This is a genomic window from Steroidobacter cummioxidans (assembly GCF_003104955.1).
This window is the reverse complement of the sequence record NZ_LSRW01000001.1, coordinates 57,672-115,342: the sequence shown is the minus strand read 5'-3', so window position 1 is coordinate 115,342 and position 57,671 is coordinate 57,672. Positions and strand designations below refer to the sequence as shown.

The 57,671-nt window shown below is 61.8% G+C and carries 53 protein-coding genes and 1 pseudogene (2 of these 54 cut by a window edge); 25 read left to right on the top strand and 29 right to left on the bottom strand.

Going from position 1 to position 57,671, the window contains the following annotated elements:
• A protein-coding gene (locus D0550_RS00495) for a hypothetical protein (protein ID WP_116807133.1) crosses the window boundary here: on the bottom strand, positions 1 to 569 show its 5' portion. Its footprint begins 223 nt before the window's first position; only the first 569 of its 792 coding nucleotides appear in the window; it begins with the start codon at positions 567 to 569; the stop codon falls past the left edge of the window.
• A gap of 250 nt (positions 570 to 819) precedes the next feature.
• Positions 820 to 1,743 (bottom strand): aspartyl/asparaginyl beta-hydroxylase domain-containing protein, encoded by a 924-nt coding sequence (locus D0550_RS00490; protein WP_116807132.1) that lies wholly within the window; start codon positions 1,741 to 1,743, stop codon positions 820 to 822.
• A 168-nt stretch (positions 1,744 to 1,911) separates the two neighbouring features.
• On the opposite strand from D0550_RS00490, the gene tal reads away from it, so the two are divergent.
• Positions 1,912 to 3,021, top strand: coding sequence for a transaldolase (gene tal, locus D0550_RS00485; RefSeq protein ID WP_116807131.1), 1,110 nt, complete (start codon positions 1,912 to 1,914; stop codon positions 3,019 to 3,021).
• Positions 3,022 to 3,076: 55 nt separating this feature from the next.
• Here the strand turns inward: tal and D0550_RS35355 are convergent, their stop codons facing one another.
• A complete protein-coding gene (locus D0550_RS35355; RefSeq protein WP_206606003.1) occupies positions 3,077 to 3,910 on the bottom strand; it encodes a di-heme-cytochrome C peroxidase in 834 nt (277 codons plus the stop codon).
• Between the two features lie 313 nt (positions 3,911 to 4,223).
• Positions 4,224 to 5,147: pseudogene (locus tag D0550_RS36720) on the bottom strand (di-heme-cytochrome C peroxidase); the annotation flags it as partial.
• 430 nt (positions 5,148 to 5,577) lie between these two features.
• Between D0550_RS36720 and D0550_RS00470 the strand changes: the two are divergent.
• Complete coding sequence (locus D0550_RS00470) at positions 5,578 to 7,362, top strand: sensor domain-containing diguanylate cyclase (RefSeq protein ID WP_116807129.1); 1,785 nt, start codon at positions 5,578 to 5,580, stop codon at positions 7,360 to 7,362.
• Here D0550_RS00470 and D0550_RS00465 read toward each other — a convergent pair.
• A complete protein-coding gene (locus D0550_RS00465; protein ID WP_116807128.1) occupies positions 7,352 to 7,879 on the bottom strand; it encodes a hypothetical protein in 528 nt (175 codons plus the stop codon). The genes D0550_RS00470 and D0550_RS00465 overlap by 11 nt on opposite strands.
• Before the next feature lie 17 nt (positions 7,880 to 7,896).
• Between D0550_RS00465 and D0550_RS00460 the strand changes: the two genes are divergently transcribed.
• Positions 7,897 to 11,394: a hybrid sensor histidine kinase/response regulator gene (locus D0550_RS00460; protein ID WP_116807127.1), complete on the top strand. Its 3,498-nt coding sequence runs from the start codon at positions 7,897 to 7,899 to the stop codon at positions 11,392 to 11,394.
• Here D0550_RS00460 and D0550_RS00455 read toward each other — a convergent pair.
• Positions 11,336 to 11,986 (bottom strand): LuxR C-terminal-related transcriptional regulator, encoded by a 651-nt coding sequence (locus D0550_RS00455; protein WP_116807156.1) that lies wholly within the window; start codon positions 11,984 to 11,986, stop codon positions 11,336 to 11,338. The two genes, D0550_RS00460 and D0550_RS00455, sit on opposite strands and share 59 nt — an antisense overlap.
• Before the next feature lie 211 nt (positions 11,987 to 12,197).
• Here D0550_RS00455 and D0550_RS00450 point away from each other — a divergent pair, with 211 nt between their 5' ends.
• The 5 genes from D0550_RS00450 to D0550_RS00430 all read left to right on the top strand — a co-directional run bounded on the left by D0550_RS00450 (position 12,198) and on the right by D0550_RS00430 (position 18,231).
• Positions 12,198 to 13,532, top strand: a complete 1,335-nt coding sequence (locus D0550_RS00450) for a DcaP family trimeric outer membrane transporter (protein ID WP_116807126.1) — start codon at positions 12,198 to 12,200, stop codon at positions 13,530 to 13,532.
• A 46-nt stretch (positions 13,533 to 13,578) separates the two neighbouring features.
• Entirely contained in the window at positions 13,579 to 15,252 is a 1,674-nt protein-coding gene (locus tag D0550_RS00445; RefSeq protein ID WP_116807125.1) for an MFS transporter, read from the top strand.
• 69 nt (positions 15,253 to 15,321) lie between these two features.
• Positions 15,322 to 16,974 (top strand): hypothetical protein, encoded by a 1,653-nt coding sequence (locus D0550_RS00440; protein WP_116807124.1) that lies wholly within the window; start codon positions 15,322 to 15,324, stop codon positions 16,972 to 16,974.
• A gap of 8 nt (positions 16,975 to 16,982) precedes the next feature.
• Complete coding sequence (locus D0550_RS00435) at positions 16,983 to 17,795, top strand: hypothetical protein (RefSeq protein WP_153066987.1); 813 nt, start codon at positions 16,983 to 16,985, stop codon at positions 17,793 to 17,795.
• A gap of 4 nt (positions 17,796 to 17,799) precedes the next feature.
• The gene (locus D0550_RS00430) at positions 17,800 to 18,231 is read left to right on the top strand and encodes a GNAT family N-acetyltransferase (protein ID WP_116807122.1); all 432 of its coding nucleotides are present in this window, start codon (positions 17,800 to 17,802) and stop codon (positions 18,229 to 18,231) included.
• Positions 18,232 to 18,283: 52 nt separating this feature from the next.
• Here D0550_RS00430 and D0550_RS00425 read toward each other — a convergent pair whose 3' ends face one another.
• Positions 18,284 to 18,658, bottom strand: a complete 375-nt coding sequence (locus D0550_RS00425; RefSeq protein ID WP_116807121.1) for a hypothetical protein — start codon at positions 18,656 to 18,658, stop codon at positions 18,284 to 18,286.
• A 151-nt stretch (positions 18,659 to 18,809) separates the two neighbouring features.
• Here D0550_RS00425 and D0550_RS00420 point away from each other — a divergent pair, with 151 nt between their 5' ends.
• The gene (locus tag D0550_RS00420) at positions 18,810 to 20,753 is read left to right on the top strand and encodes a CocE/NonD family hydrolase (RefSeq protein WP_116807120.1); all 1,944 of its coding nucleotides are present in this window, start codon (positions 18,810 to 18,812) and stop codon (positions 20,751 to 20,753) included.
• 192 nt (positions 20,754 to 20,945) lie between these two features.
• Positions 20,946 to 21,869 (top strand): aspartyl/asparaginyl beta-hydroxylase domain-containing protein, encoded by a 924-nt coding sequence (locus D0550_RS00415; RefSeq protein ID WP_116807155.1) that lies wholly within the window; start codon positions 20,946 to 20,948, stop codon positions 21,867 to 21,869.
• A 3-nt stretch (positions 21,870 to 21,872) separates the two neighbouring features.
• Here D0550_RS00415 and D0550_RS00410 read toward each other — a convergent pair whose 3' ends face one another.
• On the bottom strand, positions 21,873 to 22,499 hold the full coding sequence (locus D0550_RS00410) for a glutathione S-transferase family protein (protein WP_116807119.1): 627 nt from the start codon (positions 22,497 to 22,499) through the stop codon (positions 21,873 to 21,875).
• A gap of 101 nt (positions 22,500 to 22,600) precedes the next feature.
• Here D0550_RS00410 and D0550_RS00405 point away from each other — a divergent pair, with 101 nt between their 5' ends.
• From D0550_RS00405 to D0550_RS00395, 3 genes are read left to right on the top strand one after another with little or no spacing between them, the layout of a single operon-like run.
• Complete coding sequence (locus tag D0550_RS00405) at positions 22,601 to 22,960, top strand: ArsR/SmtB family transcription factor (protein ID WP_206606001.1); 360 nt, start codon at positions 22,601 to 22,603, stop codon at positions 22,958 to 22,960.
• Positions 22,957 to 23,397, top strand: a complete 441-nt coding sequence (locus D0550_RS00400; RefSeq protein WP_116807117.1) for an SRPBCC family protein — start codon at positions 22,957 to 22,959, stop codon at positions 23,395 to 23,397. The genes D0550_RS00405 and D0550_RS00400 overlap by 4 nt, the downstream gene beginning before the upstream one ends.
• 43 nt (positions 23,398 to 23,440) lie before the next feature.
• Positions 23,441 to 23,797, top strand: a complete 357-nt coding sequence (locus D0550_RS00395) for a DUF1428 domain-containing protein (RefSeq protein ID WP_116807116.1) — start codon at positions 23,441 to 23,443, stop codon at positions 23,795 to 23,797.
• Positions 23,798 to 23,853: 56 nt separating this feature from the next.
• Here D0550_RS00395 and D0550_RS00390 read toward each other — a convergent pair whose 3' ends face one another.
• The 3 genes from D0550_RS00390 to pbpG form a co-directional block, all read right to left on the bottom strand.
• Positions 23,854 to 24,696, bottom strand: coding sequence for an oxidoreductase (locus D0550_RS00390; protein ID WP_116807115.1), 843 nt, complete (start codon positions 24,694 to 24,696; stop codon positions 23,854 to 23,856).
• 243 nt (positions 24,697 to 24,939) lie between these two features.
• Positions 24,940 to 25,095, bottom strand: coding sequence for a hypothetical protein (locus D0550_RS34795; protein ID WP_161965562.1), 156 nt, complete (start codon positions 25,093 to 25,095; stop codon positions 24,940 to 24,942).
• Between the two features lie 295 nt (positions 25,096 to 25,390).
• Complete coding sequence (gene pbpG / locus D0550_RS00385) at positions 25,391 to 26,248, bottom strand: D-alanyl-D-alanine endopeptidase (RefSeq protein WP_116807114.1); 858 nt, start codon at positions 26,246 to 26,248, stop codon at positions 25,391 to 25,393.
• Between the two features lie 147 nt (positions 26,249 to 26,395).
• On the opposite strand from pbpG, the gene D0550_RS00380 reads away from it, so the two are divergent.
• The 7 genes from D0550_RS00380 (at position 26,396) to D0550_RS00350 (ending at position 36,477) form a co-directional block, all read left to right on the top strand.
• The gene (locus D0550_RS00380) at positions 26,396 to 27,835 is read left to right on the top strand and encodes an MATE family efflux transporter (RefSeq protein WP_116807113.1); all 1,440 of its coding nucleotides are present in this window, start codon (positions 26,396 to 26,398) and stop codon (positions 27,833 to 27,835) included.
• Between the two features lie 186 nt (positions 27,836 to 28,021).
• A complete protein-coding gene (locus D0550_RS00375; RefSeq protein WP_116807112.1) occupies positions 28,022 to 29,341 on the top strand; it encodes an efflux RND transporter periplasmic adaptor subunit in 1,320 nt (439 codons plus the stop codon).
• A 17-nt stretch (positions 29,342 to 29,358) separates the two neighbouring features.
• Positions 29,359 to 32,571: an efflux RND transporter permease subunit gene (locus D0550_RS00370; protein ID WP_116807111.1), complete on the top strand. Its 3,213-nt coding sequence runs from the start codon at positions 29,359 to 29,361 to the stop codon at positions 32,569 to 32,571.
• Positions 32,572 to 32,688: 117 nt separating this feature from the next.
• Entirely contained in the window at positions 32,689 to 33,069 is a 381-nt protein-coding gene (gene paaI / locus D0550_RS00365) for a hydroxyphenylacetyl-CoA thioesterase PaaI (protein WP_116807154.1), read from the top strand.
• 34 nt (positions 33,070 to 33,103) lie between these two features.
• Positions 33,104 to 34,399, top strand: coding sequence for a phenylacetate--CoA ligase PaaK (paaK, locus tag D0550_RS00360; RefSeq protein WP_116807110.1), 1,296 nt, complete (start codon positions 33,104 to 33,106; stop codon positions 34,397 to 34,399).
• 297 nt (positions 34,400 to 34,696) lie between these two features.
• Positions 34,697 to 35,629 (top strand): pectate lyase, encoded by a 933-nt coding sequence (locus D0550_RS00355; protein ID WP_116807109.1) that lies wholly within the window; start codon positions 34,697 to 34,699, stop codon positions 35,627 to 35,629.
• Between the two features lie 80 nt (positions 35,630 to 35,709).
• Positions 35,710 to 36,477: a hypothetical protein gene (locus D0550_RS00350; protein ID WP_153066986.1), complete on the top strand. Its 768-nt coding sequence runs from the start codon at positions 35,710 to 35,712 to the stop codon at positions 36,475 to 36,477.
• Here D0550_RS00350 and D0550_RS00345 read toward each other — a convergent pair.
• From D0550_RS00345 to D0550_RS00335, 3 genes are all read right to left on the bottom strand, one after another.
• Entirely contained in the window at positions 36,464 to 38,614 is a 2,151-nt protein-coding gene (locus D0550_RS00345) for a YCF48-related protein (RefSeq protein ID WP_161965561.1), read from the bottom strand. The two genes, D0550_RS00350 and D0550_RS00345, sit on opposite strands and share 14 nt — an antisense overlap.
• A gap of 54 nt (positions 38,615 to 38,668) precedes the next feature.
• Positions 38,669 to 39,805, bottom strand: coding sequence for an energy transducer TonB (locus D0550_RS00340; protein ID WP_161965560.1), 1,137 nt, complete (start codon positions 39,803 to 39,805; stop codon positions 38,669 to 38,671).
• 171 nt (positions 39,806 to 39,976) lie between these two features.
• A complete protein-coding gene (locus D0550_RS00335) occupies positions 39,977 to 40,564 on the bottom strand; it encodes an acyl carrier protein phosphodiesterase (RefSeq protein ID WP_116807105.1) in 588 nt (195 codons plus the stop codon).
• A 220-nt stretch (positions 40,565 to 40,784) separates the two neighbouring features.
• Here D0550_RS00335 and D0550_RS00330 point away from each other — a divergent pair, with 220 nt between their 5' ends.
• Complete coding sequence (locus tag D0550_RS00330; RefSeq protein WP_161965559.1) at positions 40,785 to 42,806, top strand: DUF4394 domain-containing protein; 2,022 nt, start codon at positions 40,785 to 40,787, stop codon at positions 42,804 to 42,806.
• 55 nt (positions 42,807 to 42,861) lie between these two features.
• Here D0550_RS00330 and D0550_RS00325 read toward each other — a convergent pair whose 3' ends face one another.
• The 15 genes from D0550_RS00325 to D0550_RS00255 form a co-directional block, all read right to left on the bottom strand.
• Complete coding sequence (locus D0550_RS00325) at positions 42,862 to 43,302, bottom strand: hypothetical protein (RefSeq protein ID WP_116807103.1); 441 nt, start codon at positions 43,300 to 43,302, stop codon at positions 42,862 to 42,864.
• A gap of 135 nt (positions 43,303 to 43,437) precedes the next feature.
• Complete coding sequence (locus tag D0550_RS00320; protein WP_116807102.1) at positions 43,438 to 44,853, bottom strand: ATP-binding protein; 1,416 nt, start codon at positions 44,851 to 44,853, stop codon at positions 43,438 to 43,440.
• Positions 44,853 to 45,572: a response regulator gene (locus tag D0550_RS00315; RefSeq protein WP_116807101.1), complete on the bottom strand. Its 720-nt coding sequence runs from the start codon at positions 45,570 to 45,572 to the stop codon at positions 44,853 to 44,855. Before D0550_RS00315 ends, D0550_RS00320 begins: the two co-directional genes overlap by 1 nt.
• Positions 45,573 to 45,696: 124 nt before the next feature.
• Complete coding sequence (locus D0550_RS00310; protein ID WP_116807100.1) at positions 45,697 to 47,451, bottom strand: GGDEF domain-containing protein; 1,755 nt, start codon at positions 47,449 to 47,451, stop codon at positions 45,697 to 45,699.
• 58 nt (positions 47,452 to 47,509) lie between these two features.
• The gene (locus D0550_RS00305; protein ID WP_153066985.1) at positions 47,510 to 47,779 is read right to left on the bottom strand and encodes a hypothetical protein; all 270 of its coding nucleotides are present in this window, start codon (positions 47,777 to 47,779) and stop codon (positions 47,510 to 47,512) included.
• A 439-nt stretch (positions 47,780 to 48,218) separates the two neighbouring features.
• Complete coding sequence (locus D0550_RS00300; protein WP_116807098.1) at positions 48,219 to 48,479, bottom strand: hypothetical protein; 261 nt, start codon at positions 48,477 to 48,479, stop codon at positions 48,219 to 48,221.
• Between the two features lie 13 nt (positions 48,480 to 48,492).
• Positions 48,493 to 49,005 carry a GNAT family N-acetyltransferase gene (locus D0550_RS00295; RefSeq protein ID WP_116807097.1) on the bottom strand — a complete coding sequence of 171 codons (513 nt, stop codon included), beginning with the start codon at positions 49,003 to 49,005 and terminating at the stop codon, positions 48,493 to 48,495.
• 52 nt (positions 49,006 to 49,057) lie between these two features.
• A complete protein-coding gene (locus D0550_RS00290) occupies positions 49,058 to 49,864 on the bottom strand; it encodes an SAM-dependent methyltransferase (protein ID WP_174842457.1) in 807 nt (268 codons plus the stop codon).
• Positions 49,865 to 49,877: 13 nt separating this feature from the next.
• Positions 49,878 to 50,516 carry a maleylacetoacetate isomerase gene (maiA, locus tag D0550_RS00285; protein ID WP_116807095.1) on the bottom strand — a complete coding sequence of 213 codons (639 nt, stop codon included), beginning with the start codon at positions 50,514 to 50,516 and terminating at the stop codon, positions 49,878 to 49,880.
• Positions 50,517 to 50,521: 5 nt separating this feature from the next.
• Positions 50,522 to 51,205, bottom strand: coding sequence for a fumarylacetoacetate hydrolase family protein (locus D0550_RS00280; RefSeq protein WP_116807094.1), 684 nt, complete (start codon positions 51,203 to 51,205; stop codon positions 50,522 to 50,524).
• Positions 51,206 to 51,232: 27 nt separating this feature from the next.
• Entirely contained in the window at positions 51,233 to 52,021 is a 789-nt protein-coding gene (locus tag D0550_RS00275) for an HvfC/BufC N-terminal domain-containing protein (protein ID WP_116807093.1), read from the bottom strand.
• The gene (bufB, locus tag D0550_RS00270) at positions 52,018 to 52,869 is read right to left on the bottom strand and encodes an MNIO family bufferin maturase (RefSeq protein ID WP_241520675.1); all 852 of its coding nucleotides are present in this window, start codon (positions 52,867 to 52,869) and stop codon (positions 52,018 to 52,020) included. The genes D0550_RS00275 and bufB overlap by 4 nt, the downstream gene beginning before the upstream one ends.
• 90 nt (positions 52,870 to 52,959) lie before the next feature.
• Complete coding sequence (bufA2, locus tag D0550_RS00265; protein ID WP_241520673.1) at positions 52,960 to 53,283, bottom strand: BufA2 family periplasmic bufferin-type metallophore; 324 nt, start codon at positions 53,281 to 53,283, stop codon at positions 52,960 to 52,962.
• A 171-nt stretch (positions 53,284 to 53,454) separates the two neighbouring features.
• Complete coding sequence (locus D0550_RS00260) at positions 53,455 to 53,775, bottom strand: BON domain-containing protein (RefSeq protein WP_116807092.1); 321 nt, start codon at positions 53,773 to 53,775, stop codon at positions 53,455 to 53,457.
• A 60-nt stretch (positions 53,776 to 53,835) separates the two neighbouring features.
• Positions 53,836 to 54,264, bottom strand: a complete 429-nt coding sequence (locus tag D0550_RS00255) for a flotillin family protein (RefSeq protein WP_116807091.1) — start codon at positions 54,262 to 54,264, stop codon at positions 53,836 to 53,838.
• 274 nt (positions 54,265 to 54,538) lie between these two features.
• Here D0550_RS00255 and D0550_RS00250 point away from each other — a divergent pair, with 274 nt between their 5' ends.
• From D0550_RS00250 to D0550_RS00235, 4 genes are all read left to right on the top strand, one after another.
• Positions 54,539 to 56,017 (top strand): CHASE3 domain-containing protein, encoded by a 1,479-nt coding sequence (locus tag D0550_RS00250; protein WP_116807090.1) that lies wholly within the window; start codon positions 54,539 to 54,541, stop codon positions 56,015 to 56,017.
• 182 nt (positions 56,018 to 56,199) lie between these two features.
• The gene (locus D0550_RS37065; protein ID WP_116807089.1) at positions 56,200 to 56,595 is read left to right on the top strand and encodes a helix-turn-helix domain-containing protein; all 396 of its coding nucleotides are present in this window, start codon (positions 56,200 to 56,202) and stop codon (positions 56,593 to 56,595) included.
• A 53-nt stretch (positions 56,596 to 56,648) separates the two neighbouring features.
• Complete coding sequence (locus tag D0550_RS00240) at positions 56,649 to 57,293, top strand: response regulator (RefSeq protein ID WP_116807151.1); 645 nt, start codon at positions 56,649 to 56,651, stop codon at positions 57,291 to 57,293.
• A 34-nt stretch (positions 57,294 to 57,327) separates the two neighbouring features.
• On the top strand, positions 57,328 to 57,671 hold the 5' portion of the coding sequence (locus D0550_RS00235; protein WP_161965558.1) for a LytR/AlgR family response regulator transcription factor. The gene runs 40 nt beyond the window's last position; the window shows 344 of its 384 coding nt (coding positions 1-344); its start codon is at positions 57,328 to 57,330; its stop codon lies off the right edge, out of view.

The following is a 57,671-nucleotide window of genomic DNA, read 5'->3' as shown; positions in this document are numbered from 1 at the left end:
TCCGGCCAGATCATGTCGAGCCGGTTGGTATTGAAGATCGGCGTGCGCACCTCCTTCAAATGCTCGTTGATGCCTTCGACCAGCATCTCGCACGGCAGGCGCTCGCCCAAATCGCTCGACTTGCAGTCCTTGTGCGGCCAGGACAGGCCGCGGCGCTTGGCGGCTTCCTGCAGGTAAGCTGTCCAGATCAATTGATCGATGGTCTCCACCACCGGGAAGGCGGTCCGATACTGCTCGTTCTCGTAGAACGGCCAGTAGTAAGCGGCTGCGCGGATCGGATTGGGCACCTTCGCGCTGAGCATGCGTCGAGGAAATATCAGCGTGTGGTGATCGGCGTCGTATGTTTCTTTGCCGTCGCTCGCGGCCAGCTCCTTGGTGGGGACGAATTTCACATCGAGCTCGGTGGGCAAGGTGCCGAGCAAATCGCCGAAAGCGTTGGTGATGGCCTCGGTGCGGTAATTCACCAGCGCGGCGAAGCGCTGCTTGCACTGCTCGCGATTGACGCTTTCGCAGGTGAGGCCCAACACAGGAAAGAGCACAGTGATAAACGCGAGTCCGAGACGCATCATCGTTGCAGCTCCCGTCGCCGGCAAGTGAAGCCCGCTGGGCCAACAGACTTGCAGAAACCATGCCGAGAATAAGCAACCAACGAGATGCTCGCACGGAAGTTCCATGCGGCAAAGCGCACGCCAGCGGAGTGCTGGCGCGACGGCAAATTGGCGACTGAGATGTGCTGGGAATTGCAGCCGCGGAGGAAATAATCGCCGCGGCTATTGTGGGGCGCTCGGTATCGAGCGCGAATTCAAATGAGACGCTGTCTCAGAATCCGACAACGATGGCGTAGCCGATTGCAGCGATCAGCAGCCACTTCAGCAGGTAATAAAGCGGCTTGTGCCATTCCTTGATACGAATGCCGAGCGCGCGAATTTGATACACGTAAGAAAATACATGATTCAGGACGCCGACATGCTCACCCGGCACGTTCTGTGTTGCCGCCGCGCGAATCATGCCGTGACCGATGGTGCGATTAATCCATCGCAGCACGGGGTTAGACATGGGCCGCTCGATGTCGCAGAAAAGAATCACGCGGGTCACGTCGGTACGATTTTCGGCTTGATGGATGTACGTCTCATCGAACATCACCGCCTCGCCGTCCTTCCAGAAATACTTCTCGCCGTCGACGATGATGTAGCAGTCGGGTGAGTTGGGCGTGACCAGGCCGAGGTGATATCGCAACGAGCCGGCGAACGGATCGCGGTGAGCGCCGAGGCGGGAACCGGGTGGCAGCAGTGTAAACATTGCTGCGTTGATGGAAGGAATTTTTGCCAGCAGCTCGGCCGTCTTGGGGCACAGCGCCGAGGCCGAAGGCAGGAAGTCGCCGTACCACTTCAGGTAAAAACGCTTCCAGCCGCGCTTGAAGAAAGTGTTGAAGCCGATGTCGTTGTAACCCGATGCCGCGCGGATATGCCCCTCATCGAACAGCTTCAATGCCTCTTCGCGGATCATCTGCCACTGCTCGGTGACCTGTCTCAGTTCGGGAAACTCACGCGTGTCGGCATAGGGCTTGGCTTTTACCGCCGAGAACAAATACATCAGTGAGTTGTAGGGCGCGAGCAGGTTGGCGTGGTCAGCCACCAGCCGCGAAAATTTGTGGCGGACCCGACCGCGGAACTGAACGAAGGTGACGGATGCCAGAAACGTCACCAGGATGAACATCCGGGTTGACATGAGCGTATGAAACATTGCGCGGCGCGATATCCAGGGAAGTGCGATGTTGGGCCGAGAATACTCACCAGACGCTGGAAAACAAGCCACTGTCAGGAATTGCTGTATTGCCACAACAGAAGTAATCGCACTTGAGTCCGATACAATTGCGAGTGATGCATTGCGAACGTCCATTGGAGTGTTGAGATGAACGAGCGAGTCCAGAATCCGTTACGCCAAGTCCATCAATTGGGTCAGAGCATCTGGCTCGACGACATTCGCCGCAGCTGGCTGCGCGACGGGCATCTCGCCCGTCTCATTGCCGACGATGCGCTCGGCGGTGTCACGTCCAACCCAGCCATTTTTGCAAAGGCGATCGGCGAAGGCGCCGAGTACAACGACGCGATTACCAGCCTGGCCCGCGCCGGTCGCAGCACCAACGACATCTACGAAACGCTGGCGCTCGAGGATGTGCAGGCGGCCGCGGATCTGTTCCGCTCCACCTACGATTCGACGGGCGGCGCCGACGGATTCGTCAGCCTGGAGGTTTCGCCGCATCTGGCGGACGACACCAAGGGCACGATCGAAGAAGGGTTGCGCCTGTGGCAGGCGTTCAATCGTCCCAACGCGATGATCAAAGTGCCGGCCACCGAGGCGGGTCTGCCGGCCATCACTGCGCTGATCGCAGCTGGCGTCAACATCAACGTCACGCTGCTGTTCAGCGTCGATCGTTATCGTGCAGTGGTCGATGCGTACTTGACCGGCCTGGAGCAGCGCGTGCAGGCGGGGCGACCGATCGACAAGGTCGCGTCGGTTGCGAGCTTCTTCCTGAGCAGAATCGATACGCTGATCGATGCCAGGCTCGACAAGATGAACACTGCCGAAGCCAAGGCTAGTCGCGGCCGCGCCGCCATCGCCAGCGCGCGCTTGGCTTATCAGTATTACAAGCAGTGGTCCAACAGCGATCGTTGGCGCGCGTTGGCAGACAAAGGCGCGAGGCCGCAGCGCTTGCTGTGGGCGTCAACATCCAGCAAGGATCCCGCATACAAAGACACGATGTATGTCGACGCGCTGGTCGCGCCCAATACCGTCAACACACTGCCGCCGGCGACGATCGATGCCTTTCGCGATCATGGCGACGCGGCCGTGCGCATCGAGGACGACCTCGCCGAGGCGAACGAGACGGTTCAGATCCTTCGTAAGCTGGGCATCGAGCTGAAGACGGTTAGCGAGCAGCTCGAGCGCGACGGCGTGAAGAAGTTCAAGGAGCCATTCGACGCGTTGTTCGTGACGCTCGAAAAACGCGCGGGCAAATAACTTCCCATCCACGATATCTACGCCGCACGGAAGTGCGGCGTAGAGCGTGCGTGGATCAGAACGACCGCCCGAACAACTCACATTGCGGCGGCTTGAAGCCCTCCGGCGTCGGTGGGTCGCGGTGGACCTTCAAATATTCGACCAGCGCGAAACGCTGCTCGTCGGTCAGCTCCGGTCCGATGACGCCTGCAGGCAGCGGGTTCGCCTTCGGGTCCTGCAAATGTTTGCTCCAGCTCGCTGCATCGGCCGCGAAGCCATGGCCGATGTTGCGATTGCCAGGGATGCTGGTATCCAGCCAGAAACCATCGGCATCGCCCTCGGCATCCGGCACCGTCATATATCCCACGTGCACCGGATCGAAGTCGCGGCGGCCGACGAAGAATTTCCGATCGCGCTGCTCCGGTGGCAACAACATCTGATACAGCGACGGCACCGAGCCGTTGTGCAGAAACGGCGGCGTTGCCCAAACGCCCTGCAGCGGTCGCGGTTTGTAACCGGCGATCTGCTGCGGCAGATCCAGTGCGCCGAAACCTTCCAGGCATTGCTGAGTGGCGTAGTCGATTCCGTAGTCCGCATAGAAGCGGTTCTTGATCAGGATGCCGACCAGGTTCAATGCCAGGCCTTCGCTCAGATGGCTCACATTCAGGCCCGCGACGGTCTGCTCGATATTGGTCGAGCCATTGCGCACGTCCCACAGCAGGTTGAGGGTGTGACAGTCGAGGCCGCAGTCGAACGGGTCTTCCGGCTGAGTGGCCGATAGCACCGGCATCGGCGACAGCAATGCTTCCAATGCCGTGTCGATCGCCTCGAAGCTTTGCTCCGGCAGGCTCGGCGTGGGATTCGCATCGGGATCCGGATAGCTCGCAAGCAATGCCGGCAGGTCGCCCACGGCAGTTGTTGCTCACCGCGCAAGCGAACGACTTCGCGCAGACGGAAGCGAGCATCGCGAGCCAGCGAGCGAANCCAGCAAAAACGGTCGCAGAGCATCGGCGAAGCTGGGCGTTGGTCAAGCCCCGGTCGAACGACAAGATCGTAAACGACGCTTCATGAAGCCCTGAGCCGCATTGGGATCGGTGCCGATGTGTTCCAGCGGAATCACTTCGATGCGCCATTCCACTTTCGGGGAAAACGGTTTTGAGCGGCGCGCTCGCCTGTTGGCGGGCGGCAGTCGACAGGTGCGGGCCGTGGCACTCGCGACAATACTGTTCGAACAACTTGGAGCCTTGTTCGGCCTTGGCGGTGTCGATGGGGCCGAGGATCTGCTCCGGCCATGCCGGCGGCGTGAGCTGCTGCAGAGTGTGTTCGATACGTTGTAGCCCAGGGATATCGACACTGGTGCGAAAGCGGTGATCCGCGGGCAGCGGCTCGCCCATGTCATTGCGCCATGGCGAGATCGCACCGACACCGAGCGCCTCGCCGATGTTTCTCGCCAGCGGCTGTGCGACCGAGCCGTTGTACTGCACCCAATCGAATTTCCAGATGTTCCACAGATAGGGATAGCTGACCGGCGCGTCGCCCACCTGGTAATTGCGCGACGTGAGGTGATCGCCGAACGCGGTATTGCCGATGCGGCCCAGCGCGTCGGTGCGGCCGAAGCCCTCATGCACCGGGTAGAGCTTGCGCAGAGGATTGTTCTGGCCGCTGCCCAGCATGGCCTTGATGGTCGCCCACAGTGCCGACTTCAACTGCGATTTGGCATCCGGATAGCCAGGGCCGAGTACCCGCTGTGCGAAACGATCGAACTTCCACGGCTTCACTGCCGTGTCGAGCAGCGAAGCCAGCAGCACCGGCGCGAAGCTGCCGCGCGACATATCCGTGAAGGCGTGCATGGCCTGACCGCCATCGATACGCACCGCATAAGTGCGGTTGTCCTTGGTGAAATGGATTTCGCCGGTGTGGCAGGCGGCGCAAGTGATATCGAGTACGTACTGACCGATGGCTGGATCGAAGTGCTTGGTGAAACCGATCGGCAGCTGGTCCGGATTGGCCGGGCTCGGCTGCGGATCGACCACGAAGCGGTATTTGCGCATGTGATCGGGATTGGCGAAGCGCTCGCGCGAGAACGGCAGCTCCAGATGCACGAACCAGTCGTAACGAAGCGCGCCCCCCGAGGCGCCTTGCGGCATCGAGGTGCCCTGGGCGGTGTAGTAGTAAGCCTGCCGCTGCTCGGTGTTCTGGCCGTCGCCCCAGCTCTGATCGAGCCACACGTACTCGTCGACCGGCTCGAGCGCGGGAATGGTGTGGACCGGCCACAGCACGAACCACAGAAATCCTGCCACCAGCACCACACCGGCGATCAGCCCCAGTGTCAGCACCCAACGAACCAGCCGCCGCATCGCTCACTCCCTGTTGTGTTTCGAATTCGCTTCAACAGCACCGGCGCGCAAGGTACCGACCGACTCACACAGCGCCCGCAGACGACATCACAATTCCAGTATTTCATGGTTGACGAGGTCGCGGCTTTGATCGCGGTGTCGCATACTTCGCGCCGGTGCTCGTTGCCATGTCTGCGATACCTGGCAGCGAGGCACAACGGATAGGGAGGAGATACTGCCGATGTCGCCGCTTGGTATTGCCGTTTTTACCGGGCAGGTCCGGTCGTGGGTGACGGCATGCATGTCGGCCTGGCTGTTGCTCATGCTACTGAGCGTGACCGTACGCGCCGACGATGCCGGCTCGGGACCGACGGTGTTCGAGTTGCCCACGGCGGAGCGCATTCACGTCGATGAGTTCAGCCGCCACATCGATCTGCTCGAAGACCCCGAGGGCAAGCTGTCTCTAGATCAGGTGGTTCGTGCGGGCTTTGCCCCCGGCAGTCTGGCGGCGGCCAATGTCGGCTTCACCAGTTCGGTCTGGTGGGCACGCGTCACATTTCGAAACCTGGGCACGCGCGAGCGCGAGGTCTTCGTTCGACAGACCTACCCGCTGATCGACTATCTCGACGTCTACGAGCAGACCGGCGCGGACGAGTGGCGCATCCACAAGACCGGCGACCGTCGGCCCTTCGAGGCGCGCGACATCGCCCATCGCGACTTCGTGTTTCCGATCCATGTGCCGCCGCAGGCCGAGCGCGTCGTGTACCTGCGCTATCAGTCGCAAGGACCGATCGACATCAGCCTGGCGTTATTCAGTTCGCCGGAGCTGCTGGAGTCGCTCAGCCGCGAGCAGCTGGCGTACGGCATCTACTACGGTTGCGTGATCATGCTGCTGGTGTGGAGCAGCCTGGTGTTCATCGCCGTGCGCGATAGAGCCTTCCTGGCTTACTTCGCTTACGTCGGGACGTTCGGCTTGTACATGCTGATTCACAACGGCCTGGCGTATCAGTACTTGTGGCCAGACAGTCCGCGCTGGGGCAACACCAGTCTGGTCGCGCTCATCAACATCGCGTTGTTCGCCGGCTTGCAGTTCTCGCGGATGATTCTGCGCGCCAAGGAAGTTACGCCGCGACTGGACCTGGCCGCCCGAGGCTTGCAGGCTGTCGCGGCCTTGTTGTTGCTAGCGGCGCCCTTCGTGCCGTACTCGACCATCATCGCGCCGGTCGCCGGACTGGTGCTGATCGGCGTGATTTTCATGTTGGTGATGGGTGTGGCCGCGATGGTGCTGGGATCGCGGCCGGCGCGCTTTTACGTGATCGCCTGGAGCTCGTTCCTGTGCGGTTCGGTGATTTTCCTGCTGAAGACGTTCGGCGTGCTGCCGCACACGTTCTTCACCCAGAACGGCTGGCAGATCGGCTCGCTGCTGGAAATGATCCTGCTGTCGATGACCTTGAGCACGCGCATGAACGAGCTGCAGCACCAGAGCCGCACCGATCCGCTCACGCTGCTCGGCAACCGCCGCATGTTCGACGACAGGTTGCCGCAGGAATTCGCCTTCGCTCGCCAGGAGCAGAAGCCGCTGTCGTTGCTGGTGCTCGATATCGATCACTTCAAGGGTTACAACGATCGGCATGGCCATGCGCGCGGCGATCACGCAATCAAGGCGGTCGCGCATGCGTTACGCAAGTTTGCCCGCAAGCCACTGGTCGCATGTCGCTATGGCGGCGAAGAGTTCACCGTGATTCTGCCGGGCATCGATTGCCAGACGGCTGCGGCGATGAGCGAGCGGTTGCGTCGTACCGTGGAAGAAACATTGAACGGCGATCTGGCGATCACCATCAGCGTCGGTTACGCATGCCTGGCGCGCGGTGACTTCGAGAATGCCGAGAAGTTTTTCGAGGCGGCGGACTCGGCGCTCTATCGGGCCAAACAGCAGGGGCGCAACTGTGTGGTGGCATACCACGATCGAATGGAGCAGGCGCAGGAGCCGCCGGCGCAACGGGATGCGCGCGCCGCTACCTCCTGAGCCAGTAAATCGCGACCACCAGAAACAGAATGATCAGCAGCCGCAGGATGATGGGCGGCGTCAGGCGTGCCTTGCGACGCATCGCGCGCCGGTGATAAGTGGCGATCGGCTGATAACGCTCGTTGCGCGCCCAGGCCAGCGCTTCAGCGGCGGAGATGAAATGGCCCGGCTCAGTATCGAACAACACGCCGTCGCTCATGGCGGTCAAAGTGGCTGCCGCGGCGCTCGCGGCATCGCGGTCGGAGGGGCGACCGCTGAAGCGCAGGCTGGCTACTGAATTGCGCTGGCCGATGACTTTCGCACCGTGCTCGCCGATCTCGATGGTCGGCTCGGCGAACGATTCCAGGTAGTACTCGAAACCGGTGCGGTCATCGGGGCAGGGCAGATAGCCGCTGTATGAGGCTGGCGCGAAGTCGGGATTGAGCTCGACCTCGAAACCGGCTTCGCGAATCACGCGAGCCCAGTCGGCGGCATCCGGCAAGCGGGTGCGATCCAGGAATACGTGGTAGGTAATCACATGCGTATTATGAAGCCATGATCTCGGGATGGGGGCTCCTGGTCGCGTCGCTGGCCTATGTTTGTGGCCTGTTCTTCATTGCGTGGTGGGGTGACCGCCGCCGTCTGTACCCCGACCATGCGCGGCTGCGGCCGCTGATCTACAGTCTGGCGCTGGCGGTTTACTGCTCGAGCTGGACCTTCTATGGCGCGGTGGGCAGCGCCGTACGCGACGGGCTGAGCTATCTGCCCATTTATCTGGGCCCGATGCTGGTGTTTCTGTTCCTGCTGCCGTTCTTCGAGCGGCTGCTGCGCATGGCCAAGCAGCAGAACGCTACCTCGATCTCCGATCTGCTCGCCGCGCGCTTTGGCCGTTCTCCGCAGATTGCCGTCGCCGTCACGCTCATTGCATTGACCGCCGCAATTCCCTACATCGCCCTGCAATTGAAAGCGATCTCGATGAGCATCGAGGTGCTTTCGGCCGGCGCGCCGGCGCAGACCGTCGCCTGGTATCGCGACAGCGCGTTGTTGGTTGCGCTCATGCTCGCGTTGTTCTCCAGTCTGTTCGGTGCCCGCCAGGTGGACGCGACCGAACATCATCCGGGCATGGTGTTGGCGGTGGCTGCTGAATCGCTGGTGAAGCTGGTGGCATTGCTATGCGTCGCAGTGTTTGCGCTGACGCAGCTCAATGGCATCGAGCCGCTGCTCGAAACGGCGCGACAGATGCCGGCCAACGTGAATCATTCTGTCTCGTTTGTCACGCAGACGCTGTTATCGCTGACCGCAATATTCTGTTTGCCGCGTCAGTTTCAGGTCGGCGTCGTGGAGTGCGCGGAGGTCGGCGATGTGCGCCACGCGCGCTGGTGGTTCTCAACGTACCTGGCGCTCATCAGTCTGGTCGTCGTGCCCATTGCCGCGGCAGCCATTGCTGCTGGCGCCGGTGGCGGCTCGATTGCGCCAGATTCGTTTGTATTGTGGCTGCCGCTCAGTGCAGGACACGAATGGCTGGCGCTGCTCGCGTATCTCGGTGGCTTCTCGGCCGCGACTGGCATGGTCATCGTCGCAACGGTCGCTTTGTCCACGATGGTCAGCAACGATCTGGTGCTGCCGGTGTTATGGCGTTGGCGACCGCCTGCGCTCGGCGATCGAAGTCTCGCCTCGGGCGGCATTCTGTGGATCCGACGCGCCGCCATCCTGGCCATCCTGCTGGTCGCGTTCGCTTTCTTTCGAGTCGTGCCGAACGGATCCAGCCTCGCGTCCATTGGTCTGCTCGCGTTCGCCGCCGTTGCCCAGTTCGCGCCTGCGGTGGTCAGCGCGGTGTATTGGTCGGGTGCGAGTCGCGTCGGCGTGCTCGCTGGGTTGTGCAGTGGATTCCTCGTCTGGATCTACACACTGCTGCTGCCGACGTTTGTGGTGCACGAATGGATCAATGAGGGGCCCTTTGGTATCGGAGTGCTGGCGCCTCATTCGTTGCTCGGCTTCGCCGGACCGGATCCCCTGACGCACGGAGTCTTCTGGTCGCTGTTGGTGAATGTGATCGCGCTGGTCGGCATGTCGTTGTACTCGCCGCCGGCGATGGGCGAGCGTTTGCAGCTGGCGCCACGCATCGCGGGCGCCGATGCACGTCGCGCGAAGCTGTTGCCGGGGTCGGCGACAATCGCGGATCTGCAATTGCTCGCTGAGCGCCTGCTGGGGGCCGGCGCAGCTCAATCCTGGTTTGAGCGTTACAAGCAGGAGCATGGACGCGAGTATTCGCCGACGCAGCGCGCTGACGTTGGATTGTTACAAGGCTTGGAGCGCGAGCTCGCCGGTGCGCTCGGTGCAGCTTCGGCACGAATGGTATTGACCAGCTCGCTGCGAGGCGCCGGCCTGCAATTCAGCGAAGTGGTCACGCTGTTCGATGAAGCGTCGCAGAAGCTGCGCTTCAATCGCGAAATGCTGGAAGCAATGATGGCGAACATGCCGCAGGGAATCAGCGTGATCGATGCGGAGATGCGCCTGGTGGCATGGAATCGTCGCTACGTAGAGTTGCTCGACTATCCGCCGGAGCTGATGCGCGCCGGTCGACCGATTGCCGATCTGATGCGGTACAACGCCGCGCGCGGCTGGTACGGTCCGGGCGATCCGGAAGCGCACGTTGAGAAACGGCTGGCGCACATGCGCGCGGGCTCGACCCACCTTTCCGAACGACGACGCGGCGACGGTCGTGTGATCGAAGTGCGTGGCCAGCCATTGCCCGACGGGGGTTACGTCAGCACGTTCAATGACGTCACCACGTATAAGCATGTCGAAGCTGAGTTGCGCGAGATCAACGAAACATTGGAACAACGCGTCGCGGAGCGAACCCGGCAGTTGGCTGAAGCAACCGCGGTCGCCGAGAAAGCCAACCTGGGCAAGACGCGCTTCCTGGCTGCTGCCAGCCATGATTTGCTCCAGCCGTTGAATGCCGCGCGATTGTTCAACGCCGCGCTGCGTGGTCAGGCCGGGCAGCTACAACATCCGCAGGTCGAGCAGCTGGCCGATCGGGTCGAGAACTCACTGCATGCGGCGGAAGAGTTGCTCGATGGTCTGCTCGACATCTCGAGACTGGATTCGGGCGCGATTCAGCCGGAGTTGGGAGAGTTTGACGCCGGCACGTTGTTGAATTCTCTGAAGGAGCAGTTCGCGCCCGTGGCCGCCCAGCGCAATCTCGAGCTGCAAGTGCTTGCCACGCGCGTGCAGGTGTACACCGATCAACGGATGCTGCGCCGGGTGCTACAAAACTTGATCAGCAACGCTTTGCGTTACACGCGCAGCGGGCGGGTGGTCGTTGGAGTCCGGCGCCGTGCCGGCAATCGGGTCGAGTTTCAAGTCATCGATACCGGTCCGGGGATCGCCGCCGAAAGTCAGAGCGTCATTTTCGAGGAGTTTCGCCGGCTCGACCACCACTCGCCCTGGGGCGAGCGCGGGCTTGGCCTGGGACTGTCGATCTGCGATCGCATAGCTCACATTCTGCAAACTCAACTCACACTGCGTTCGACGCCAGGGAAGGGCAGTGCTTTCAGTGTGCGAGTGGCCCGCGGCAAGGGCATCACGCGCGAGCCAACGGCGACACCGGCGCCCATGCCGAACGTTGCGGGATTGCGAGGCTTGCATGTTCTTTGTGTGGAGGATGATCCCAACATCCTCGATGCCATGCGTGAGCTGCTGACGCGCTGGGGCATCAATGCGCTGTGTGTCGGCACGGCCGCGGAGGCGCGTGAGATCTTGCGAGACCAGCCGATAGATCTGGTGCTCGCCGACTATCACCTCGGCGGCGAACCCATGGGACTGACTGTTCTGGATGAGTTGGTTCCTAGAGAATCCAGCCGAATGCGCGCTGGCGCATTGGTCACTGCTGATGGAACGGCGGCGTTGGCGCAACGTGCGAATGCGCTGGGATTTCAGGTATTGCGCAAGCCGCTGCGTCCGGCGGCTTTGCGGGCGCTGATGGTGGCGCTTACGGCTGATCCAGCGAGAGTCGCTGCGCCAGCAGCACGGCTTGCGTCCGATTGCTGACGCCGAGCTTTTGCATCACCGCGCTCACATGAGCTTTGACGGTGGCTTCAGATACCTCCAGTTCGGCCGCGATCTGTTTGTTCAACAAGCCTGACGACAGCATCGCCAGGACGCGAAACTGTTGCGGCGTCAGGGTTGCGAGACGCGCGGTCGCATCGATCTCCTGCTGATCCAGCGGGGCGGGATCGCTGCCCGTCGATGCCGATTCGGGCAACCAGGTGTCGCCACTCAGCACGGCGCGCAACGCCGCAACGATGAGGTCGATGGAGGCTGACTTGGGCACGAACGCGGCGGCGCCATGTCCCAACGCCCGCTGCATGATGCGTCGATCTTCGCGCGCTGAGATCACCACGATGGGCACGGTGGGGAAGTTCGCTCGTGCCTGCACCAGGGCGTTGAAGCCTTGCGCCCCCGGCATGTTCAGGTCGAGCAATAGCAGCTCGGGATCGGGATGGGCATCGAGCGCCGCGAACAACGAGTGTACGGTGTCCGCCTCGATGATCTGAGCGCCCGGAACGGCCTGCGCCACCGCGAGCTTGAGTGCATCACGAAACAGGGGGTGGTCATCGGCGATCAGGACAGCACGCTTCATTGCGCGCGCAATACTCCATGCTTGTGTCACTTGCGGCAACTCCATTGCCCAAGACGATGACTCGCGTCGTGCGAAGCCTCCGCCAAGAACCCGCCCCTCACTATTCGACTTTCGTCGAATAGCGCCCGCGCCGGCTTCGACCAAAGATGAATGGCCGGCTTGCAAGCCGCGCGCGCATGCTCGCGCCGACTTGTCTGCAGGGGGATAGACAATGATCAAGCTAAGGAAGGTTGTGATCGTGTCGGCCATTGCCGCGACTGGCATGGCTGGTTCGCTGGCAGCACGCGCGGCGGAGGCCGAGGCGGACGAACAGCAGCACAGGCTGGAAGCGCGAATTGAAGAGCTGGAGCGACAACTGCGCGAGCTGAGTGAAAAGATGTCAGGCGCGTCTGCGAGCAGCGCCACCAAAGCCACGGTCGACCTGCCCAGTGTCCAGACCCGGCCGATCACGCCGAATGCCGTTGCCGGGACGCGCTTTCTATACAGCGGCTTCGTCAAGCTCGACGCCTTGTGGTCCGACTATCGGGATGGCGAGATCGCCGATGGCAGCATCGGTCGCGATTTCTATCTACCCTCGACCATTCCAGTCGGCGGCGTCGGTGAGGGCGTGGATTTCGATTCTCATATCAAACAGTCGCGCTTCATCTTCGGCACGGACACCGATCTAGCCAACGGTGGACTGTTGTCATCGCGGCTGGAAGTGGATCTGTATGGCTCGGCGCTCGGCGATGAGCGAGCAACCAACACGTATGGTGTGCAAGTCCGGCACGCCTACATGCAATACGGTCGCTGGCTGGTGGGCCAGACATGGAGCAATTTCATGGATGCGACCACACTGCCAGAGACCGCGGACTTCATCGGCCCCACCGACGGCACCGTTTTCGTGCGCCAACCGATGGTCCGCTACACGCTCGGCAACTGGTCTTTGTCGGCGGAAAACCCCGAGACTACGATCACTCCGTTCCGCGGCGGCACGCGCATCGCTTCGGATGACAACAGTATTCCCGATTTCACCGCGGCCTACACTTGGAAGTTCGGCAATGGTGTGCTGCGCGCGGCGGCCCTGGTGCGTCAATTGAAATATGAAACGACCGGTGCCGGCGCCGTGAACGACGCCACGCAGGGGGCAGCTTTGTCGCTGGCGGGCAAGATCAATTTTGGCAGGCACGACCTGCGTTTTTCTATCACCGGCGGCGAGGGGCTGGGCCGTTATGTCGGCGTCAACTTCGCCAACGATGCTGTGCTGACCGCCAGCGGCGAGCTGGAAGCGATTTCGGGTTGGGCCGCGTTCGCCGCCTGGCGTCAGGTATGGAACGACAGGGTGCGCAGCACCTTGATGTTATCGGCCTCGGATTACGACAATGATATGAGCTTGACGGGCGGCAGCGCCAACAGGTCGAGCTGGTCCTGGGCCATCAATACGTTTTATTCGCCGCTCGCCAAACTCGATCTCGGGGTCGAGTTGCGGGTCGCCGCAAGGGAGATCGAAAGCGGCGCGAGCGGCTCGATGCGTCGCGTGCAGGCGGTCGCCCGATACTCATTCTGAAAAGCAGCCATTCTGAAAACGTTACAAGTCTCGGCAGGGGAGAATCATGGCCACCACACCACAAACGCTGTCGCAGCCTACCGCCGGCGGCATTGACCGGTCGCATCGGCGCGTGATCTTCGCGTCCTCGCTCGGCACCGTGTTCGAATGGTACGACTTCTATCTGTACGGCTCGCTGTCGGCGATCATTTCCAAACAGTTCTTCTCCGGCGTGAATGAGACCACCGGTTTCATTTTCGCGCTGTTGGCCTTCGCGGCGGGCTTTTTCGTGCGCCCATTCGGCGCGCTGGTGTTCGGCCGCCTCGGCGATCTGATCGGTCGCAAGCACACTTTTCTGATCACCATCGTGATCATGGGCGCGTCGACCGCCATCGTCGGTATGCTGCCTGGTTACGCGGCCATCGGCGTCGCGGCCCCAATCATTCTGATCCTGCTGCGTTTGTTACAAGGCCTGGCGCTCGGCGGTGAGTATGGCGGTGCGGCCACGTATGTCGCCGAGCATGCGCCCGATGGCAAACGCGGCCTGTACACCAGCTGGATTCAAACCACCGCGACCATGGGTTTGTTTCTATCGCTGCTGGTGATCCTGATCTGTCGGGTGTCGCTCGGCGATGAGTTCGAGGTGTGGGGCTGGCGCATTCCGTTCCTGATATCGATCGTGCTGCTCGGCATCTCGGTGTACATCCGTCTGCAGCTGCAGGAGTCGCCGGCGTTCCTGGAGATCAAGAAGGAAGGCAAGCTGTCGACCGCGCCGCTCACCGAAGCGTTCGGCAATTGGAAGAATCTGAAGATCGTGCTGCTGGCGCTGTTCGGCGCGACCGCCGGCCAGGCGGTGGTCTGGTATGGCGGTCAGTTCTATGCGCTGTTCTTCCTGGAAAAGATTCTGCAGGTCGATGCCAAAGCCGCCAATCTCATCATCGCCGCCGGCTTGTTGATCGGCACGCCGTTCTTCGTGGTGTTCGGCGCGCTGTCGGACCGGATCGGGCGCAAGACCATCATCATGGCCGGCTGCATCCTCGCCGCCCTCACCTATTTCCCCGTGTTCAAGGGGCTCACGCACTTCGCCAATCCGGCCCTCGAGCGTGCGGTTGCGACCGCGCCGGTGACGGTGATCGCCGACCCGGCCGACTGTTCGTTCCAGTTCGATCCGGTCGGCAAGAAGGCGTTCACCCAGTCCTGCGATGTGGTCAAGTCGGCGCTCGCGAAAGCCGGCGTGCCCTATGGCAACGAAGCGGCGCCGGCGGGATCGGTGGCTCGCGTCCGCATCGGTAGTGGCGACTCTGCCGTGGTGCTCGACTCCTTCCCCGGCAACACGCTGGCCAAGGCCGAGTTCAAGACCGCCAACGACAGTTTCGCCGGGCAGCTGAAGGGGGCGCTGGCCACGGCGGGCTATCCGGCCAAGGCCAATATGGCGGAAGTGAACTACCCGATGGTGATAGCGCTGTGCACCTATCTGGTCATCCTGGTGACCATGGTGTACGGGCCGATCGCGGCGTGGCTGGTGGAGCTGTTCCCCACCCGCATCCGCTACACCTCCATGTCGTTGCCATATCACATCGGCAACGGCTGGTTCGGCGGCTTCCTGCCGGTCACCTCGTTCGCCATCGTGGCGGCTACCGGCAACATCTATAACGGCCTGTGGTATCCCATCGTGGTGGCGGTCATGACGGCGATTATCGGCACGCTGTTCCTAAGGGAGACCAAGGATCAGGGCTTGTGACACAATAGCTGCACATACATCCCGTATTCAGTTTGATCGGGTAGCATCGCGCGTTCCATCGAGCGCGCGATGCGCCTGTTTTTGGGAGAAAAAGTGCACTATCTACCCGGTGCCCGCCGCGTAGCAGGGTTTTTGTTGTTCGGGTTGCTGGCCGGCTGTGGCGGCGGCGGCGGTGGCGACTCAGCCTCCCAGACCCAAATCTCCACCCATGCGATTGCTTTTAGCGCCTCAGGTCCGAGCGAGGCGGCGCCTGCGGCTCAGTCGTTTACCGCGACGTTTGGCAAGGACGTCGTGCAACTGTCCGTGGTCCACAGCGGCGACGCGATTGCCTCAGTCAGCTCGGTGCTGAACGGCGGCAGCGCCGAGATCACTGTCGTGCCTGCGACGCCTTCGGCCATTGGGCCGGGTGCGTTCGTGGGTGCGGTGGCGGTGACCGGTTACAACTGCGCCGACACGACCTGCAGCCGGCTGGCGGCCGGCAGCACGGCCACCGTCTCGGTCAGCTATCAGATTTCTCCGACGGTTCTGAGTGTCGCGCCCTATCTGGTCGCGTCAGGTGTGAGCGATACAGTCATCGTTCGTGGCCTGGGCTTGCGCGCGTTCAACGTCACCGGCGTGAGATTCGGTGACACGGCAGCGACGTCATTCACCGTGAACACCACCGGCACGGAGTTGGTCGCGACGTATCCAGCGCTGCCTGCGGGCGACCACCTGGTTCATCTCGATGCGACCAACCATACTGGCCCGATTCCCGCGAGCGTCGCGCTGAAAGTGCGCGACCCCGTCGGTTACGCAGCGGCGGCGCTGGATCATCTGCCGGCGACTACCGCTGCGCGCACGCTGGTCTACGACGCCGAACGGCAAGCGTTGATTACGGTGACCGACACTCCGCCCAGCAGCTCCCTCGTTCGTTATCAGTATGCCGACGGGGCCTGGGGCGCGCCGACCCAAGTGGCGAACTCGGCGCTCGATGCCGCGTTGTCCGCCGATGGCACGCAGTTGTTCAGCATCAGTGCGACCGCGGTCGTCACCAACGATCCGGTGACTCTGGCGCAGGCAACGAGCGTCGACGCGCCGTCGCTGGCCACCAATTCGTTCCTGAAGAACATCGTCGTGGGTTACGACAATCGCGCGCTGATCACGACCAGTCTGACTACCAGCGGTGCGACGCAGGGTTATCTCTACGATCCGCCATCCGGAATCATCCTGCAAAACGGCATCCAGCTGAATAACGCGACGCCTGCCATGTCCGCGAATGGCGCCGGTGCCGTGCTCAGTCAGGGCGACCCGACTTTGACCAGCGACGTGCCGGTTTATCTCTACTCGACCCCGACCAACGAGCTCAACACCAGCACGGTTTCGCTGCGGCAGAATGACGTTGTGCCGGCGCTGAATCGTTCGATCAGCCGCGTCGTGCTGAATGGCACCAGGGTTTACGATGGCAGCTTCGCGTTGCTCGGCACGCTGCCGGACACGACAGCCGCTGTCGTGCTCAAATCCGATGGCACTCGTGCGTATACGTATGACAGAGCTGCCGGCGGCATTCTCGTTTATGACATCAGCGTGGATCGCGACGAAGCCGCGTACACCGCGCTCGGTCCAGTGCAGCCGGTCGCTGCCGATCCAGGGACCGGCTTGCGAATGGCCATTACGCCCGATAACGGCACCTTGTTCGTTGTCGGCAGCGCTCGCCTCCTCGTGCAGCCCACGCCAGCTCTGTGAGCACCTCCATGAACTCACAAAAACTCATTCTCAGTGCATCACTGCTGGCGACCTTGCCGTTGGTAGCTAACATCGCTGCGGCGGCGGAACCGGCGCAGAGGGCGGTGCAGGCGACCAACTTTTCGCTCGGCCTGGTCGCCAGCGACAGCGACACTAAAGACAGCACTTCGAACGGCACCTTCGGTCTGGGTGCTATCGGCACCATGCCCATTGGCGATCTGTTCGGCGCTTCGCTGTCCGGCAATTTCTCGCGAACCACCGCGCGTACCAGCGATGTGTTGCTCGATTTGACTTCTGAGTCTTCCTCGCGCCAGACCTGCCGGTTCAACAATTCCGATGGGGCGCTGAGTGTGTTTGCGCGCAAACCGACTCTCGGCCGCATTTCGGCGTCGTACGGCAAGGGCAAGGTCACTTCCGATTGCGGTAACGAGTCGGTGTTCGTTTCCACCGGCGATGACAGCATGGGCATCGATTACTACCGCGTCGGTGCCGAAGCCTATCTGGGCAATTTCACGTTCGGCGCGGTGCATACCTCTACCGAACCGGAAAACGGCGCCAAGCTCGAGTCGGATATTTTCAGCGCCAGCTGGTATCCCCTGGCAAGCCTCAAAGTCACGCTCTCCGGGGGCGACCTGTACAACCAGGACACCTATGGCATCGAGATCGAGCATCAGCCCGAGTTCATGGGCGAGTCGCTCGGCGTCGCATTGGGCTATTCGGTGATCGATCGCGATCAGCGCATCGGCACCATCAACTTCAGCGTGGTGTTTCACTTCGGCACCAAGGTCGAGCTGAAGACGCGAGATCGTCAGTATCGCTAGCGCCATGAGCGAACAATGGCTGTTCGAACCGGACACGATCGACTGGCAGGAGCTGTCGAACCTGTATCGGATCGCGCCATTGGGCGATAAGAGCGGCGAGCATTTGCGGCTGGTGTTCGGCAACAGCCGCTTCAAGTGTTTCGTGCTCGAGGATGGCAAACTGATCGGCGCCGGTCGCGCCCTCGCGGATGGCCGCGACTGTTCTTACTTGTGCGACATCGTGGTCCATCCGCAGTACCAAGGCCGCGGATTGGGCAAGGCGATCGTGGCCAAGCTGACCGAGCTGTCGGCCGGTCATCGCAAAATCATTCTGTATGCGAACCCGGGTAAGGAAGGGTTCTACCGCAAGCTCGGCTTCCGCCGGATGCTGACGGCGATGGCGAAGTTCGAGGACCCGCGGCGTGCCATCGATACGGGGCTGGTCGCCGACGATTGATCGCCGGTTCGATCGGCCTGCCGTTCAGGGATTCCCTGTATCGATCGCGAACTCAGCCGTTCGCGACTTTGTCGACCGGCTGGAGCTCTGCGCTCGCTGCCGGTGGCTCGGTCGCTAGTGATGCTTGCTGGAGCCCGAGGCGTGGAATGGGATCGTCGCCGTGAAAGCGCTGAGCTGTGATCTCCAGCCAGCGCTCGATGTGCCGGCAAAACCGCTCGATGGCGCGGTTCCGATGGAACGCAAGCCCAGTACCCTCGTACATCTGCTCCTGCGCCGGCGAGACGTGATACCACCATTGCAGCCGGTCGAGTCGCTCGCCATCCATGTACGGCAACGTGATCGAGAACCGACGGCCGTTGCGAGTCGGCTCGGTTTCAGCGAACGCAAAGTAATCCTCGAGCGCGCGCGGCAGTTTGATGTGCGGCATCCGGGCTAGGCGTACGGGGGAGACGTTCTCGATCATAGCGAGTGTCGCGATTCGCATCCACCGTGACATGCGAGTTCGTTCGTGCATTGCCTGCGCATGACACGAACCACTAAGCTCGATCGCTGCATTTCCGTGCATAGGGAGAGACAAGATGTCCCAGCCAATCATCCGTAGCCTGGTGTGCGTGCTCGCGCTGGCCGTCAGTGCGCAAGCCGGCGCGTCGGAAATCGTCAAGACGCTGCCGAGCGAGACGCCGGAGAAGTTCACGCCCAGCGTCGAGAGCTTCGATTACACCAGGCGCGAAGTGATGATCCCGATGCGCGATGGCGTGAAGCTCAAGACCTTCATCCTGATTCCCAAGCGCGTTACCGCGGACGCCAAGGCGCCCATCATCATGACGCGCACACCTTATAACGCGGGCGGTCGGGTCACGCGCTTCAACAGTCCGCGGCTGCTGGCGGTCGTGCCGCAGATGAATGACACGACTGTCGAAGCCGGTTACATCATCGTGTACCAGGACGTCCGCGGGAAGTTCGGCTCCGAAGGCGAGTACGTGATGACGCGTCCGCTACGCGGCCCGGTGAATCCCACCAAGGTCGATCACGCCACCGACACCTACGACACCATCGATTGGCTGGTGAAGAACGTCCCGGAAAGTAACGGCCGCGTTGGCACGATGGGCGGGTCGTACGAGGGTTACACCACTTTGATGTCGACGGTGAATCCCCATCCGGCCTTGAAGGTCGTGGTGCCGTTCGCGCCCATGATCGATGGCTGGATGGGCGATGACTGGTTCCATAACGGTGCGTTCCGTCAGGGCGTCGCGCTCGAGTTCATCTATGGCCAGCAGTCCACCCGCAGCGGTGCGTTCAAATGGTGGTGGGGCGAGCACGACATCTATGACTCCTTCCTGCGCGCCGGATCAGCGGGCGCGCTCGCCAAGTCACGCGGTCTGGATCAACTCGGATTCTGGCGCACGATCTCCGAGCATCCGAGCTACGACCGGTGGTGGCAGGAGCAGGCCGTCGACAAGGTGCTCGCGCAGCTGCCGCTGAAAGTGCCGATGATGATCGTCGGCGGTCTGTTCGATCAGGAAGATATTTACGGCAGCCCGGCGCTCTACAAGGCGCTCGCGCCGAAAGATCCGACCGGTCAGCTCGTCCATCTCGTGATGGGCCCCTGGAATCACGGCCAGGCGCGTCGCGAAGGTCGCTCGCTCGGTGCACTCGAATTCAATGGCGACACTGCCGGTTGGTTTCGCAGCAAGGTGATGCAGCCGTTCCTCGATCACTACTTGAAAGATGCGCCGAAGCCGGCGACGCCGCGTGTGCTGGTATACGAGACCGGCGCCGACGAGTGGCGTCAGTACGATCACTGGCCGCGTTCTTGCGCCGTTGCGTGCGTGGAGAAATCGCGATCGATGTATCTACTGTCCGGTGGGCGTCTGGGTTTCGATGCGCCATCTGGCAACTCGAACAGCTACGACGAGTACGTCTCCGATCCGGCGAAGCCGGTGCCCTATCGTCCGCGGCCGATCAGGCCGATGGGCGCGCCCGATTCGAGCTGGGGCGAATGGTTGGTCGATGACCAGCGGCATGCAGGCTCGCGCACGGATGTGCTCGTGTATGAAACCGAGCCGTTGACTCAACCGATGCGCGTCGCCGGTCAACCGATCGCGCGCTTGTTCGCTTCCACCAGCGGCACCGACGCGGATTGGGTCGTCAAGATCATCGATGTGTGGCCGGATGAAGTGCCGGCGAAGCCGAGCATGGGCGGCTATCAGCAAATGCTGTCAGCGGATATCTTTCGCGGTCGCTATCGCGCGAATCTCTCCAACCCGCAGCCGCTGGCATCGAACGAAGCGCTGCATTATGAGATTGCGCTGCCGCAGGTGAATCACACCTTCCTGCCCGGGCATCGCATCATGGTGCAGATCCAGTCGAGCTGGTTCCCGCTGTACGATCGCAATCCGCAGACCTTCGTGCCGAACATCATGTTCGCGCAACCGGAGAACTACGTGAAAGCGACGCAGCGCATCTGGCGCGCGCCGGGCAAGACGAGTCAGATCGACTTGCCGGTTGTGGCGGTGCGTTAGTCGATGTCTGTACAACGATTGCTGAACACAAGGAAAAACTGTCTGAAGCCACGATTGTAAAATCATTCCACCTGTGTGAGTTAAGGTCGCGTTTTCGCCGGACGCGATCTGGCTCGGCGATCGCTCGTCGAAAGGTACAACTTTCGACGAGCTATCCGTCAAGCGCGGCCGGTCTTGGAACAGGTGGATACCATGTTCTACCTTTATCACTGGCCGCGATTTCTCGTCCTGCTCACCTTCATCGTCAGCGGCGCGGTCGTGCATTTCCGCGGTCGTGTGCGACACAAGCTGTCGCGGCAGTTGCTGGATCACTCGACGATCATGGCGCCATACAACGCGCTCATGTACTTGTTTTCCGCGGTGCCGAACAAGCCGTTCATCGACATGAAGCACTTTCCGGAGCTCACGCCGTTGCATGAGAACTGGGAGATGATCCGCGACGAAGCGATGCAGCTGTTCGACGAGGGTTACATTCGCGCTGCGGCAAAATACAACGATCTGGGCTTCAACTCGTTTTTCCGTACCGGCTGGAAGCGTTTTTATCTCAAGTGGTATGGCGATTTTCTACCGTCTGCCGCCACGCTGTGTCCGAAGACTGCGAAGTTGCTTGCCAGCATCCCTACGGTGAATGCGGCGATGTTTGCATTGCTGCCGCCGGGTGCGCGCCTGGTTGCGCATCGCGATCCTTTCGCTGGCTCGCTGCGTTATCACCTCGGCCTGTCGACGCCGAACTCCGAGGCGTGTCGCATCTTCGTCGATGGTCAGCTGTACTTCTGGAAGGACGGCGAGCCGGTGGTGTTCGATGAAACCTACATTCATCGCGCCGAGAACCAGACCAATCACCAGCGCGTGATCCTGTTCTGCGATGTCGAGCGTCCGCTGTCGAATCCCATCGCTCGCGCTTTGAACCGATTCGTCGGCAAGCCGTTGGTGCGCGCGGCAGCGACACAGAATTTCGAGGGCGAGAAGGTCGGCGTGCTCAACAAACTGTTCGGCTACGCCTATCAGTTTCGATTGCTGGGCAAGCGCGTCAAGGCGTGGAACCGAACCGCGTACTACGTGATCAAGTGGGCGCTGCTCGGCTCCCTCGCCTTTGCCGTCTTCGTGCAGGTCTGATCGTTACGCCTGCAGCTCCTTCATATATTTCTCATCCTGCGCGGCCGCACGCTTGAACGCCGGCCGCTCGGCGCAGCGAGCCACGTACTCCTGAAATGCTGTGCGCGGCTCCAGCGATTTCGTCATCATGCCCCAGCCGATCTGCGAGCCGACATAGACGTCCGCAGCGCTGAAACGATCGCCCAGAATGAACGGACCCGCGGACACTGCTTTCTCCAACGCATTCAGCGTGTCTGCATAACTGCCGTAGCCCAGCGCGCCGGCGCGTTCCACTGGCGGTCGCTTGAACATGTGATCGATGAGAGCCGGCTCGACACAGCCGGCGCCGAAGAACATCCAGCGATAGTAGGTGCCGCGCTCGGGTGAATTCACCGGCGGCGCCAGATTCGCGGCTGGAAATGCATCGGCAAGATATGCACAGATCGCCGCTGCCTCAGTAACGACCGTGTCGCCATGCTTGAGAGTCGGAATTTTACCCATGGGGTTCACCGCGAGAAACTGCGGTGTCTTGTGCTCGCCACGATCGAATCGCAGCAGCTGCGTTTGGTAAGGAACACCCACTTCCTCGAGCATCCAATGCGCGATGCGGCCGCGACTTTGCGGGTTGTGAAAGAACGTAATGTCGGCCATGACTGCTCCTGGTTGTCGATGTGTCGGTTGCGCAGTTTAACGCGTCTGTTGACAGTGGCGTCTGCTTGGTCGATATTCACCTCATTGGGTGAATGAACAGCATGACACTGGATGACACATTGCTCGCGCTCGCCGATCCCACGCGGCGTGCAATTCTGCAGCGTTTGTCTCGGGGCGAGGCGCGCGTGACCGAGCTGGCGGAGCCATTCGACATTTCTTTGAACTCCGTTTCCAAGCACATCCGCATCCTGGAGCGCGCCGACCTGGTCCGCCGGCGCCGCGCAGGTCGTGAGCATTTGCTGACATTCAACACTGCGCCTTTTGATGAGCTCGCGGAATGGATGACCGCGCAGCGCACGTTGTGGATGAATCGATTGGACGCGTTGGACGCCATGCTGCGCGCGGAAGATCGTGCGGCCGTTCCCGCGCCCAAGCGCCGTAAAAAGCGAGGATCACGATGAAACAGGCTGGTGACGTGAAGTTGTCCGTCAAGCGTCCGTTCACTGCATCAGCGCAGCGGGTGTTCGATGCTTTCCTCGATCCGACCAAGGCGGGGCAGTTCATGTTCGCGACCGCGACCGGCAAGATGGTGCGCGTCGCGATAGATGCCCGCGTGGGTGGAACGTATGTGTTCGTCGATCGCCGAGACGGTGAGGATGTAGAGCATGCCGGCGAGTATCTGGAGATCGAGCGACCGCGTCGGCTGGTGTTTACGCTGCGCGTTGCAAAGTACTCAACAGATCAAAGCGTGGTCACGATCGAGATCGTGCCGCGGGGCACAGGTTGCGAATTGACCCTGACGCAAACTGTGTCGGCGGCATTTGCCGAACATCTGCAACGTATCGAAGCGGGGTGGGGCGCTATCCTCGACCATGCCGCGACGGTTATCGGCGCATGAGCAGATAATTGCACAACCCAGGCTCGCCAAGGAGAACCTTCAGATGCCCCGCTATGCCGACGGATTCGTCATCGTCGTCCCGAAGAAAAACCTGAAAGCCTACCAGACCATATCGAAGAAGGCCGGCAAGATCTGGAAGGAATATGGTGCGCTGGAATATTGCGAGAGTGTCGGCGATGACGTGAAGCAAAAATTCGGCACGCCGTTCCCGAAACTCTGCAAGCTGAAGGCCGGCGAAGTCGTGATCTTCTCCTGGATCCTCTACAAGTCGCGCGCCCATCGCGACAAGGTCAATGCGAAGGTGATGAAAGATCCGCGTCTGAAAATGGACAACGATTCGATGCCGTTCGATGTGAAGCGCATGTCCTACGGCGGCTTCAGTCTGCTGGTCGATCTTTGATTTGAATGCCCCGGCCGGCGGGATGCGCAGCATCCCGCCGGCGCTACGCGACTGCGTCAGCGCACGCCGTCCACCGAAGCCGAAAGCTGCTGATACTGATGCAACTCAGCCTGCATGCCTGCCAGTTTGCTGGTGACGCGTTCGAATGCATCCGAACCCGATGCCCAGCGCATTGGCGGTTGCTCGCTATTGGCCAGTGTCAGCAGCGCCGCTGCGAGCCTCGCCGGATCGCCGGCTTGCTGATGGTTGTAGCTGTCGTACTCGGCTTTGAGCTTCGCTGAGATCTGCTCGTATCCCGTGATCTGACGCGAGCCATAACGCACCGACGTGTTGTCGAGAAAGTCCGTACGGGTGAAGCCCGGCTCGACGATCGTTACGTGGATGCCGAAGTCGGCGACATCCAATGCCAACGATTCCGAGAAGCCTTCGAGCGCGAATTTGCTCGAGCAATAAATGCTGGCATAAGGGAAGCCGATGGCGCCGCCCATCGAGGAAATATTGAAAATGTGACCGCTGCGCTGCTTGCGCAGGACCGGCAGCACGGCCCGGGTCACATTGAACGTGCCGAACACATTGGTGTCGTACTGTTTTTGAATCTCGGCTGCACTGATCTCTTCGAACAAGCCGAGTTGGCCATAGCCGGCGTTGTTGACCAGCACATCGATGCGGCCAAAGCGTGCCATGGCTGTCTCCACTGCGGCGAAGGCGTGCAGTTCGTTGCTCACGTCGAGCTCGACCGCGAGGACTCGATCGCCATGTTGTTTGAACGTGGCCGCGATCTGATCGCGATTGCGCCCGGTGGCGACGACGCTGTCGCCGGCTTCGAGCGCTGCTTTGACGATTTCCGCGCCGATGCCGCGCGCGGCGCCAGTGATGAACCAGGCTTTCGGTTGTGACATGTGACTGCTCCAATGTTTGCTAATGCGCGTGCGCGCATCGACACGGGAGCAGTTTAGAAATCGGTGCCGGAGCGGCGGTAGCAAGATCCGGGCAGCTTCTAGCCCGATCCTGCAAGAGTGGCGGGATTCAGGCGAGCGACTGACGAATCATACAAACGGAGTTCCGGCTGGCTCCGCGGCTGTCGCCGAGGTGGCGGACGAGCCGCGGAGTCGAGCTCGAGGGGCGCATGGTCAGCGCTCCCATCACTTCAGCTGCGTCACAGTCACGCTGTAACCAACGTGTTCCATGGACTGCACACCAAAGGCACCGAAGGTGAGCGACAGAGTGACGATCGCGACCGACAGAGCCATACAAACGGCGCGCTGAGTGCTCTGAGTGACTTTGCTGACTGCGTACATGACATTTTCTCCTGGTGGGGTGTTTCCGACCGCGTTGTTGCGGTGTTCGTAGCTTCTGACGCGAGCGCTTCTCAAAGGGTTGCAACGGCAGCGACTAAAAATTCGCGCTGCCGGTGAACCACAGCTGGTTACCGGTGAATGCGGCTAACAGGGGAGAAGCGCTGCGCCTCGCGGCCCTTATTCGGTCGGAGCGAGGCCAGGTACCAGTACAGTTGTTATTAGATCCGGGCCTTACACCGCGGATTCAGCAAACGTCTCAAGGCGTGTGATACGGCTCACACACTATTAATAATTGCTACTTGCCGGCGCGAGCCATCTGCGTGCCGACGCCACCCTCGATCCAGCGACGGACGCGGCGGGCATCGGCCACGCGGGTGAGCTTGCCGAACGAGTTCAGCAGCACGATGACCGTCGGGCGCTCCTGGATGGTCGCCCGCATGACCAGGCACTGCCCCGCATCCTGGGTGAAGCCGGTCTTCTGCACGGAAATGTCCCAGTCCTCTTTAGAGGTGAGCGAGTTGGTGTTGTGGAACTCGAGCAACTGGCGCCCCACGGGCACGGTCAGCTTTTCACTGGTGGAGTACTCCTGGATCAAGTGCTCGCGTGACGCGGCCATGACCAGCTTGACCAGATCCGAGGCAGTGGCGACGTTGCCGCTCGACAGGCCGGTGGGATCGACGAACTGGGCGTTCTTCATCCCCAGCTGACGTGCCTTGGCATTCATGGCCTTGAGGCAGGCCGGCAGGCCTCCGGTATGAGCACGGCATACCGCCTGTGCCGCACGGTTCTCCGATGACATCAATGCCAGATGCAGCAACTCGCTGCGGGTGAGCTTGGTGCCCACCGCCAGGCGGGAGGCGGACGCCTTGGTCTTGTCACGGTCGACCTGCAGGATGGTCACCAGCTCGTCCAGCGGCTGGTCGTCTTCGAGCACCACCAGCGCCGTCATCAGCTTGGTGATGGACGCAATCGGCATCACTTTCTGCGCGTCCTTGGAATACAGCACCGTCGCATCGCCCTCGTCCATGATGAGCACGGACGCGGATTTGATCTGCAGCTTGCCGGAGGGCTGTGGCTGGGACCAGGAGGGTGAAGTGAGTAGCAGGGAGGCAGCGGCGAAGAGCCAGGGACGCAGGCGGAAAGTGGTTCGCATCGCTGTGGATCGAGCCTTTAGTTCATGTTGATTCGATGGTGCGCAAAGGTAACCGATTTGCAGCGTTTGCGAATGTGAGTTTTTCCCTGGTTGAGCGCGCGGTCGCGCGCGGCAAATCGCGCCCGGCCCGGTACAATCGCGCCCCCCATGTCCATATCCACTTCCGAGCAGGCCGGCGCCGAGATTGCCGCCGCGCAGCCTGATCTTTCGTTCTGGCAGATCGTCCGGCTGTCGTTGCAAGGTCGACACCTCGATTACACCGCGGTGCCGTTGCAACGTGCCGTGCTGCTGCTGGCCGTGCCCATGGTGCTGGAAATGATCATGGAGTCGCTGTTTGCCGTCGTCGACGTTTTCTGGGTATCGCGACTCGGCTCGGATGCAATTGCGGTCGTGGGGCTGACCGAGTCGGTGATGACGCTGATCTACGCAGTAGCGATCGGCATCGCCATTGCGGCTACCGCGGTCGTCGCCAGGCGCATCGGTGAGAAGGATCCGGAGCGCGCCGCGCAAGCCGCAGGTCAGATCGTCCTGCTCGGCGTCACGGTGTCGGCGGCCATGGGCGTGGTGTTGAGTTACTTCGCGTCGGACATTCTCCGGCTGATGGGCGCCAGCGAGAGCGTGGTGTCGCTAGGCACCGACTTCGCTCGCATCATGCTCGGCTGCAACCTGACGGTGTTCATGATCTTCCTGATCAACGCCATCTTTCGCGGCGCCGGCGATGCGGTGCTGGCCATGCGCACCCTGTGGCTGGCGAATGCCTTGAACATCGTGCTCGGCCCCCTTTTCATTTTCGGCTGGGGGCCCTTTCCGGAGCTGGGCGTGACCGGCGCGGCGGTCGCGACCAACATCGGCCGCGGCGTCGGTTTGCTGTATCAGTTGTGGCACCTGGCCGGATTCCACAGTCGCGTGCAGGTTCGCTTGCGGCATCTGAAGCCGGAGTTCGTCGATCTGCGCGCCATCATGGGCACGGCGAGCGCGGGCATTGCGCAGCTGCTGATCGGCACCACCAGCTGGATCGGTCTGTTCAAGATCCTCGCGGCATTCGGCAGTGCGGCCCTGGCCGGCTATACGATCGCGATGCGAATAGTCATGTTTGCATTGATGCCGGCCTGGGGTCTGGCGAATGCCGGTGCGACACTGGTCGGACAGAACCTGGGCGCCGGTAAAGCGGAGCGCGCCGAGCAGGCCATCTGGATCGCGACCCGTTTCAATGTGATCTTTCTGGGCATCGTCGGCCTGGCGTTCGTGCTGGGGTCGGGGCCGCTGGTTCGGTTGTTTACCGACGACCCGCCGGTGCTGGAACATGGCATTCGAGCCTTGTGGATCGTCAGCCTGGCGTTCCCGTTGTATGCAGCCGGCATGTGCCTGGAAGCGGCATTCAACGGTGCCGGCGACACCTGGACGCCGACGCGGCTGAACTTCTTTTGTTTCTGGCTTGGACAGATTCCAATCGCGTGGCTGCTGGCAGATTTCTTCGCCATGGGACCGCTGGGGGTGTTCATTGCGGTGCCCATCAGCTTCTCGGCGCTGGCGCTGTGGAGTCTGGTGCTGTTCAGGCGGGGCCGGTGGAAGCAACAGCAGGTGTGATGGGGACGGCAGTCGCAGAAAGAATTTTGCGTCCCCTGTAACCTTTTGCGATTCCGCCCCGTCCAATCTGGAACCGCGCCCCACTGGCCTTTGGGGCGAGGGGTGCAACTGAAGCGCGAGTTCGGGGTTCTTAGCCTGAGCGCGCCGACACAAGGATATCCGGGAACCCCGCTCGTGGAACCAGCAATGAACAGCAGTGCAAATCAGTCTTCGATGCGATACGAAGCAGGGGCAGCCGTGACGCCCTTTCCAACGCGTCCGGTGGAAGGCCGGCAGGTCGCACCGGTCCAGGAAGTGACGCCCACGGGGGCGGCGGCTGATGAACCTCAGGGCGGTGGCTCGTTTACCCGAATCGATCCTATGAAAGCGTTGCTCGCCGTTGCAGTGATAGCGGTACTTGGCGTCGGTGCATGGGTTGTGGCACGCAATCCGTCGGCGCCAGCGATTGCCGCGCCGGCACTCAATGCAGCGCCTGTCGAGCTCGCGACGGTGGATATTGCTACGGTCGAGTCGCGTATTCTGAACCGTGCCTTGCCGTTGTCCGGCAGCATTGCGCCGTTCGTGCAGGCCACGTTGAAATCCAAAGTCGGTGGTGAAGTCGAGCAACTAAAGCTGCGCGAAGGTCAGGATGTGCGTGAAGGCGATGTGATCGCCCGCGTCGACACTCGCAACCTGCAGGCTCAATACGATCGCGAAGCGGCGGCGGTGGAGAAGGCGCGTGCCGATCTCGAGCTGGCTCGGCTCAACCGCGACAAGAATCGTGTGCTGCTGGAACAGAAGTTCATTTCGCAAAACACGTTCGAGCAGACCGAGAGCACTTACGCCGGCAGCGTCGCGAGCTTCAAGCTCGCCGAGGCCCAGGCTCGCGTCGCGAAGATCAATCTGGATGACGCCGTGATTCGCGCGCCGTTCTCCGGAACGATTGCGAAACGTCAGGTGCAGCCGGGCGAGAAGGTGTCGCCTGACTCGGCGATCGTGACGCTGGTCGATTTGAAACAGATGGTGCTGGAGGCAGCCGTGCCTGCCGCGGAGATTCCGTCGGTGCGGGTCGGTCAGAAGGTGCGCTTTCGCGTCGGTGGTTTCGGCGATCGCGTGTTCGAAGGCGAAGTGCAGCGGATCAATCCGGTCACGGCCGACAATTCGCGCGCCATCTTGATTTACATCGCCGTCCCGAATCCGGACAGCGCGCTGAAGGGCGGCATGTTCGCACAAGGCACGCTGGTGCTGAACTCGATGCAGCCGGTGCTCGCGGTGCCGCAGCGGGCGGTGCGCGATGATGGGGGCGTTTCCTATGCTTACGTGCTGCGTGACGAGAAGATCGTGCGTACGCCCGTCAAGGTCGGTCCGCGTAGCGAAGGTGAAGCTTTCGTCGCAGTGCGCGAAGGCCTGAGCGCCGGCGATCGAGTCATCGTCGCCGATATCGGCGATGACAAGGCCGGCGCCGTCGCCCGCGTACGCCAGATCGAAACGACTGCTGCTGGCCAGACTGAAATCGTCCGTAACTAAGCCGCTGGTCGACTCACATGTGGATCACACGCACCAGCATCAATCAGCCTGTGTTCGCGACCATGGTCATGCTGGCCCTGGTCGTGCTCGGCTTCTACTCGTACCGCCTGCTGCCGGTCGAGCAGATGCCCGAGATCAACGTGCCGCAGGCATTCGTAACGGTCATCTACCCCGGCGCGTCGCCCGAAGCCATCGAGAACGACGTCATCAAGCCGCTCGAGAACGTCATCAACAGCGTCGAGGGCGTCAAGAACATCTACAGTACGGCGCGCGAAGGCAATGCCTTTCTAATGATCGATTTCCGCATGGAAGTCGACAGCGTCGCCGCCACTCAGGAGGTGCGCGACAAGGTGGCCCAGGTCCGCTCGTCGCTGCCCCGCGACGTTCGCGAGCCCACCATTTCGCGAGCCACTAACGACAGCTCCACCGAGCCCGTCGTCAGCCTGGTGGTGTACTCGACGACCCGCAGTCTGCGCGAAGTCTCCACCATCGTGGATCAGCAGATCGTCAAGCGGCTGCAGAATTCCTACGGCGTGGGCAACGTTTCCACTGGCGGTGCCATCGAACGGCAGGTGCAGATCTTCCTGCGGCCGGAGCAGTTGCAGAGCTACCGCGTCGGTGTGGATCAAGTCATCGCAGCAGTGCGGGCGGCGAATCAGGACTTGCCAGCCGGCATGATCTCTCGGGGACCACAGGAACAACTGGTCCGCGTCGAAGGCAAGATGAAGGACCCGCGCGAGTTCGAGCGCATCATCGTGGCGAATCAGGGTGGCGCGCCGGTGTATTTGCACCAGGTCGCCGACATCGTCGACGGCGAGGCGGAAGAGCAATCCATCTCGCGCATGAATGGCATGCGCTCGGTGTCGCTGGACGTTTACAAGGTCCAGCAGGCCAACATGGTCGAAGTCGGCAAGGGCGTCGATGAAGCGGTCGCCGACCTCACGGCGCGCCTGCCGTCGGACATCGTCATCCGCACCTTGTGGTCCGATGCCAAGTTCATCGAGGGCTCGCTGAATCGGGTCAAGGAAACCATCATCGAGGGCGCCCTGCTCACGATTCTGATCGTGTTCCTGTTCCTGCATTCGTGGCGTTCCACCGTCATCACCGGTCTGACGCTGCCGATCTCGGTGATCGCGACCTTTACCGCGCTGCATGCATTCGGCTTCACGCTCAACTTCATGACGTTGATGGCGTTGTCGTTGTGTATCGGTCTGTTGATCGACGACGCAATCGTGGTGCGCGAGAACATCGTGCGTCATGCCGACATGGGCAAGAGCCATCGCGCCGCGGCGCTCGAAGGCACCAGCGAGATCGGCCTGGCCGTGATGGCGACGACCTTCGCCATCCTGGCCGTGTTCATTCCGGTCGCTTTCATGAGCGGCATCATTGGCAAGTTCTTCCTGCCGTTTGGCATCACCGTTGCGGTCGCGGTGCTCGTGTCGCTGTTCGTGAGCTTCACGCTCGATCCGATGTTGTCATCGGTGTGGCCGGATCCGAGCGAAGGGCGTTTCCGCCGCGTGCCGTGGCTGGGCAAGGTGATGGAGCGAGTCGAGTCGGTGATCGACTACGCGCACCGTGTCTATGATCGTCTGCTTCGCTGGACGTTGAGCGGCCGTCGTTACGGCATCTCGCGCCGGGTGAGCGTCAGCCCGCGTGCGCTGATGTTGGTGATCGCTGCGGTCTCGTTCTTCGGCAGCTTCGCGATCGTGCCGCTGGTGGGCACCGAATTCGTGCCGCAGCAGGACGAAGGCATCATGTTCATGCGCATGAACACGCCCGTCGGCTCCAGCCTCGAATATACGTCCGCAAAGGTTCGCGATGCCGAAGAGGCCATTCGCGAGATCGACGGCGTCGACAGCATCCTGACCACCATCGGCACCGATGAAGGTCGCAACTATGCGCGCGTGCGCATCCTGTTGAAGGACAAGACGCAGGTCCACCGTCCGCCGCAGAAGCAGATCGAGGAACAGATTCGCAAGCGCCTGGCCAACATGGCCGGCTTGAGCTTGAAGGTACAGGGCCAGAATCAGCCGGTCGTGATCTCGATTCTGGGTCCCGAGAACAGCAAGCTGACCGAGCTGTCGCAAGACCTGATGGCGCGGCTGTCGAAGATTCCCGGCATCGCCGATTTGGAGAGCAGCGAGCGCGGCGCCAATCCCACCATTGCCGTGCGCATCAAGAACGAGCTTGCCAGCGATCTCGGCCTGACGACGGCGAGCATCGGCAACGCGCTGCGTCCGTTGATCGCGGGCGATCAGATCAGCACCTGGCTCGGGCCGGACGGTCAGGACTACGATGTGATCGTGCAGCTGCCCAAGCAGCGCCGCGAGATCGTTTCCGATCTCGGCGATCTCTATGTGACCAGCACGCGCACCGATGCGAATGGCGCGCCACTGCTGGTACCGATTCGCCAGATTGCGGACTTCGTCGAAACCACCAGCCCGCAGCAGATCAAGCGGCTCAACCTGCAACGGCGCATCACCATCTACGGCAACGCGCAGGGTCGACCGTCCGGTGACGTCGGCACCGATGCTAAAAAGATCGTGCAGGCCATGCAGCTGCCGCCGGGCTATCGCTTCGATGTCGGCGGTGCGCAGCAGGAGATGGACGACACCTCGGCGGCTGCCGCTGCCGCGCTCGGTCTCGCGGTGATCTTCATCTATCTGGTGCTGGCTTCGCAGTTCGGCAGCTTCCTGCAGCCGGTAGCCATCATGGCGTCGCTGCCGTTGTCGCTGATCGGTGTGTTGCTGGCACTGGCGTTCACCGGCACGACGCTGAACATCTTCTCCATCATCGGCTTCATCATGCTGATGGGCCTGGTGACCAAGAACGCGATTCTGTTGGTGGACTTCACCAATCAGGCCATTCGTAGCGGCGTGCCGCTGCGCGAAGCCATTTTCGAAGCAGGTCAGGTGCGTCTGCGTCCGATCTTGATGACGACGCTGGCGATGATCTTCGGCATGCTGCCCATGGCCATTGGCGTCGGTGCCGGCGGCGAGTTGCTCGCACCGATGGGGCGCGCGGTCATCGGTGGCGTGATTACTTCAACGCTGCTGACACTGCTCATCGTGCCGGTGCTCTACACCTACATCTATGGTTTCACCGAGCGTGTCAAAGCGTACTGGCGTCGCGGTCATCAGGCGCACGAAGCCGTGGATCACGCTGTCGAGCCAAAGCAGTCGGTGCTTTCAGACGCAACGGACCCCGGCGGCGCGCCGCGAGCGACCTGACACACTAAAGGTTGAGCTGTGCAAAATGGTGTGTCATTTTAGGGCGCACCTTTTGCTGCGGAGTCGCGCGTGTCTTCCGATGATGCTCAATTGCTCGCCGAGCGTTCTGCCGAGGCGATGTACGCCAATGATCGCGCCTCCAAAGATCTGGGCATGCGCATCCTCGAAGTCCGGCCGGGCTATGCCAAGCTCGCGATGCTGGTGCGCGAGGACATGCTCAATGGGCATGCGTCGTGTCACGGCGGTCTGATTTTTTCCCTGGCGGACAGTGCGTTCGCGTTCTCCTGCAATTCACACGGCGGCGTCGTCGTCGCGGCGGCCGCGTCGATCGATTTTCTTGCGCCCGCACAGGGTGGCGATGAACTGACGGCTGTCGCGGTCGAGCGTTGGCGCTCCAGACGCAACGGCGTATATGAAGTGACGGTCGCCAATCAGCGTGGCGATACGATCGCCTTGTTCCGCGGCCGCTCGCATCAGATTCGCGAACACCAGGCCTGAAGCACACTCTGAATGCAGCTTGCAGGAGGAGAGGATGTCGCCGGAGAAAGAAACGTATCAAGCCATCGAGCGCAGCAGCGTCGATGAGCTGAAGGCGTTGCAGCTGCAGCGCTTGCAGTGGTCGCTGCGACACGCATACGACAACGTTCCTCACTATAAGAAGGCGTTCGACACCGCCGGCGCTCATCCAAACGACCTGCGGACGCTGGAAGACCTGAGCCGCTTTCCATTCCTGGTGAAGCAGGACTTCCGCGATCAGTATCCCTTTGGACTGCTGGCAGTGCCGCGGGACCAGGCGGTTCGATTGCATGCGTCCAGTGGCACAACTGGCAAGCCCACGGTCGTCGCATACACGCGCAACGACATCGATAACTGGGCGGAGCTGATGGCGCGATCGATCTTTGCCGGCGGTGGTCGCCCGGGAGATCTCGTGCATGTCGCCTACGGCTACGGTTTGTTTACTGGCGGACTCGGCGCGCACTACGGCGCCGAAAGGCTGGGCTGCACTGTCGTGCCGATGTCGGGCGGACAGACCGAGAAACAAGTGCAGCTCATTCGTGATCTCGAGCCGCGCGTCATCATGGTGACGCCATCGTACATGCTCGCAATTGCCGAAGAGTTCGCGCGTCAGGGTATCGACCCGGCATTGTGCTCGCTGCGCATTGGCATCTTCGGCGCGGAGCCATGGACCAATGCCATGCGTACGGAGATCGAATCGCGCATGGGAATCGACGCGGTCGATATCTATGGATTGTCCGAGGTGATGGGCCCGGGCGTCGCGATGGAGTGTGTTGCAACCAAAGACGGGCCGGTGATCTGGGAGGATCATTTCTATCCCGAGATCATCGATCCCGACACCGGACGAGTGTTGCCCGACGGTGAAGAGGGCGAGCTGGTGCTCACCTCACTGACCAAAGAGGCGCTGCCGGTGATCCGTTATCGCACGCGCGATCGCACCCGATTGTTGCCGCCGACGGCGCGCACGATGCGGCGAATGGCCCGCATCTCCGGTCGCACCGACGACATGATGATCATTCGCGGCGTCAATGTGTTTCCAACCCAGATCGAAGAATTGATCCTGCAACAGGCTGCGCTGGCGCCTCACTATCATTTGGAGATCTGCCGCGACGGTCATCTCGACTCGCTCACCGTCAATGTCGAGCTGCAAGCCGGAGTCGAAGATCATCAGGGGCGGGTTGCGGGCGAGCTGGTCCAATCGATCAAGTCATATATCGGCGTCACGACCACGGTGGTCGTTCACCCCGCGAGCTCGCTGGAGCGGTCGGTCGGCAAGGCCAAACGGGTCAGTGATCGCCGCCGGCCGTCTTAAGTGCCGCTCTGCGCGCCCGACCAGCGGCGAAAGTCCAATTCAATCAAGGGACTCCCAGCTTTCCCCTTGTACGTATAGGCGTTCAGTCGAAGCTGCTTGTACGGTCCTTGACACCGGTGTCATCAAGTGCCTCAATTTTGCCACCGGTGTCAACTCAAGGTAGGGGAACCGGGCAGATGCGTGCCGAGGATGGGTCACGCAGCCGTGTTCTTGCGCCTCGCTCACGGCCCGCAGCGACGCCCGGTCGAAACAGAGCATTGGAGATCATAGGAAATATCCAACGGACAGGAGATAACTATGCTTCGCAAATTGTGTGTAGGGGGATTGTTACTCGCCGCGGCCGCCACCTCGTGGGGCGCGACCAATCGGCCCGATGGCTACGTGACCATCTGCAAGATCAACGAGTCATGCTCGGTGAGCAGCAGCACCAACGTAGCATTCGGCGCCTCCGGCCAGTTCGTTTACAAAGTTTTGAACGGCACATTCAGCTGCACGGTCGCTACCTTCGGCTCCGATCCCATTCCGTCGAAACAGGTGAAGGAATGTTCGGTGCCGTCCGGTAGTGGGGGTGGTGGCGGCGGTGGTGGTGGCACGACACCGCCGCCGACCGGTTCGATCACCGGCTCTTCGTGCTCGACCAGCGGCACGCAGACCACCGTGAACGAAACGATTCGCGTGACCAGCGGTACTTATGACGGTGGTTGCCGGCGTTTCAATGCGGGCTCGGGCCTGGGCGATGGCAGTCAGTCGGAAGGCCAGGATCCGGTGTTCCGTGTCGAAAATGGAGCGACTCTGCGCAACGTTGTGATTGGAACTAACGGTGCTGACGGCATTCATACCTACAATGGCGCCGTGCTCGACAATATCCATTGGATGAACGTCGGCGAGGATGCGATGACCATCAAGTCCTCGGGCACCACCACGGTGAGCAACATCGAAGGCTACGATGCCGACGATAAGTTCTTCCAGATCAATGCCGCGTCGACGCTGAACGTGACCAATTGCATCATTCATCGGGCCGGCAAGGCGCTGCGCCAGAATGGCGGCACGACCTACCGGATCAATGTCAGCTTCAATCGCTGCGATCTGAATACCATGAAAGAGGGTGTGTTCCGCACCGACAGCTCCAGCAGCACCGCGAGCCTGACCAACAGCCGGCTGCACTCTGCGGGCACGGTTTGCATCGGGCCATGGGCGAGCTGCGCGCAATCGGGTAATACTAGCTACTGATTCAACCGGACGGTTGGGGATGGACGTTTGGCCGGGAGCGACACCGCTCCCGGCCATTCTTCCGACAAACAAGGACGCAGATGTTCAGATTCATGGATCGAAGGATGGTCGCGGGCGTGGTCATGCTGGCGGCGATTGCGTCGGCGGTGACCGTGATGGTGAAGAATCGCGAGGCACGTGAAGCCGCGGCCTCAGTGCAGTCGCCGGCCGCGCAAGCTGCGGTGAATCAAGAGCGGCCCCTCGTTTCGCGCTTGGTACCGGAACAACAGCGCTCGCTCGCGGCAACAGACGATCCGCCTGACGCCGCCTTTCTCGCGCAGGTCGAGCACAAGTATCGATTCCTGATTGCCGATGTCGAAGAAGAGCATGTCGATGAGCTGCGGCGTCGGCTGCTGGCGCGCGAGTCGGAAATAAATATCGGTTCACGGGCTCACATCGATGCGGGCATCGGCAAACTGCTGCCGGCGGGCAGCTTTGCCTACTACCAGTCGCTGAAAGATTCCGACCTCGAGCAGCATCATCTGGGCGAATACACTGGCGGCATCAGCAATGTGGCACCGCTGGACGAGCGGCAGGAACGTATCGTGCTGGATGCAAAGCTGCGCCAGAAACAACGCTATGCCGCGCTCATGCGCGATGCCGGGCTCGATCGAACCAGTCTGTCGAATGAGGAGCGCGCCTACGCCCACACCAGGACGGCCGAAGCGCTCAAGCAATACATGGACGATTTTCTCGCGGAGGTAGCGCCGTCACTCACGGAGGCGCAATACACGCAACTCAAGAGCTACGAGACGACCGAGTTCGCGCGCGAGCTGAGTCGATTGCAGCAACGGATCAATGCGCAGTAGCCGGCGTCGAGCGGGACAGTCGCACCAGGCGCTCGCCGACCAGGATGAGATCCCCATTGCGTGAGTTGAAGACGGCGCTACGCAAGTGGCGGCGAGTGTGGCTGGGAATTCGTTGCCAGGTCTCGCCCGCGTCGGCCGAGCGCAGGATCATTCCTTGCTGGCCGACGATCACCAAGGCGCCACTGTCAGGTTCGAGCAACCCTTTGCGCAGTTCTGCTTGCGTGTTGCTGCGGATGGGCTGCCAGGACTCGCCGTCGTCGATCGAACGGACGATGCTGCCATACTCGCCGAACGCCACCAGTGCGTTGTGCTTCGGATCGTGAAGCATGCGCCGGAGCGATCGATCAGTGCCGGATGGAACGCGCCGCCATTTCAGTCCGGCATCGGTCGAACGCAGCAGTGTGCCCTTGGCTCCGAGCAGAAACATCGTGCTGGTACGTTCGTCGACATAGCCGCCAAACAAATCCTCTTCTGCGCCCGTTTCGACGAGCGTCCATTTGCGGCCACCGTCAGTGCTGCGCGCGGACACGCCTCGCTGGCCGGCAATGAGCATCGTGGCCTTACTCGTTGCCACCATGCCTTGCCAGAGCTCACGATCGGTCGCGAGCTTCGACAGCTGCCACGTCCGCCCTGCGTCCTGAGACACATAGATGGAGCCGTTAGCTTCAATGACGGCAAGCGACTGCCGATGCGGATCGCTGAGAATCCATGGGAACGCCTCCTCCTTCTCCAGCGGCGTCCAATGAGCGATCTGCCATTTCATTCCGCCATCTTCCGAGCGGATGATCGTGCCCGGCGCGCCGGCCGCAACCAGCGCCTTGCCTGAAGGCTCGACGATCAGCGATCGCAGGTTCGGCGGTGTGTTCATGTTTGGATAAGCGACGTCGACACTTTTCCAGGTCTGGCCGTTATCTGCGGAACGCAGGATGCTACCGAGCTCGCCGCTGGCGACGATCGCGTCACTGTCGGGCAGCGCAATGACTTCCCGCAGGTTCCAACTCAGTTCGGGTGATACGAGGCGCCAGCTCTTGCCGGAATCTGCTGAGGTCACGATGTAACCGCCCTCGCCGAAGCCTACGAAGCGTCCATCACCGAGCTGCGCCAGCGATTCCATACTGGTGCTGTAGCCAGTCGCGAGCTTCTGCCACTGTCGACCGCCATCAATGGATCGAGCCGCGAGCCCGTGATGGCCGACAGCAAGCAACGATTGGCTGGCGGTGTCGTAGCGAAGCGCGCTTACGTAGCGCTTGTGCCCGTCGATACTCAGCTCGATCTTTTCCCAGGAATCATCGCCGCGCGCGCGACGAAACAAATCGCCCGTATGGCTGGCGAGCAGCACCGTATGAAACTTGGGATCGAGCACAGCATCGGTGAAGTAAGCGTTGGCGCCCATGCTCGACAGGCGCCAGCTTGCGCCGCGATCCGTCGAGATCAAGAAGCGGCCCAGCGCGCTGGTGGCGATCAGTTCGTTCTCCAGCGAATGGAATGCAGTCACTGGCGTTACAGGCTCCTGCATCTTTACGCGTGTCAGGTGCCAACTGACACCCGCATCCGTCGACCGTCCGATCAAGCCGGCTTCTCCGCCGATCAGGAGGGCGCCGCTGTCGGGCTCGACGAACAATGTTTCCAGCGTGAGGCTTAGCTCGTTGGACAACGACGACCACGATTTACCACTATCGATCGAGCGCAGAATGGTTCCGCGCGTGCCGGCTGCGATCCATGCGCCGCTGGGTGCGTGATGAATGACCGTGCGAAGATCGAAGTCGGACGCGGCAAGTGAAACGGCTTGCCATCGAGCCCCTGCATCGTCGGATCGAAGAATCGTGCCGTGCTCGCCGACAGCGATCAGAATTTTGCCCGCTGCATCCGACGCGATGTGCGACAGATCAGCGTCAGAGGGCGTATCGGCGCTGTGCCAACGGGTCGTGTCGCTCGAATGGAGAATGGTGCCGTCCGTGCCCCAGATCAGCAGCGTTCGTGACTTCGGCTCGTACAGCGAGCCGGTCAACTTGGGATTGATGACGCGAGCTGAATAATTGATGGGAGCGCGATCTTCCGCCGAGGCGGCTGCCGCCCCGCAGCCAATGGCGATGAACAACAGAGCGCGGACGCAAGTGAGCAGTTCCCTTGATCTCATGCGGATCCCTCCGATCCGCATGCTGCCCCTGCCGGGCGCGAGTCGCAAGTAGGGTCAGTTCGAGCGCTGGAATCTCACGCGGACGTGGAGCCGCTCGCTGGTGATGCCATCGCTACGCGGTTCGTATTTCCACTGTTCGACAGCGGTCAGTGCCGCTTGGTTGAACCACCGGCCATGATTGCTTTGCTCGATTCTCGGCTCGATCACATCGCCTGCAGCCGTGACCTGCAGGCTTACGTCGACCCAACCCTCGATGCCTCGCATCAGCGCATCCTGCGGATAGGGAGGCTGAACCATCTTGATGAGTTTCGGCGCCGTCGGTTGAGCAGCGGGTACAGACGTAAGCTCATCGACGATACTCGCGTCACTCTCTGGACGTGGCGGTGACTCGGGAGCTGGCAGCGCCGCAGCTTGCAGTGAAGTCACGGTCTGATCGGGTGCCAATGCAGCTGCGACGGCCGTCAGGTCGGCGACTTCTGGCAGGGGCGCTGACTCGACGTCTGCAAGTGCAACAGGTTTTGGAATCGCTGCCGTAACGGGACTTGCAGGAGAAGTCTCGGGTTCAGCAATCCTTGTCGCCGCAGCCAGCAGCTTACGCAGCTCCCTGCGCCATTGCGCATCCAATACAGCGAGGCCATGGTGATCGGGCCGCACGCGTCGGGCTTTTTCCAGCGCGACACCGCCTTCTGCAACGCGTCCCTTGGATAGGAGCACGCGTGCGTTGGTCAGATGTCGATCCGCGATGGCATCGATGCCGGCGATTGCATCGGCATTGCCAGGATCGATCGCGAGCACGGTGCTGAAATAATGAAAGGCACTGCGCTCCGGCGGGTCGGTGTAGCGACCATCGGCCATCGCGATGCGGGCATCGTTGAGATTGCGGGCGATCACGTCTCGCGGATCGATGTCCGGTATGCGCTGGGCCATCACCCACCACACCGCAAAGCCCACCGACAGCATGGCGACAGCGAATGCGAGCCAGGGCGTGCGGCCGCGCTGCTCGTGGCTCATTGCCGAGGCGGCGACCGGCACCTCGACCCTGGTCTGAGCACTGCTCGGTATGCCCACCGATACTGCTTCTGGTTCTATTTCCCGGTTCCGCCTGCGAGGGGCGGTTTGATGGAATGGCGCGGTGATTTCGTTTTGTCCGGACGCCAGTTCCAGTTGTACTCGCGCAGTATCGGTGGCCATGCGCCTGCTCCCCATGCCGCAAACCCGTCGCATCGCAGCGCGAGCGGGCTCGCTCTGCAGGCCAACCTAATCCAATCAAAATAGAGTGTCAGTGGTCGGAAGTCCTGATGTACGGGACTGCCGATGTGCAGGCCGCGAGTGTTGGCTTTTTCGACGTCGGCGAAAGGCGGGCTAGCGGCGCTCGGCCGCTGCCGCTTGCAGTTGCGGGAAGAACTCGGCGAAATCCGCCTCGAAGCCGGCACGGTGAGCGATCAGATCCGCAACGCCTTTTTCCAAAGCGAACTCGCGGCTCCAACGCGATGAGAGATAGGCCGACAGCCGGCGCAGCGAGCGCTCTACGCCTTCGATGCGTCGATACGAACCCAGCAGATCGTGACGAATGATTCGATCGAGCGTCACGCGCGCCGACGACGGCAATTCGATCTTGCTAGCCTCGATGTCGGCGTAGAACTTCGCGGTGAACGCATCGAGCACGATGGGCGAGTAGCGATCCCAGCTGGTCGCGAGCAGATGATCGTAGAAAACATCCACGAGCACGCCGCTGAAGCGGCGGGACTCGGCGCTCACTCGTGCGCGGCTGCGCTTTACCAGCGGATGCGAGTCGGTGAACGCATCGATCTGCTTGTGTTTCTGCACGCCGCGCTGGAAGCGCTCGCTCATACGGCGCAGCTCTTCTCCTCTGACGATGTCCGCCAGTAGATTGCCGAGGCGAAATTCGACATCAGGCTCGGACAGGAACACATGGGCCAGCCAATTCAAGAAACTTTCCTTCCAGTCAATCTCGGCAATTTAGCTTAGAGACACCGTTGCGTCGAGGCGGATGTCGTCCGCGCCAGACACTGCATTCCACGACAGATTCTGCATCCGCAGAGCAGCTCATCCCGAATAACGCTGCAGATTCTACCGTGCTGAACAATCACGGACCGTTCAGCTGCGCTCCCGCGCGGCGCGTGCGATGCAAACCACAAGGGATTCTCCCATGAGATTGATGAAGTTGGGCTCGGTCGCAGTCTTGATCAGTGCATCCTTGCTGACCGCCTGCAGCGATAACGGCAATGACGAGCGGCGTCGACCGGCAATCTCCGCGCCGGATTCGCCGCTGCCCTCGGCAGCAATGGGAGTGGCCTTCAGCGCGACATTCGTTTCTTCTGGCGACACGGTGATGTGGAGCGTCGCTTCGGGCACATTGCCGCCAGGTCTGTCGCTGGATGCGACCACGGGCCAGTACTCAGGCACGCCGACGACCGTGGGCTCCTATACATTCACGATCGCAGCCAGCAACAACTTCGGCATGGATAGCCGCGCGTATTCGCAGGACGTCACCCCGCCGCCGCTCGATAGCAACGCACTGCTATCGAACAACATGCTCGTGGCCTTTCCATCGGTGCTTGCATCGGGCTTCGATACGCCGGTCGCCATCGCTGGCCGGAATGCCGGCGACACGCTGGTCAGTATCGATCGGCGGCCGCAGAACGGATTCCTGTACGGCCTGGGTTACAACGCCGTCAACGGCACCGTTCAGCTATACAGCATTGCTTCGCAGACCGCGTTTGCCACGCCGATCGGCACGCCCGGCTCCTTCGTCGCGGCTGACGGCACGACACCGGTGCGCATCGGTGTGGATGCGACCACGACGTTTGGCATCGACTTCAATCCAACCGTCGACCGGGTACGCGTCGTGAACAGCGCCGGTCAGAACTTCCGCATCAATCCCAACAACGGCGCGCTGGTGGATTTCGACGCGAACACGCCGGGCGTGCAGATGGATGGCGGCATCAACGGCCCGACCATGTCGGTGCAGGAAACGGCGTACACGAACAGCGCCCCGAACGTCACAGCGACGACGCAGTACACGCTCGATCAAACGATCGATGCAGTGTGCATTCAGAATCCGCCGAACAACGGCACGCAGACGATGTGTATGCCGCTGTCGGTGCCGGTGGAGACGGTGCAGGGCTTCGATATTCCGCCGTCGGTCACAGTGACGACGTCGAACACCGCCGCGACCGGTCTGGGCATGGCGGTGGTGCGCGCTTCGGGCCGCACGCAGGATGAGTTGATCAACATCAATCTTGCGACGGGCGGGGTGACGACGCTGGGGCCGGTCGCTCCCACCGGCATCATCGGCCTTGCACTGCAGACACCGACGGCGACGCCGTTCATCGCGCTCTCCGCCGACGGGACTCAGTTGTTCCGCCTGCTGAGCACATCGCTAAGCACGCCTGTGACTGTGACGATTGCAGGGGTCACCGCCGGAGAAACCTTGGTCGGCATCGACTATCGTCCGCAAACCGGCCAGCTGTATTCGTTCGGTGTGAATGCAACTACGGACACGGGCACCGTCTACATCATCGATCCGCAAACCGGCGCGGCGAGTGTCGTTGGTACGCCCGGCATGGTCGCGTTCGTGACGACGGCGGGGGCGGCTGTCGATCTGCCGCCAGTCAGCGCTGGCTACGGGTTCGATTTCAATCCCACGGTCGATCGCATTCGTGTCGTCACCGGCACTGGCCTGAACTTCCGCATCAATCCGATAAGTGGCGAGCCGGTCGACGGCAATGCTACTGCCAATGGCATCAATCCGGACGGCGGGATCAACGGTCAGCCGGCAGGCTCAATGGGTGTGACCGCAGCTGCGTATACGAACAGCTTCGGTCAGCCGCTCACCGGCGGTGTGACGACGCAGTACGTGATCGATGCGGTCAGCAACTCGCTGTTCATCCAGAACCCGCCCAACAACGGCACGCTGACGGCGCCGCAGCCCATCACGTTGAATGGCAACCCGCTGGATTTCACCGAAGCGAATGGCTTCGACATTCCCCCGAGCGTGCGCGTGACGACCTCTTCGGCGCCCGCGACGGGCTTGGGCTTTGCGGCACTGACTGTAGGCTCGGCGACGCGCTTGTATTCGATCGATCTGAGTAATGGCCGCGCCACGGATCTGGGCGCGTTGCCGTCCGGGGTGAGCGGCCTGACGGTGGGTCAGACGACGGTCAAGTAAAAGTCATACTTCCAAACAGCGACGGCGGTGCTCAGCACCGCCGTCGCATCGCTCGTCAGTTACCCGAGCTCTTGGGGGACGAGTTGTCCTTGCTGCCCCAGTCACGCTTGCCGTGGCCACGGCCCGGGCCAGGGCCGCGCTCGCGCAGAGCGTCGAACTTCTTCATCTGTGTTTCGTTCAGCACGCTGCTCAGCTTGGTGTGCAGCTCCTGCTTGGACTCCTCGCGCTTGGCTTTCATCTCATCGCGCGACGGGCGGGTGCCCGAGGCACGAGCGGCTTCGAAATTGGAGCGCATCTGTTCGTGCTGCTCCTTCAGGATCTTTTCGACTTCAGTCTTCTGATACGAATCCAGGTCGAGCAGCAGCGCCAGTCGATCCATATCCGGACCAGGCGCAACTCGCGCAGGCGGGGCAGTGGGAGCCGTCGTAGTGTTGGCGGCAAAGGCCACGCCGCTGGCAAGCCAGGCAAGCGCAAGCAGGGTGACTTTCGTTTTCATCTCAATGTCTCCGTTGGGGTGAAAGAGTGTTCTTGGGTATCGGGTCCTCGAGAACACGCTTGCAGATTAAGGGCTCGCGGGGCCCGGCGCGGTAATCAATTGTTACCAACTGCGTTGGCAAAAATCACTGCCGATTCAAGGAGTTGTAATTTCTCTTGGCAGGATCAACCGGGCTTCCAAGCCACCGTTCTGACGATTGTGGAGAGATAGTGCACCGCCGTGTGCCTGAGCGATGTCGCGCGCAATGCTCAGGCCCAGACCGGTGCCGCCCGTGTCGCGGTTGCGGGAATGTTCGAGGCGAAAGAACGGCTCGAATACCTTTTCCAGCATGTCCTCGGGAATGCCGGGGCCGTCGTCCAGGACACGCACGATCAATTGCGCGCCGTCATCTATCTGGATCGTGGCGCGTGTGCCGTGACGAATCGCATTCTGTACCAGATTGCCGAGACAACGTTTCAGCGCGAGCGGCTTTGCGACGTATGGAGCGCGCGCCGTGCCGACGATGCTCACGTCGCCGCCCAGCTCTGCATGTTGTCGTTGCAGCTCCAGCGCGAGTGCATTGATGTCGACGGGCACCGCAGTTTCTTCATCGTTCAGTCCGCGGAATACGCCGAGCGCGCCCCGGATCATGCTCGACATTTCATCCAGATCTTCGACGAAGCGCTGACGCAGTTGATCGTCGTCGATGGATTCGACGCGCAGTCGCAAGCGAGTCAGCGGTGTACGCAGATCATGTGACATTGCTGCCAATACCTGAGTGCGGCTGTCGAGATAGCGTCGCAGGCGCTCCTGCATCGAATTGAACGCTCGCGTGGCGCGCCGGATTTCGCGGGCACCCGACTCCTCCAACGGCATATCCGTCGCGCCGCGACCTACCGCGTCGGCGGCGCGAGCGAGATCTCCCAGCGGACGAGTGATGGTGCGAGTCATTGCATAGAGAACGACGCCCAAGGCCAGCGCGAGGAGCCCCAGCTCCAGAAAAATCTGCCGCGGCAGACGAGGACCGGAGCGGGGCGCGAAGGTGCGAAAGACGGCTGTGTCGCCATCGGGCAATGTCACAGTGACATCGAAGACGCGATCGCGGCGAGGCGGAAACGTGTTCGGCGGTGGAGAACCGTCCGGCGGCGGAAAGTCCCGACGCAAGGAATGCAGCGGAATGACGTCGGAGCGGCGGGCCCGCGGCGGCCCGGTTGAAACTTTGTAACCCGAGCCCAGGTGACGTTGCAGATGAGCGGCGAATGCGCGCTCCAGAGCGGCCTGCTCTTCGTTTTGAATGCGTGGCGGCGGCGGGCGCACGTCCTCGGGTGAGAGACGTTGCTCACGCAATTTGAGGCGGGCGTCGTCACGCTCGTCCTGCGACAGTCCCGCCAGATACTGGCTCGTTTCGGCAATGGTATTCGCCGAGCTGCCAGCGCCGCTGTCCAGCAACGCCAGCTCGCGACGCTCGCGCACGATCAGCAGAATGAACACGATCAGCATCGCGCCGATCACGGCCATCGTCGCCACGAACAGGCGTCCGAACAGCGTGTCCGGCAGGAGCGGGCGAGCCATTATTCCTGCTCGACGGGCACGCCCATCACATAGCCCTCGCCATAAATCGTCTTGATGATTTTCGGCGAGCGCGCGTCATCGCGCAGTACCTGGCGCAAGCGGCTGATGCGGACATCGACGCTGCGATCGAAGGGGTCGATGTCACGACCGCGCAGCAGCTCCATCAACTGCGAGCGCGACAACACTCTGGTTGGATGCGCCAGCAGAATGGCGAGCAGGCGGAACTCGGCGCCGCTGAGCGCATGTTGAGAGCCGTCGGTATGGATGAGCGAGCGTGCGGTGACGTCGAGTTTCCAATCGCCGAAGCGATACACGGTGACGGCGCTTTGTACGGGATCGCGCGGCATGTGTGCCGTCCGCCGCAAGATCGCTTTGATCCTGCCGACCAGCTCGCGCGGACTGAACGGCTTGGACAGATAGTCGTCGGCCCCGACTTCCAGTCCCACGACCCGATCGATCTCTTCGCCCAGCGCCGTGAGCATCAGGATGGGAATCTGTGAGTGAGCGCGCAACTCGCGGGTGAGCTTCAAGCCGTCTTCGCCGGGCAGCATCAGGTCGAGCACGATCAGGTCGACGTGCGATTGCTCGAGCGCGCGGCGCATGGCTTTGCCATCGGCCACTGCGGTGGTGCGATACCCGTTCTTCTGCAGGTAATCGCCCAGCAGCGTGCGGATTTCGCGATCGTCATCGACGATCAGGATATGGCGAGAGTCGGTCATGAGATCACGTCAGAAGCCCGCTGCGTATCATGACCAATGAGGTCGGAGCGTGCCTGCGGACATTGTAACTAAGTGTTGCGCCTCGCGCCGGCGCAACACTGCGTAACTATTGCCCGAGTCGGCCTCAGGCGCGGCCAACGTTACGCAGTTCGTCGCCGACGACTGCCGGGTGATCTTCGGTGGTGGCGTAAGGCATCACACGATCGCGGCCGGCGGCTTTGGCGCGATACAAAGCTGCGTCTGCGTGCGCCATCAACTGGCGCAGCTCGTAGCCCGACACTTCGGTCGAGGTCACGCCGAAGCTGCCGGACACCGGGCAACGCTGGCCGTCGTACTGCGGCTCGATGGAGCTCAAGGCGACTCGCAGCCGCTCGGCGCGTTGCTTCGCGTCTTCCAGACTGCAGCCGGGCAGCACGATGCCAAACTCTTCACCGCCGACGCGCCCGAAAATATCACTGACGCGCAGATGTCCCTGACACGCGATCACCGCCTGACGCAGCACATGATCGCCGGCGGCGTGACCGAAGCGATCGTTGATCGCTTTGAAATGATCCAGATCGCATAGAACCACGCTGACCTGCTGTTGTGACTTGCGCGCGGCTTCGAGCACGGCCTCGGCCAGTTGAATGAAGCGGGGCCGGTTGGCGATGTCGGTCAGGCTGTCCACCTGCGACAGCTTCATGAAATGCAGCTGCGAGCGCTTGGTGCGATAGGCCCACAGCGTGATGAACACCACGACCAGCATCAACAGTGCGATGTACAGCCGGCTGGTCTCAGCGGCCTTGCCATCCAGCTCGCGCTGGAGTTGCAGCAGCTTGTTCTCCTGGTTGAGCGCTTCCAGCTGCGACTTGGTGGACAAGGTGTTCGACTTCACGCGCTCATAGGCCAGCTGGCGCGCGGTGACGTCATCGAGATATGCCTTGTCGGCGGCGGCGGATTTCTTCAGGTATGCAATGGCGTTGCCGACGTCGCCATGCTTCTCCGACTCTTCATAGAGCACGCGATAGGCGCCGACCAACGGCTGGGTAAATTGATTCTTCACGCTATGCTCGACGGCACGCAAAGCCATGCGCTGCGCGTTGACTCCCAAGCCGCGCTGTTGATACGCCTGCGCCAGCAACGATTCCCACTCGGAGATGCCGCGGGGATAGCGCGTTTGCTCCACCTCGCCATAGTGCCGCTCGAGCAGGTTGATGGCCTCATCGATGCGATGCTCGCGTAAAAACAAACGAGCTTGAGTGGTGCGGATGCCGTTCGCGGCCAGCGATTCACCCTGCCGCAGGCAGGCGTTGATGGCGGCGGGGATCGCGGGATCGTCGGCCTTGATCCGCTTGGTCTTGCACAGGGTATCGAGGCGGATCTGCTCGCCTCGGCACACGCCACGGCCACGAGCATTCTCTTTGACGACCTGCTCGGCGTAGTGAATGCCCAGGTCGTATTCGCCGACCAGGACGTAGAGGTCGGCAGCGACGGACATGCCCTGCAGGCGGGCGTCCTTGTCGGTGACCTCGGGCAGTTTGTTCAACAGTTTGTTGAGTTGCAGGAATGCCCCTTCGTAACGCGTCGCCAGGACCTGGACGTTCGTGGCGGTCGAGCTGGCGCGGAATTGGAGCGTCGGGTCGCTCGCCTCATCGACCAGCGACTCCAGCATGGGAATCGCGGCGGCGTAGTCGCCGGCGTACACCAGACGCCATCCCTGCAGATATTTGAGGTGCTCGCGTTGCTGGCCCGACAGATCGTCGACCTGGGCCTGCAGTTGATCGATCAGCTGGGTGAACTCGGCGGGGTCGACGCTTTTGACGGCGTCGGCCCGTTGCAACATGGCGGCGAAGTCCTCGCCGTCCGCCGCCAGCAGCGGCCCGCCACCGAACAGGCACAAGCAAGCGATTCCGCCCAGCAGCCAGTGCCGGGCGGAATCGTTGCAAACAGTTGCTTGCTTAGCTGGCGCAGGCGACACGGCGCTCGCCACCGTCTTCGGGCTGCTGTTCCTCGGGCTCTTCGTCTTGCGGAGCGTGGACCATGCAGCAGACATTCTTGGTGGCACCGATCAACTCCTCGAGCTGACGGGGCCGCCGCTGCACGATGGCTGCCTGCACGGCCGGCTCGATGCCCGCCCGCGACAGCTCCCGCGCCAGTTGCTCGCCAGTCAGGGATTGCAGCTGCGAGCTCTGACCTATTCTTTCCAACAGATCCACGACATTCGACACGATGCGCTCCTCCTCTTCCCCAGTTGTTTGTTGAGTACGAGTGCTGCCTCATGCAGCTTGGGTTGTGACAGCCTAGGACAAACGCGGCGAGCCGGGCTCTCGAACGCTCCACAGAAAAATTAACGCCCCGGCGGCGTCCGCGGTTGACTACGACTTAACAGAATTATGCCTGTTTCGCAGCCGACTGACGGCACCCGAATGATTCGGAGGCAAGGCTGCGGGCGGCGGGGAACCGCACCGGGCGGGGAGCGGGCTTACCGCGCAGCCCGGAACGCGGCGGGCGGCGGCCCCGAATGATGATGAACCGACCAGGCATTTCCTTGCCCATCCTTGCCATTCCTTTGGCTGGCGCTGCGGCACACTCGGCCGGGCGGTCTCGACTGGGGATAGGTGACCCGGCGGTTGCGCCGGGCCACGGCTGGGACATTATCCGCAGCGATCAGGCTGCATGACGGACCGATGGCGCCGGCACGGAAGCATCGCCTTCACTGTCGTCTTCCGCGGCATGGATCAGGCAACACACGTTGGTCGCCGCTCCCGCCTGCGTCTCGAGACTGTGCCGATCTGCACCGGCGAGAGCTGCGTGGACCGAAGACTCGATTCCCGCCTGTGACAGCGCCGCTTGCAGTTCGAGCCCGGTGACATTGCGCAACTGCGAGTTCTGGCCCAGCTTCTCCAGAAATTCGATGAGGTTCGACATCGCCAACTCCTTCTCAGTCCTTAGCAGGAAATTTCGGCAACCACGAATCACGACGAACGGACCAGACGCTGTACTGCTGAGGTCCGTCTTCCGGCGCAGCGTCGCGCTGGCGGTCAAAGCCTACGCTAATGACAGCCCGCTCTACAACGATGTGGTCGGCGGCGAACTGCACCCACAGTTCATCGACCGGCAAGTGCGTGAACACCTGCTGAATCAGGCCGATGAAGCCTTCCTTGGAATAACCTTGCGCCCGCGCTCGGGCGACGAACATCACGCCTGCTTGCACGCTGCGGCGTTGTGCATCGAAGTTCTGCAGGCTGCAAACGCCAACATCCTGCTGCGAGGCCTTCTCGACCACAGTAAGAAACAATCGCTCTATGGGATCGCGGTTCATGCCCGCCAGCGCGCTGTTGAAGCTGCGGGCGGCTCGCTCCGGCGCCATGGGGGCACCGATGAAGCGCATTGTTTCCTCATCGGTGTAGAGGTGGCAGTACAGCGCGCTGTCGTGCGGCCCAAGTGGGCGCATCCGCAGTCGCTCCGTTTCCACTGGAATTATGTGCACGACGCTGCGGTGAAAGTTACGTCGCCGTGCCGAGGCCGAGCTCGCGATCGAGGGCGGACAGCCGATCGCGTATTTCCCGGTCTGGCTGCAATGCCTGCGCCGGCGGTATCACCATGGTGAAGTGCATGTCGGCCGCGGCGGTCGGCAGTTGTGACAACGGCAGGTGGATGATGGTCGGCTGAAAGGTCGGCAGCGTTGCGGCCTGATACAAGATGACCTCATGCTCGAGCGGATAGTCGCGGCTCAATACATCGACCAGCACTTGGCGGTAGGCCGAGCCGGTTGAAAAGCGCGCCAGCGACTGATCGCCTGACAGGCCGACCTGCCACAGAATCAGATACGCCGCGGTATCCACGCGACGGCGGTTGAACATGAACTGACTGGCTTCGTAGTGCTGGCAGCCATACTTGCCCGGATCGAAGCCGAGATCCGCGTACATGCAGTCGGCCGCGGACACGCCGGGCTCCATGTGCGCCGCGAAACCTTCGCTGCGCGCGATCTCGATGGCCTTGTGAGTGGGCCAGGCGAACACTCCGGGATGCCCATAAAACGCCGCACAAACGCGCTTGCCGGCGCGCACTTCGGTGAGCATGGCCTCGACCATTTCGCGATAGGTCTGCATGCGCGACTTGCCTTCGCGATAGTACGACTGAAGGCTGCGGACATCGCGGTTCATGCCGGCAATCCACAGTTCGATGATGCCGTCGGACAGCCCGGTGAACACTACGTCGGCCTTGTCGATGAAGTCGCGGGCGAGCGGCGTGAGGTGCGACCCGAGGGTCATGCCGATGCCCACACATGCCAAGCTTCCGGCCTTGCTCACTGCAGTGTCCTTGTTATTGCGCGTCGGGTTGGGCTTCCGGGCGGGCCGCGTCGAACGCCGGCATCGTTTCCAAATGCGTGCTGATCGCAACCAGCGTGGGGAACGGCGACAGATCCGTTTTGAAGCGACGCGCATTGTACATCTGCGGCACCAGGCATACGTCGGCCAGCGACAAGCTGTCGCCGAAACAATGGCGCCGCGCGCTGGAGTGTTTCGCCACTTGCTGTTCCAGTCCGCGGAAGCCTGCGCTGATCCAGTGTCGATACCAGGTGTTCACGCCCTCATCATTCTGCGCGAGATCCTGGCGCAGATAGTTGAGGACGCGCAGATTGTTCAATGGATGAATGTCACAAGCAATCGCGAGCGCCATGGACCGTACCTGCGCGCGCGCCAGCGGGTCGGCCGGCAACAATGGCGGCTGCGGCTGCAGGTCATTGAGATATTCAATGATGGCGAGCGATTGTGAGATCACGGTGCCGTCGACTTCGAGCGCCGGAATCAACCCTTGAGGATTGAGTGCCAGATAGTCGGCAGCGCGATGCTCGTGCTTCACGAGCGATTTGGAGATGTGCTCGTATTCCAAGCCCTTGAGGTTCAGGGCAATGCGCACCCGGAACGCCGCTGAGCTGCGGAAGTAGTTGTAGAGCTTCATAGCGACTAGCTCAGAGTCACTTCGAGCGTTTCCAGCCCATCGACGCCGCCCTCGAGCACGTCGTTCGATTTGATGGCCGCGACGCCCGAGGGTGTGCCTGTATAGATGAGATCGCCGGGGCACAGCTCGAACAGCGTGGACAGCTCGGCAATGATTTCCGGCACCTTCCAGATCATGTCGGCGAGCGCGCCCTGCTGTCGCAACGTGCCGTTGACCTTGAGCCAGATCTTGCTGTCATCGAGCCGGGCGAGGCTCGCTGGAGTAATGGCGCTGATCGGTGCCGAGCGGTCGAAGCCTTTGGCAGTGTCCCAGGGGCGGCCTTTGTCCTTCGCTTCCGCCTGCAGGTCCCGGCGCGTCAGGTCGATCCCGACGGCATAGCCGAACACGTGCGAGAGCGCTTGGGAGATGCCGATGTTCGCGCCGCCGGTGCCGATCGCGACCACCAGCTCGATCTCGTGATGCAGGTCGGACGTGCGCGAAGGGAACGGCAACTGCGCGCCGCTGGCCACGATCGCATCGGCGGGCTTCATGAAAAAGAACGGTGCTTCGCGCTCCGGATCTTTGCCCATCTCGCGCGCGTGCGCCGCGTAGTTGCGGCCGACGCAGTAAATGCGATGCACGGCAAAGCGCTCGGTGCGCCCGACGATGGCGACGGCGGGGGGCGCCGGCGGCGGGAAAACGAAAGTCATAGGTTCGCGGCCGAAAGGATCGGGCCGTTAGGATACTCCGACGATCATTTGCTCCACCACCCAGCGTTTGAGCAGCCCGGCCGCCTGTGCCGGGACAGCATCGGCGTCGTGCCAGGCGCACAGCGCGTCGCACAGCAGTTCGAACGAGCCGCCGCCGCGCATGACGTCCAGTGCCGCGACTTCGTCGGGTGCCAGCGAGCGGTACTGAGTTTTGAGTCCCTCGCGCCAGATCAGCCAGGACTGCGCTTCATCCAGCGCGACGCCTTCGGGGGGCGGGGCATCTGCCGACAGCGCCCTGAATATCACTGGCGCGTTGGTGCGCATCGCCAGCACCTGCAATGTCGGATGAAATTGAAACGTCAAAGCAGGCCATTGCTCCGGGGCGATCGCGGCCAGCGCATCGATGCCCACGGGTTCGGCATCGGCGCCGTCGAACGCGCTGGCAATCGACCATTCCCACGTCGCCAGCTCTGCGAGCCAGGGTTGCTGCGGAAATGATTCGCGCAGCAGCCGCGGCATCTGATCGCCGAACCAGCGTATCGATGGATGGCGCGACGGGCACAAGTCGATGTACTCGCGCGCCACTGCAGCGAACGCCTCTTTGCCCATCGACTGTTGCAGACGAGGCAGCGTGCTGGCGAGCGCGTCGGTCAAACGAAGCCGGTACGCCTCGGAATAAATCGCGAGGCGCAGCGTCGCGGGTACCGCTGGCGAGCCACCGACCGCATCGATGATGCGCTCATGGCCATGCATGACATGGCGTTGAAAATCCCGCTGCAATTCAGCCAGCGACGGCGTATCGGGTGGAGCGCTCATGCGGCGGACTTCGATCTTTGCGCCGACGCGGCGATAGCACGTGCGCGGTCCAGTTCGGCGAGCAACGCATCCAGCTCGGGAATGTTGTCGTCGCGCTCGATCATGGTCGACAGCGGACCGAAGCGCTCGATGGCCGCCTGCAACAGTTGCCATACCGCTTCGCAGACCGGCTCATCGTGCGTGTCGATGAGATAATCGCCCATGTTGCGATGGCCGGCGAGATGGAACTGCTGGACTCGCTCCACTGGAATGCCGCTCAGATAGGCCAGCGGGTCGAAACCATGATTCACGCTGCTGACGTACACGTTGTTCACATCGAGCAGCAAATGACAGTCGGCGCGTTCGGCGACTTCGCGCAGGAAATCCCATTCGGTCATATCGCAGCGGCTGAAGCTCACATAGCTCGAGACGTTTTCCAGCACCAGGCGACGGCCGAGTCGTTCCTGAACGGCCTCGATGCGCGATACGACGTGTTTTAGCGCCGCTTCCGTGAACGGCAGCGGCATCAGGTCGTGCAGGTTCACGCCGTCGACGCCGGTCCAGCACAGATGATCCGAGATCCACGCCGGCTCGACGCGATCGGCAAGCGCTTTCACTTCGCGCAGATAGGTTTCATTCAGCGGATCGGTGCTGCCGATGGACAGCGACACTCCGTGCAGCACTATCGGATATTCCGCGCGCAGCCGCTCCAGATAGTGCAAAGGCTTGCCGCCGGGCAGCAGATAGTTTTCGGTCAGCGCTTCCAGCCAGCTGACGCTGCCTTTGCGCTCGCCGAGCAGCGCATCGTAATGAGTCGGGCGCACGCCGAGCCCGAAGCCTAGCGAACGATGCAGGGAGGATGGAGGCACTGAATACTCTTGGGCTGATCGGGAAACGGCGCGGTGAGCTGACGGAAGACCGCGCCGCCCAGACCCTATCAGACCGGGTCGATCGCCGAATTATTTCTTCAGCTTGGCCTTGGCAGCGTCGCACTCAGCCTTGCTCAGCATCAGGAAGCCCTGACCTTTGCAGGCATTCTTGCCGGCGCAGGCATTGGCCGCCGTGCCGCAGGCGCTGGTGCCCTTGCAGGCGTTCACGCCTTCGCATTTCACCTTGGCTTCATCCGCGTGGGCCGCGGTCAGCGGCGCGCTGCTGAACATCACCGCGGCCGCGGTGGCCAGAGCCAGCGTAGCCCGGCGAAAGTCGCGCCTTTTGACGGGCGTATCGAAAGGGCCTCGGCCACTTTCGATCATAGGACCAGTCAATTTCTTGCCGTGGGTCATCGATGCCATCCCTCACTAGAAAATGGGCGCTTCGAAGGCGAAGCGCAGGAGTATACGCAGCCTGCAATGATTCGGATTCATGCCCGGCTTGTCATGAACCGGCAATAAACAAGGGGCGGGTGATTGCTCACCCGCCCCTTGTTTTTCCGCAATCTCGACTAAAGCAAAACCTTAGCCGCCGCTGCGGATCTGCATCGCGTCCTTCACGCTCTTCACGCCGTCCGTGCTGCGGGCCAGTTGTAGCGCCCGGGTGCGAGCTTGATCGCTTTCGACGAAGCCGCTCAACTGCACTGTGCCCTTGAACGTCTCAACGTTGATCTGATGCGCCTTGGTCACCGGATCTTCGATCAGCTTGGCCTTAACCTTGGCCGTGACGACGCCATCGTCGATGGCCTGGCCGGTCGATTGCTGCGTCGGGGTCGACGAGCAGCCGACGACCGTGGAGGCCATGATTGCGGCCAACAGCAATGCCGCCGTATTTTGCCGTGCCATATTCCTTTCCCTCGCTTTACGAACTGATTCAAGCTCTCGACTGGTAGTGGACTCTACTCATTAACCCGCGCCATCGCGACGGGCTTCAGCGGCGCGCTTGGCATTTTCCAGATCCGCTTCGGCGCGCGACTTGCAGTCCGCCTGGGCATTCCCCTGCAGCGCCTCGCACTTCTCGACAGCAATCTTGTGCGTGGCTTCGGCGCGGGCTACCGCGACTTTGAAGTCACCTTGAGCTGCGGTCTCGCTCGCGTCGCGGGCCGAATCGGCTACCTCATTCGCGTCGTGATCGGCGTACGCATCCGCCATATCCTTCTGTGCATCCGCCATCTTCTCCTGAGCGTCGGCCTGCGCGTCTGTCACATCTCGTTGCGCCTCGGCTCGCGCGTCGGCGACATCGTGCTGGACCTGTGCCGGCGACTCGGCCTTGTTGCAGCCCGCCAGCGCCAGACCGGCAGCGGCGAGAATCAAATAAACATTGCCCTTGGTCATTTAAGTACCCTCGACCTGTTGGTCTGTTGACTGAGTAACCACGTGCTTGCCGGTGCGTCCTCCTGCGAAAACGGCCGGTTCCTATCGGCGGACAACCCGCCAGGAAGCGCGTGGAATTCGCGTCGATAACGTGCTGATGGAATGCAAGGTTCCTCGTACAGCTTGCATGCCAGCACGGCGGACGTTTCTACACGCGTGTGCTGGCTCCGCTGTCGCTTGCGTGCAAGGGCATCGGAAAATGTCCGTCGGCGACGACTGACGACGGAACCAAAAAATGCACACAGTCGTTGCTGGTGACGGTTGTAAAAGTTTCGGTAAGCCCATGGGCGAAGCTACTCACAGTGTGCATTCACCGAATGCATCTTTGAGCACACCGCCGGCGGCGACCGGCGGCGTGCCGCTGCACGTGCGCATCGTGATCGTGATCTCGATCGCCCTGCTCATGGTCAACGCCACGCTGCTGATCATCAACGTTGGCGCGACGATGGATTCGAATGCTCAATACGCGCGTTCGTACGAGATCAAGCGCGCGCTCAGCACGTTTCAGTCGGTGATTACGGCGGCCGAGTCCGGCCAGCGCGGCTATTTGCTGACCGGTCAGACGGGATATCTCGAGCCGTATTACGTGGCGATGCGCAGCTGGCGCGGCGAGCTCGAAAAGCTGCGCACGCTCACCGCGGAGAATCCCACCCGGCAGAAAGATATTGCCGAATTGGAGAGCATTACCGCCGCGGGCATCAGTCGCCTGAAGGCGACAATCAGTCGCAGTCCGCAGCCAGGCCCGAACGGCAACGCCGATGTTGCGGGCACCGAGCTTGCGACCACCACCATGGATCGGGTGCGGGGCATCGTCGATCGCATGATGGCCGAGGAAGACGCGCGCATCGAAGCGCTGCGTCGTGACGTTTTGCGTGACTTGCTGGTTGCCGGCGGTCTGGCCCTGCTCACGACCATCGTGACGGTCGCGGTGCTGATTGGCCTGAACAAGCTGCTACGCAGGTACGTGCGTGATCGCGAGACCGCCGAGAACGCCATGCTCGCGGCCAATCAGGCGCTGAATGAGCAAGTTGAGCAACGCACGTCCGAGCTGACCGAGCTGTCTCAACATCTGATTCGCGTCTCCGAGGAGGAGAAGGCCAAGCTGGCGCGCGAGCTGCATGACACGTTGGGCAGCAATCTGACCGCGATCAACATGGACTTGAACTGGATTCAACGCCGCCTCCCCGAGGGCGCGCGTGAGGTGAAGGAGCGCCTGCAACGGGCACTGAAGATGTTGGGCGAGACGGTCGAGCTCAAGCACGAGGTCATCGAGGGATTGCGGCCCAGTCATCTCGACAATCTGGGCCTGGCGTTCGCCATGCGCTCGCATTGCCGCGAGTTCACCCGCCGCACCGGTTTGCCCTGTGAAGTGGATGTGCAGGAGGACTTCGACGATCTCGATCCAGCGTGGTCGATTGCGTTCTACCGCATCGCGCAGGAGTCCTTGACCAACATCGCCAAGCACGCGCAGGCGAGCAAGGTGCGCATCACGCTGGCTCGCGAGGACGGCGGCATCCGGTTGCGGATCATCGATGACGGCGTCGGCGTCGCCGAGGAGTCACTGAGCAAGCCCAAGTCGCACGGTGTCGTGGGCATGCGCGAGCGCATGCGGCAAATGGGCGGTCGATTCCAGATCCGAAAACCGGATGAAGGCACCGGCACCATCGTCGAAGCCTTCATTCCAGCGACCAATGCGACGGCGATGAGTGCATGAGCGGCCCGCGCGCGCCGTCGGACGACTTTTTGCCCCAAAGCGGTGCTATTTCAGGCCCGGGGTCAATACGTAGGAAACGTCTGACGGTACGAACTTCACTTCGTGGGGAACTTTTCCTCGCCCTGACGCCGTTGTGATCCATCGGGCCATTGAGTGTAAAGCTGACCGTCAGGAGCGAGCGCATGGAGAATCATGTCGAAAGAGCGACCCACAACGATCATCGCGCCAATTATTCGGGCGATGACCAGGATTCGGGCGAGGAATCAATGGTGAGTGGCGAGCGCGAGCGCAGTCTGGCGCCGGCGCCTGTGGCGCTACGGATTCCGGTCGGCACCAATCTCGCCGACGTGGAGCGCTGGATGATCTTCGCGACCCTGCAGAAGTGCGGGGGAAACAAGACCCGCGCGGCGGCGTTGCTCGGGGTGAGTCTGAAGACTCTGTACAACCGCCTCAACGCTTATCGCGCACAAGGGCTGGCCATGGATTCGGGCCTGAACGACGCTCAGGACGTGGCTATCACCACCCTGCAGGGGGGCGACCTCCGTGAAGCAATGACCGAGGTACCACAGCGATGTTGAATCCAACCGAATTAGGCTCTCGGGAGAATGAGGCCAGGGACGCGTATCAGGCCATGCATACGCCGATTCGCGTATTGATCGTCGACGACCACGCCATCCTCCGCGCCGGTGTGCGCGAGATGCTGGCGGAGGAGCAGGATCTCCAGGTCGTCGCTGAAGCCGGGTCCGCCGAGGACGCGCTTCAACAATTGCGAAATGGCTTACAGGTCGATGTCGTAGTGCTCGACATCACCTTGCCCGGCCAGAGTGGCATCGATCTGCTGAAGCAATTGAAGCGCGATCAGCCGGAGCTGGCGATCCTGGTGCTGAGCATGCATCCGGAACGCAGCTTCGCGGTCCGCTTGATGCGTGCTGGCGCGAATGGATACGTGCCGAAGATGATCGTGCCCGAGGAACTGGTGAAGGCCGTACGTGCGGTCGGCACCGGGCGCCGCTACATCACCCCGCTGGTGGCCGAGTTGTTGGCCTCCGAATGCGCGGCAGATGAAGAAGGCCCGATGCACAACCGGCTGTCCGAACGCGAGCTGCAGGTGTTCACGCGTATCGCGCGTGGCGTTTCTCCAGCAGTGATGGCCAACGAGCTTGGCCTGAGCGTGAAGACCGTGAGCACGTATCGCGCGCGTATCCTCGAGAAGATGGGTATGCGCAGTAATGCCGAGATCGCGGCTTACGCCGTCCGCAACCAGTTGGTGGAGTGAGACGAGACGGGGCTGGCAAGGCGGGGCTGCGCCGATGGCTGCTGGAGCCGAATTGACGATTTATATCGTCGAGGATTCGCCGGCAGTCATGGAGCGGCTGGTCGAGGCCGTGGGTGACATTCCCAATGCCAAGGTGGTTGGCAGCGCCGATGCGGTCGCTGCCGCGATCGAAGGCATGCGCCTGTCACAGCCTCGCGTGCTCATTCTCGATATTCAGTTACGCGGCGGTAGCGGCTTTCAGGTGTTGAAGCAACTGCGTACCAGCCGCAATCGGCCCGAGGCCGTCATCGTAGTTACGAATCATCCATCCGATGATTACCGGATTGCGAGCCGGGAGTGCGGGGCCGATCATTTCTTCGACAAGGCTTCGGAGTTCCA

Coding starts and splice junctions, on each gene's coding strand:
- D0550_RS00255 (WP_116807091.1), bottom strand. CDS start 54,264: ATGACCAAGGGCAATGTTTATTTGATTCTCGCCGCTGCCGGTCTGGCG.
- paaI (WP_116807154.1), top strand. CDS start 32,689: ATGTACGCCAATGATCGCGCCTCCAAAGATCTGGGCATGCGCATCCTC.
- D0550_RS00260 (WP_116807092.1), bottom strand. CDS start 53,775: ATGGCACGGCAAAATACGGCGGCATTGCTGTTGGCCGCAATCATGGCC.
- paaK (WP_116807110.1), top strand. CDS start 33,104: ATGTCGCCGGAGAAAGAAACGTATCAAGCCATCGAGCGCAGCAGCGTC.
- D0550_RS00275 (WP_116807093.1), bottom strand. CDS start 52,021: ATGAGCGCTCCACCCGATACGCCGTCGCTGGCTGAATTGCAGCGGGAT.
- D0550_RS00405 (WP_206606001.1), top strand. CDS start 22,601: ATGACACTGGATGACACATTGCTCGCGCTCGCCGATCCCACGCGGCGT.
- D0550_RS00370 (WP_116807111.1), top strand. CDS start 29,359: ATGTGGATCACACGCACCAGCATCAATCAGCCTGTGTTCGCGACCATG.
- pbpG (WP_116807114.1), bottom strand. CDS start 26,248: ATGCGAACCACTTTCCGCCTGCGTCCCTGGCTCTTCGCCGCTGCCTCC.
- D0550_RS00340 (WP_161965560.1), bottom strand. CDS start 39,805: ATGGCCACCGATACTGCGCGAGTACAACTGGAACTGGCGTCCGGACAA.
- D0550_RS00455 (WP_116807156.1), bottom strand. CDS start 11,986: ATGAAGCGTGCTGTCCTGATCGCCGATGACCACCCCCTGTTTCGTGAT.
- D0550_RS00380 (WP_116807113.1), top strand. CDS start 26,396: ATGTCCATATCCACTTCCGAGCAGGCCGGCGCCGAGATTGCCGCCGCG.
- D0550_RS00315 (WP_116807101.1), bottom strand. CDS start 45,572: ATGACCGACTCTCGCCATATCCTGATCGTCGATGACGATCGCGAAATC.
- D0550_RS00470 (WP_116807129.1), top strand. CDS start 5,578: ATGTCGCCGCTTGGTATTGCCGTTTTTACCGGGCAGGTCCGGTCGTGG.
- D0550_RS00375 (WP_116807112.1), top strand. CDS start 28,022: ATGAACAGCAGTGCAAATCAGTCTTCGATGCGATACGAAGCAGGGGCA.
- D0550_RS00325 (WP_116807103.1), bottom strand. CDS start 43,302: ATGAAAACGAAAGTCACCCTGCTTGCGCTTGCCTGGCTTGCCAGCGGC.
- D0550_RS00390 (WP_116807115.1), bottom strand. CDS start 24,696: ATGTCACAACCGAAAGCCTGGTTCATCACTGGCGCCGCGCGCGGCATC.
- maiA (WP_116807095.1), bottom strand. CDS start 50,516: ATGAAGCTCTACAACTACTTCCGCAGCTCAGCGGCGTTCCGGGTGCGC.
- tal (WP_116807131.1), top strand. CDS start 1,912: ATGAACGAGCGAGTCCAGAATCCGTTACGCCAAGTCCATCAATTGGGT.
- D0550_RS00440 (WP_116807124.1), top strand. CDS start 15,322: ATGCGCCTGTTTTTGGGAGAAAAAGTGCACTATCTACCCGGTGCCCGC.
- D0550_RS37065 (WP_116807089.1), top strand. CDS start 56,200: ATGGAGAATCATGTCGAAAGAGCGACCCACAACGATCATCGCGCCAAT.
- D0550_RS00295 (WP_116807097.1), bottom strand. CDS start 49,005: ATGCGCCCACTTGGGCCGCACGACAGCGCGCTGTACTGCCACCTCTAC.
- D0550_RS00345 (WP_161965561.1), bottom strand. CDS start 38,614: ATGAGATCAAGGGAACTGCTCACTTGCGTCCGCGCTCTGTTGTTCATC.
- D0550_RS00240 (WP_116807151.1), top strand. CDS start 56,649: ATGCATACGCCGATTCGCGTATTGATCGTCGACGACCACGCCATCCTC.
- D0550_RS00450 (WP_116807126.1), top strand. CDS start 12,198: ATGATCAAGCTAAGGAAGGTTGTGATCGTGTCGGCCATTGCCGCGACT.
- D0550_RS00320 (WP_116807102.1), bottom strand. CDS start 44,853: ATGGCTCGCCCGCTCCTGCCGGACACGCTGTTCGGACGCCTGTTCGTG.
- D0550_RS00330 (WP_161965559.1), top strand. CDS start 40,785: ATGAGATTGATGAAGTTGGGCTCGGTCGCAGTCTTGATCAGTGCATCC.
- bufA2 (WP_241520673.1), bottom strand. CDS start 53,283: ATGACCCACGGCAAGAAATTGACTGGTCCTATGATCGAAAGTGGCCGA.
- D0550_RS00250 (WP_116807090.1), top strand. CDS start 54,539: ATGCACACAGTCGTTGCTGGTGACGGTTGTAAAAGTTTCGGTAAGCCC.
- D0550_RS00400 (WP_116807117.1), top strand. CDS start 22,957: ATGAAACAGGCTGGTGACGTGAAGTTGTCCGTCAAGCGTCCGTTCACT.
- D0550_RS00445 (WP_116807125.1), top strand. CDS start 13,579: ATGGCCACCACACCACAAACGCTGTCGCAGCCTACCGCCGGCGGCATT.
- D0550_RS00435 (WP_153066987.1), top strand. CDS start 16,983: ATGAACTCACAAAAACTCATTCTCAGTGCATCACTGCTGGCGACCTTG.
- D0550_RS00280 (WP_116807094.1), bottom strand. CDS start 51,205: ATGACTTTCGTTTTCCCGCCGCCGGCGCCCCCCGCCGTCGCCATCGTC.
- D0550_RS00460 (WP_116807127.1), top strand. CDS start 7,897: ATGATCTCGGGATGGGGGCTCCTGGTCGCGTCGCTGGCCTATGTTTGT.
- D0550_RS00490 (WP_116807132.1), bottom strand. CDS start 1,743: ATGTTTCATACGCTCATGTCAACCCGGATGTTCATCCTGGTGACGTTT.
- D0550_RS00415 (WP_116807155.1), top strand. CDS start 20,946: ATGTTCTACCTTTATCACTGGCCGCGATTTCTCGTCCTGCTCACCTTC.
- D0550_RS34795 (WP_161965562.1), bottom strand. CDS start 25,095: ATGTACGCAGTCAGCAAAGTCACTCAGAGCACTCAGCGCGCCGTTTGT.
- D0550_RS00410 (WP_116807119.1), bottom strand. CDS start 22,499: ATGGCCGACATTACGTTCTTTCACAACCCGCAAAGTCGCGGCCGCATC.
- D0550_RS00300 (WP_116807098.1), bottom strand. CDS start 48,479: ATGTCGAACCTCATCGAATTTCTGGAGAAGCTGGGCCAGAACTCGCAG.
- D0550_RS00430 (WP_116807122.1), top strand. CDS start 17,800: ATGAGCGAACAATGGCTGTTCGAACCGGACACGATCGACTGGCAGGAG.
- D0550_RS00350 (WP_153066986.1), top strand. CDS start 35,710: ATGTTCAGATTCATGGATCGAAGGATGGTCGCGGGCGTGGTCATGCTG.
- D0550_RS00395 (WP_116807116.1), top strand. CDS start 23,441: ATGCCCCGCTATGCCGACGGATTCGTCATCGTCGTCCCGAAGAAAAAC.
- D0550_RS00420 (WP_116807120.1), top strand. CDS start 18,810: ATGTCCCAGCCAATCATCCGTAGCCTGGTGTGCGTGCTCGCGCTGGCC.
- D0550_RS00425 (WP_116807121.1), bottom strand. CDS start 18,658: ATGCCGCACATCAAACTGCCGCGCGCGCTCGAGGATTACTTTGCGTTC.
- D0550_RS00355 (WP_116807109.1), top strand. CDS start 34,697: ATGCTTCGCAAATTGTGTGTAGGGGGATTGTTACTCGCCGCGGCCGCC.